The 57,671-nt window shown below is 36.8% G+C and carries 57 protein-coding genes and 1 other annotated feature (1 of these 58 cut by a window edge); of the genes, 54 read left to right on the top strand and 3 right to left on the bottom strand.

Annotated features, from left to right (window positions below):
- From ftsZ to TX86_RS11815, 25 genes are all read left to right on the top strand, one after another.
- On the top strand, positions 1 to 867 hold the 3' portion of the coding sequence (gene ftsZ / locus TX86_RS11935) for a cell division protein FtsZ (RefSeq protein WP_042349016.1). It extends 276 nt beyond the left edge of the window; 867 of the gene's 1,143 nt are visible here — the last part of the coding sequence; the start codon falls outside the window, past its left edge; it ends in the stop codon at positions 865 to 867.
- 307 nt (positions 868 to 1,174) lie between these two features.
- The gene (spoIIGA, locus tag TX86_RS11930; RefSeq protein ID WP_042349014.1) at positions 1,175 to 2,101 is read left to right on the top strand and encodes a sigma-E processing peptidase SpoIIGA; all 927 of its coding nucleotides are present in this window, start codon (positions 1,175 to 1,177) and stop codon (positions 2,099 to 2,101) included.
- A 62-nt stretch (positions 2,102 to 2,163) separates the two neighbouring features.
- On the top strand, positions 2,164 to 2,883 hold the full coding sequence (sigE, locus tag TX86_RS11925) for an RNA polymerase sporulation sigma factor SigE (protein WP_042349013.1): 720 nt from the start codon (positions 2,164 to 2,166) through the stop codon (positions 2,881 to 2,883).
- 130 nt (positions 2,884 to 3,013) lie between these two features.
- Positions 3,014 to 3,793 carry an RNA polymerase sporulation sigma factor SigG gene (gene sigG, locus TX86_RS11920; protein ID WP_042349012.1) on the top strand — a complete coding sequence of 260 codons (780 nt, stop codon included), beginning with the start codon at positions 3,014 to 3,016 and terminating at the stop codon, positions 3,791 to 3,793.
- Between the two features lie 116 nt (positions 3,794 to 3,909).
- Positions 3,910 to 4,176 carry a YlmC/YmxH family sporulation protein gene (locus tag TX86_RS11915; RefSeq protein ID WP_042349011.1) on the top strand — a complete coding sequence of 89 codons (267 nt, stop codon included), beginning with the start codon at positions 3,910 to 3,912 and terminating at the stop codon, positions 4,174 to 4,176.
- A 65-nt stretch (positions 4,177 to 4,241) separates the two neighbouring features.
- A complete protein-coding gene (gene pgeF, locus TX86_RS11910; protein ID WP_042349010.1) occupies positions 4,242 to 5,063 on the top strand; it encodes a peptidoglycan editing factor PgeF in 822 nt (273 codons plus the stop codon).
- 1 nt (position 5,064) lies between these two features.
- Complete coding sequence (locus tag TX86_RS11905; RefSeq protein ID WP_042349009.1) at positions 5,065 to 5,748, top strand: YggS family pyridoxal phosphate-dependent enzyme; 684 nt, start codon at positions 5,065 to 5,067, stop codon at positions 5,746 to 5,748.
- 14 nt (positions 5,749 to 5,762) lie between these two features.
- Complete coding sequence (locus TX86_RS11900) at positions 5,763 to 6,221, top strand: cell division protein SepF (RefSeq protein WP_042349008.1); 459 nt, start codon at positions 5,763 to 5,765, stop codon at positions 6,219 to 6,221.
- A gap of 4 nt (positions 6,222 to 6,225) precedes the next feature.
- The gene (locus TX86_RS11895) at positions 6,226 to 6,489 is read left to right on the top strand and encodes a YggT family protein (protein WP_042349007.1); all 264 of its coding nucleotides are present in this window, start codon (positions 6,226 to 6,228) and stop codon (positions 6,487 to 6,489) included.
- A gap of 144 nt (positions 6,490 to 6,633) precedes the next feature.
- Positions 6,634 to 7,407 carry a YlmH family RNA-binding protein gene (locus TX86_RS11890; RefSeq protein ID WP_042349006.1) on the top strand — a complete coding sequence of 258 codons (774 nt, stop codon included), beginning with the start codon at positions 6,634 to 6,636 and terminating at the stop codon, positions 7,405 to 7,407.
- Between the two features lie 91 nt (positions 7,408 to 7,498).
- Complete coding sequence (locus TX86_RS11885) at positions 7,499 to 8,005, top strand: DivIVA domain-containing protein (protein WP_042349005.1); 507 nt, start codon at positions 7,499 to 7,501, stop codon at positions 8,003 to 8,005.
- A gap of 50 nt (positions 8,006 to 8,055) precedes the next feature.
- Positions 8,056 to 8,316, top strand: a binding site (T-box leader).
- An 81-nt stretch (positions 8,317 to 8,397) separates the two neighbouring features.
- Positions 8,398 to 11,166 carry an isoleucine--tRNA ligase gene (gene ileS / locus TX86_RS11880; RefSeq protein ID WP_042349003.1) on the top strand — a complete coding sequence of 923 codons (2,769 nt, stop codon included), beginning with the start codon at positions 8,398 to 8,400 and terminating at the stop codon, positions 11,164 to 11,166.
- Between the two features lie 99 nt (positions 11,167 to 11,265).
- On the top strand, positions 11,266 to 11,742 hold the full coding sequence (gene lspA, locus TX86_RS11875; RefSeq protein WP_042349002.1) for a signal peptidase II: 477 nt from the start codon (positions 11,266 to 11,268) through the stop codon (positions 11,740 to 11,742).
- Positions 11,735 to 12,646: an RluA family pseudouridine synthase gene (locus tag TX86_RS11870; protein ID WP_042349001.1), complete on the top strand. Its 912-nt coding sequence runs from the start codon at positions 11,735 to 11,737 to the stop codon at positions 12,644 to 12,646. Before lspA ends, TX86_RS11870 begins: the two co-directional genes overlap by 8 nt.
- A 189-nt stretch (positions 12,647 to 12,835) precedes the next feature.
- A complete protein-coding gene (pyrR, locus tag TX86_RS11865) occupies positions 12,836 to 13,378 on the top strand; it encodes a bifunctional pyr operon transcriptional regulator/uracil phosphoribosyltransferase PyrR (RefSeq protein WP_042349000.1) in 543 nt (180 codons plus the stop codon).
- A gap of 153 nt (positions 13,379 to 13,531) precedes the next feature.
- Positions 13,532 to 14,848, top strand: coding sequence for a solute carrier family 23 protein (locus TX86_RS11860; RefSeq protein ID WP_042348999.1), 1,317 nt, complete (start codon positions 13,532 to 13,534; stop codon positions 14,846 to 14,848).
- A 195-nt stretch (positions 14,849 to 15,043) separates the two neighbouring features.
- Complete coding sequence (locus tag TX86_RS11855) at positions 15,044 to 15,982, top strand: aspartate carbamoyltransferase catalytic subunit (RefSeq protein ID WP_042348998.1); 939 nt, start codon at positions 15,044 to 15,046, stop codon at positions 15,980 to 15,982.
- Positions 15,948 to 17,234, top strand: a complete 1,287-nt coding sequence (gene pyrC, locus TX86_RS11850; RefSeq protein WP_042348997.1) for a dihydroorotase — start codon at positions 15,948 to 15,950, stop codon at positions 17,232 to 17,234. The genes TX86_RS11855 and pyrC overlap by 35 nt, the downstream gene beginning before the upstream one ends.
- Positions 17,231 to 18,337 carry a carbamoyl phosphate synthase small subunit gene (locus tag TX86_RS11845; protein WP_042348996.1) on the top strand — a complete coding sequence of 369 codons (1,107 nt, stop codon included), beginning with the start codon at positions 17,231 to 17,233 and terminating at the stop codon, positions 18,335 to 18,337. Before pyrC ends, TX86_RS11845 begins: the two co-directional genes overlap by 4 nt.
- Positions 18,316 to 21,504, top strand: a complete 3,189-nt coding sequence (gene carB, locus TX86_RS11840; RefSeq protein ID WP_042348995.1) for a carbamoyl-phosphate synthase large subunit — start codon at positions 18,316 to 18,318, stop codon at positions 21,502 to 21,504. Before TX86_RS11845 ends, carB begins: the two co-directional genes overlap by 22 nt.
- Before the next feature lie 20 nt (positions 21,505 to 21,524).
- Complete coding sequence (locus TX86_RS11835; protein ID WP_042348994.1) at positions 21,525 to 22,301, top strand: dihydroorotate dehydrogenase electron transfer subunit; 777 nt, start codon at positions 21,525 to 21,527, stop codon at positions 22,299 to 22,301.
- Entirely contained in the window at positions 22,298 to 23,209 is a 912-nt protein-coding gene (locus tag TX86_RS11830; protein ID WP_042348993.1) for a dihydroorotate dehydrogenase, read from the top strand. Before TX86_RS11835 ends, TX86_RS11830 begins: the two co-directional genes overlap by 4 nt.
- Positions 23,209 to 23,925, top strand: a complete 717-nt coding sequence (pyrF, locus tag TX86_RS11825; protein ID WP_042348992.1) for an orotidine-5'-phosphate decarboxylase — start codon at positions 23,209 to 23,211, stop codon at positions 23,923 to 23,925. Before TX86_RS11830 ends, pyrF begins: the two co-directional genes overlap by 1 nt.
- Positions 23,922 to 24,554, top strand: coding sequence for an orotate phosphoribosyltransferase (pyrE, locus tag TX86_RS11820; protein WP_042348991.1), 633 nt, complete (start codon positions 23,922 to 23,924; stop codon positions 24,552 to 24,554). Before pyrF ends, pyrE begins: the two co-directional genes overlap by 4 nt.
- A gap of 108 nt (positions 24,555 to 24,662) precedes the next feature.
- Complete coding sequence (locus TX86_RS11815) at positions 24,663 to 25,094, top strand: GNAT family N-acetyltransferase (protein ID WP_042348990.1); 432 nt, start codon at positions 24,663 to 24,665, stop codon at positions 25,092 to 25,094.
- Between the two features lie 82 nt (positions 25,095 to 25,176).
- On the opposite strand, the gene TX86_RS11810 is transcribed toward TX86_RS11815, so the two are convergent.
- On the bottom strand, positions 25,177 to 25,755 hold the full coding sequence (locus TX86_RS11810) for a GNAT family N-acetyltransferase (protein WP_042348989.1): 579 nt from the start codon (positions 25,753 to 25,755) through the stop codon (positions 25,177 to 25,179).
- Positions 25,756 to 25,904: 149 nt separating this feature from the next.
- On the opposite strand from TX86_RS11810, the gene TX86_RS11805 reads away from it, so the two are divergent.
- Together TX86_RS11805 and TX86_RS11800 are read left to right on the top strand one after the other, a co-directional pair.
- Entirely contained in the window at positions 25,905 to 26,159 is a 255-nt protein-coding gene (locus tag TX86_RS11805; RefSeq protein WP_154663103.1) for a hypothetical protein, read from the top strand.
- Between the two features lie 193 nt (positions 26,160 to 26,352).
- Positions 26,353 to 26,805, top strand: a complete 453-nt coding sequence (locus TX86_RS11800; RefSeq protein WP_042348987.1) for an SRPBCC family protein — start codon at positions 26,353 to 26,355, stop codon at positions 26,803 to 26,805.
- Positions 26,806 to 26,992: 187 nt separating this feature from the next.
- Here the strand turns inward: TX86_RS11800 and TX86_RS11795 are convergent, their stop codons facing one another.
- The gene (locus tag TX86_RS11795) at positions 26,993 to 28,702 is read right to left on the bottom strand and encodes an Rqc2 family fibronectin-binding protein (protein WP_042348986.1); all 1,710 of its coding nucleotides are present in this window, start codon (positions 28,700 to 28,702) and stop codon (positions 26,993 to 26,995) included.
- A gap of 238 nt (positions 28,703 to 28,940) precedes the next feature.
- On the opposite strand from TX86_RS11795, the gene TX86_RS11790 reads away from it, so the two are divergent.
- The 17 genes from TX86_RS11790 to spoVM all read left to right on the top strand — a co-directional run bounded on the left by TX86_RS11790 (position 28,941) and on the right by spoVM (position 47,156).
- A complete protein-coding gene (locus TX86_RS11790; protein ID WP_042348985.1) occupies positions 28,941 to 31,616 on the top strand; it encodes a cation-translocating P-type ATPase in 2,676 nt (891 codons plus the stop codon).
- 184 nt (positions 31,617 to 31,800) lie between these two features.
- On the top strand, positions 31,801 to 32,676 hold the full coding sequence (locus tag TX86_RS11785; RefSeq protein ID WP_042350435.1) for a YicC/YloC family endoribonuclease: 876 nt from the start codon (positions 31,801 to 31,803) through the stop codon (positions 32,674 to 32,676).
- Between the two features lie 60 nt (positions 32,677 to 32,736).
- Positions 32,737 to 33,000: an extracellular matrix/biofilm regulator RemA gene (remA, locus tag TX86_RS11780; protein WP_042348984.1), complete on the top strand. Its 264-nt coding sequence runs from the start codon at positions 32,737 to 32,739 to the stop codon at positions 32,998 to 33,000.
- A 9-nt stretch (positions 33,001 to 33,009) separates the two neighbouring features.
- Positions 33,010 to 33,624: a guanylate kinase gene (gene gmk / locus TX86_RS11775; RefSeq protein WP_042350434.1), complete on the top strand. Its 615-nt coding sequence runs from the start codon at positions 33,010 to 33,012 to the stop codon at positions 33,622 to 33,624.
- 2 nt (positions 33,625 to 33,626) lie between these two features.
- Complete coding sequence (gene rpoZ / locus TX86_RS11770; protein WP_042348983.1) at positions 33,627 to 33,842, top strand: DNA-directed RNA polymerase subunit omega; 216 nt, start codon at positions 33,627 to 33,629, stop codon at positions 33,840 to 33,842.
- 116 nt (positions 33,843 to 33,958) lie between these two features.
- Positions 33,959 to 35,167 carry a bifunctional phosphopantothenoylcysteine decarboxylase/phosphopantothenate--cysteine ligase CoaBC gene (coaBC, locus tag TX86_RS11765; RefSeq protein ID WP_042348981.1) on the top strand — a complete coding sequence of 403 codons (1,209 nt, stop codon included), beginning with the start codon at positions 33,959 to 33,961 and terminating at the stop codon, positions 35,165 to 35,167.
- 5 nt (positions 35,168 to 35,172) lie between these two features.
- A complete protein-coding gene (priA, locus tag TX86_RS11760; RefSeq protein ID WP_042348979.1) occupies positions 35,173 to 37,581 on the top strand; it encodes a primosomal protein N' in 2,409 nt (802 codons plus the stop codon).
- Positions 37,582 to 37,596: 15 nt separating this feature from the next.
- Positions 37,597 to 38,082: a peptide deformylase gene (def, locus tag TX86_RS11755; protein WP_042348977.1), complete on the top strand. Its 486-nt coding sequence runs from the start codon at positions 37,597 to 37,599 to the stop codon at positions 38,080 to 38,082.
- Positions 38,079 to 39,032, top strand: a complete 954-nt coding sequence (gene fmt, locus TX86_RS11750) for a methionyl-tRNA formyltransferase (protein ID WP_042348976.1) — start codon at positions 38,079 to 38,081, stop codon at positions 39,030 to 39,032. The genes def and fmt overlap by 4 nt, the downstream gene beginning before the upstream one ends.
- Positions 39,025 to 40,383, top strand: coding sequence for a 16S rRNA (cytosine(967)-C(5))-methyltransferase RsmB (gene rsmB, locus TX86_RS11745; RefSeq protein ID WP_042348975.1), 1,359 nt, complete (start codon positions 39,025 to 39,027; stop codon positions 40,381 to 40,383). The genes fmt and rsmB overlap by 8 nt, the downstream gene beginning before the upstream one ends.
- Complete coding sequence (rlmN, locus tag TX86_RS11740; protein WP_042348974.1) at positions 40,380 to 41,456, top strand: dual-specificity RNA methyltransferase RlmN; 1,077 nt, start codon at positions 40,380 to 40,382, stop codon at positions 41,454 to 41,456. The genes rsmB and rlmN overlap by 4 nt, the downstream gene beginning before the upstream one ends.
- A 5-nt stretch (positions 41,457 to 41,461) precedes the next feature.
- Positions 41,462 to 42,220 carry a Stp1/IreP family PP2C-type Ser/Thr phosphatase gene (locus tag TX86_RS11735; RefSeq protein ID WP_042348973.1) on the top strand — a complete coding sequence of 253 codons (759 nt, stop codon included), beginning with the start codon at positions 41,462 to 41,464 and terminating at the stop codon, positions 42,218 to 42,220.
- Positions 42,214 to 44,289, top strand: a complete 2,076-nt coding sequence (gene pknB / locus TX86_RS11730) for a Stk1 family PASTA domain-containing Ser/Thr kinase (RefSeq protein WP_042348972.1) — start codon at positions 42,214 to 42,216, stop codon at positions 44,287 to 44,289. Before TX86_RS11735 ends, pknB begins: the two co-directional genes overlap by 7 nt.
- A gap of 101 nt (positions 44,290 to 44,390) precedes the next feature.
- Positions 44,391 to 45,269, top strand: coding sequence for a ribosome small subunit-dependent GTPase A (rsgA, locus tag TX86_RS11725; protein WP_042348971.1), 879 nt, complete (start codon positions 44,391 to 44,393; stop codon positions 45,267 to 45,269).
- A 2-nt stretch (positions 45,270 to 45,271) separates the two neighbouring features.
- Positions 45,272 to 45,919, top strand: a complete 648-nt coding sequence (gene rpe / locus TX86_RS11720) for a ribulose-phosphate 3-epimerase (RefSeq protein ID WP_042348970.1) — start codon at positions 45,272 to 45,274, stop codon at positions 45,917 to 45,919.
- Between the two features lie 428 nt (positions 45,920 to 46,347).
- Entirely contained in the window at positions 46,348 to 47,004 is a 657-nt protein-coding gene (locus TX86_RS11715; protein ID WP_042348969.1) for a thiamine diphosphokinase, read from the top strand.
- Positions 47,005 to 47,075: 71 nt separating this feature from the next.
- Complete coding sequence (gene spoVM / locus TX86_RS11710; protein ID WP_042348968.1) at positions 47,076 to 47,156, top strand: stage V sporulation protein SpoVM; 81 nt, start codon at positions 47,076 to 47,078, stop codon at positions 47,154 to 47,156.
- A 173-nt stretch (positions 47,157 to 47,329) separates the two neighbouring features.
- On the opposite strand, the gene rpmB is transcribed toward spoVM, so the two are convergent.
- Positions 47,330 to 47,518 carry a 50S ribosomal protein L28 gene (gene rpmB / locus TX86_RS11705; protein WP_019242352.1) on the bottom strand — a complete coding sequence of 63 codons (189 nt, stop codon included), beginning with the start codon at positions 47,516 to 47,518 and terminating at the stop codon, positions 47,330 to 47,332.
- Positions 47,519 to 47,767: 249 nt separating this feature from the next.
- Between rpmB and TX86_RS11700 the strand changes: the two genes are divergently transcribed.
- The 10 genes from TX86_RS11700 (at position 47,768) to acpP (ending at position 57,398) form a co-directional block, all read left to right on the top strand.
- Positions 47,768 to 48,130, top strand: coding sequence for an Asp23/Gls24 family envelope stress response protein (locus TX86_RS11700; protein WP_042348967.1), 363 nt, complete (start codon positions 47,768 to 47,770; stop codon positions 48,128 to 48,130).
- Positions 48,131 to 48,146: 16 nt separating this feature from the next.
- Positions 48,147 to 49,826, top strand: a complete 1,680-nt coding sequence (locus TX86_RS11695; protein ID WP_042348966.1) for a DAK2 domain-containing protein — start codon at positions 48,147 to 48,149, stop codon at positions 49,824 to 49,826.
- A 204-nt stretch (positions 49,827 to 50,030) separates the two neighbouring features.
- The gene (gene sdaAB, locus TX86_RS11690) at positions 50,031 to 50,693 is read left to right on the top strand and encodes an L-serine ammonia-lyase, iron-sulfur-dependent subunit beta (protein WP_042348965.1); all 663 of its coding nucleotides are present in this window, start codon (positions 50,031 to 50,033) and stop codon (positions 50,691 to 50,693) included.
- A 23-nt stretch (positions 50,694 to 50,716) separates the two neighbouring features.
- Complete coding sequence (gene sdaAA / locus TX86_RS11685) at positions 50,717 to 51,604, top strand: L-serine ammonia-lyase, iron-sulfur-dependent, subunit alpha (protein WP_042348964.1); 888 nt, start codon at positions 50,717 to 50,719, stop codon at positions 51,602 to 51,604.
- Entirely contained in the window at positions 51,601 to 53,646 is a 2,046-nt protein-coding gene (gene recG, locus TX86_RS11680) for an ATP-dependent DNA helicase RecG (protein ID WP_042348963.1), read from the top strand. The genes sdaAA and recG overlap by 4 nt, the downstream gene beginning before the upstream one ends.
- Before the next feature lie 127 nt (positions 53,647 to 53,773).
- Positions 53,774 to 54,370, top strand: coding sequence for a transcription factor FapR (fapR, locus tag TX86_RS11675; protein ID WP_042348962.1), 597 nt, complete (start codon positions 53,774 to 53,776; stop codon positions 54,368 to 54,370).
- Positions 54,354 to 55,340: a phosphate acyltransferase PlsX gene (gene plsX, locus TX86_RS11670; RefSeq protein ID WP_042348960.1), complete on the top strand. Its 987-nt coding sequence runs from the start codon at positions 54,354 to 54,356 to the stop codon at positions 55,338 to 55,340. Before fapR ends, plsX begins: the two co-directional genes overlap by 17 nt.
- A 29-nt stretch (positions 55,341 to 55,369) precedes the next feature.
- On the top strand, positions 55,370 to 56,314 hold the full coding sequence (gene fabD / locus TX86_RS11665; RefSeq protein WP_042348959.1) for an ACP S-malonyltransferase: 945 nt from the start codon (positions 55,370 to 55,372) through the stop codon (positions 56,312 to 56,314).
- Between the two features lie 2 nt (positions 56,315 to 56,316).
- Entirely contained in the window at positions 56,317 to 57,060 is a 744-nt protein-coding gene (gene fabG / locus TX86_RS11660) for a 3-oxoacyl-[acyl-carrier-protein] reductase (protein WP_042348958.1), read from the top strand.
- Between the two features lie 104 nt (positions 57,061 to 57,164).
- On the top strand, positions 57,165 to 57,398 hold the full coding sequence (gene acpP, locus TX86_RS11655) for an acyl carrier protein (protein WP_042348957.1): 234 nt from the start codon (positions 57,165 to 57,167) through the stop codon (positions 57,396 to 57,398).
- Positions 57,399 to 57,671 lie beyond the last annotated feature (273 nt).

The raw sequence follows: 57,671 nt of genomic DNA, 5'->3' as shown, positions 1-57,671 counted from the left end.
CTTCGTGGTGCAGATATGGTTTTTGTTACTGCTGGAATGGGCGGTGGAACAGGTACAGGTGCAGCGCCGGTAATTGCAAATATTGCACGTGAATTAGGCGCTTTAACTGTAGGTGTTGTTACTAGACCATTTACGTTTGAAGGACGCAAAAGAGCTACACAAGCGTCGGTTGGAATAGGTTCAATGAAAGAAGCGGTTGATACGTTAATCGTGATTCCAAATGATCGCTTACTTGAAATCGTTGATAAAAATACACCGATGTTAGAAGCATTCCGTGCAGCGGATAATGTACTCCGACAAGGTGTACAAGGTATCTCTGATTTGATTGCTACGCCAGGTTTAATTAACTTAGACTTTGCGGATGTAAAGACAATTATGAGTAATAAAGGTTCTGCTTTAATGGGTATTGGTATTGCTTCTGGTGAAAAGAGAGCGGCTGAAGCGGCTAAGAAAGCAATTATGTCTCCGTTACTTGAAAAATCGATCGATGGTGCTCAAGGTGTTCTTATGAATATTACTGGTGGTACTAATTTAAGTCTATTTGAAGTTCAAGAAGCGGCTGATATTGTAGCTACAGCTTCTGATCAAGAAGTAAATATGATTTTCGGTTCGGTTATTAATGAGAACCTGAAAGAAGAAATTATTGTAACGGTAATTGCGACTGGTTTCAGTGAAGTTGAAGAGCAGCCGAAAACATCAAAGCCAAGCTTTGGTCAAACAAGAACGCCGCTATCGCCCGTTAGTGAAAATAAAGTTAGGCCAACAACTCGTGTGGAACCTACAGAACCACAACGCACAACTAGTAGCAGTGTAAGTGATGACTTATTAGATATCCCTACTTTCTTACGTAATCGTAATCGTAAATAAAATAGCATTTGATTACGTAACGTTAGTTGAAACGAAATATGAATGAAAAAAATCGTACTTCTTATGAAGTGCGATTTTTTTTGTGGAAAGGTTCTACGATTTTCAACAATTAATAGAGAATGTAACTAGTTCATCTGTAGGCTAGTTACAAGTCATATTTTAAATTTCTCTACATATAGTGAAACAAACAGTGACAAAATTCTAATAAAAAAATGCTTTTTTACGAACTATAAAGTGACATACTTTTCCTGTTCTTGTGCGTTATACTTTGGCAATACGGTAGAAATTTAGGTAGGAGGGGGCAGGAATGGTAGCATATATAGATTTAATCATTCTTTTAAACTGGTGCTTTGATTGTTTACTCCTCTATTGGACTTCCATTCTTTTAAAGCGAAAGATAGCATTTAGGCGCATTGTTTTAGGGGGGGCTATTGGTTCTGTTTTAATTCTATTTTTTTTCTCACCATTTTATAACTTAGCAAACTCGGTATTAATAAAAATTTTCTTTTCCTTATTTATGATTTTTGCTACTTTTGGTTTTTATCGATTAAAAACATTTTTAAAGGCCAGTGCAATGTTTTATTTTATAACTTTTTTAACAGGTGGAATTTTATTAGGCGTTCATTTTCTCTTTTCGTTTAAATTTTTAGCGGCAGATACAAATTTATTTTTCGCAACCAAAAGTTATGGTGATCCTGTTAGTTGGTTATTTGTAGTTGGTGGTTTTCCGACAGCCTGGATGTATTCAAAACGAATATTTGGAGAAATGGAAATGACAAATTTATTACATGACGGCATTGTAAATGTGGAAATAAAAATAAAGGACTGCTTTCTATCTTGTGCAGGGTTAATTGATACAGGTAATCAATTATATGAACCTATTACGAATACACCAGTGATGATTCTATCTGTTGCACAATGCCAAGAACGTATTCCAAAGGATGTTCTTGAATTGCTTCAAGAAAATATAAGCTCTACCAATATATCGAAAAGCATTCATAGTAGCTGGGGGGAACGAATGCATATCATTCCCTATAAAGTACTAGGGGTGGAGCAACAATTATTAATTGCTTTTCGTCCTGATTGGATTCAATTGTCATTAGGTGATAAAAGAGGGCGAGTTCATAAAGGGCTAGTTGCCTTAACTCTCCAGACAGTGTCTCATGATGGTGCGTATAACTGTATTGTGCATCCTCATATGGCTTCATCCCTACAAGCAAGAGATGTTTCATGAAGTTTTCAAAGCTATTAATACACTATACTCAATAAATAATTATTTTAGAAGGAGGAAAACGTGTGAGAAAATTGCTTTTTCAAATGATGTACTTGTGGTACAAACTACTTGTGAAGTTAAGAATTAAAACAGATGAAATTTACTACATTGGAGGGAGTGAGGCATTGCCACCTCCATTATCGAAAGAAGAGGAAGAAGTATTGATTCATAAGCTTCCGAATGGAGATGAATCAGCGCGAACTGTTCTTATTGAGAGAAATCTTAGACTTGTTGTATATATCGCCCGTAAATTTGAAAATACAGGTATTAATATTGAGGATTTAATCAGTATTGGTACGATAGGTTTGATTAAGGCGGTTAATACCTTTAATCCAGAGAAGAAAATAAAATTGGCTACTTATGCTTCAAGGTGTATAGAAAACGAAATACTGATGTTTTTAAGAAGAAATAATAAGATTCGTTCAGAGGTATCTTTTGATGAGCCGCTGAATATTGATTGGGATGGGAATGAGCTATTATTATCGGATGTGCTTGGGACAGAAGAGGATATTATTACGAAAGATTTAGAAGCAAATATTGATCGAAAGTTATTAACAAAAGCTTTACACCAATTAACAGATCGTGAAAAACAAATTATGGAACTTAGGTTTGGCTTGATGGGTGGTGAAGAAAAAACGCAAAAAGATGTAGCGGACATGCTAGGAATTTCACAGTCATATATATCAAGATTAGAGAAACGGATAATAAAGCGATTGCGTAAAGAGTTTAATAAGATGGTGTGATGATTTCTCGGCTAAATGCCGAGTTTTTCTTTTGTTCAAATTCGGTGCCAGTTTTTCTTTTTTGCATATTTTTTTTCGGACAGGGAGATACTGATTTTTGTACAGCATCCCCTGTAAGGAGGGAAATATTTTGTCTCGTAATAAAGTTGAAATATGTGGTGTGGATACATCAAAATTACCGGTTTTGAAAAATGATGAAATGCGTAAACTGTTCAAAGAATTGCAAGACGGCGAACTTTCAGCACGAGAGAAGCTGGTAAACGGAAACTTGAGACTTGTATTAAGTGTCATTCAACGATTTAACAACAGAGGGGAATATGTAGATGACTTGTTTCAAGTAGGCTGTATAGGTTTAATGAAATCGATTGATAACTTTGATTTAGGTCAAAATGTAAAATTCTCAACATATGCTGTACCGATGATTATTGGTGAAATAAGAAGATATCTTCGCGATAATAACCCAATTCGTGTCTCACGTTCATTGCGAGATATTGCTTATAAAGCCCTGCAAGTAAAAGAAAAATTAATGAGTCAAACCTCAAGAGAACCGACAGCTGAAGAAATTGCAAAAGTACTTGAAGTTTCTCATGAAGAGATTGTATTTGCACTCGATGCTATTCAAGATCCAGTAAGCTTGTTTGAACCGATTTATAACGACGGTGGAGATCCTATTTATGTAGTTGATCAATTAAGTGATGAAAAAAATCGAGACACTCAATGGATTGATGAAATAGCATTAAAAGAAGGCATGCGTAGACTCAATGAACGCGAAACGATGATAATTCGAAAACGCTTTTTTCAGGGGAAAACGCAAATGGAAGTGGCAGATGAAATTGGTATCTCACAAGCTCAAGTTTCAAGGCTTGAAAAAGCTGCGATTAAACAAATGAATAAGAATATTCAACATTAAATACATAAAAGGGTGTTTAAAAAGTGATTGAGAATCATTTTTTGAACACCCTTTTACACATTGTACGAACATTAACTTCATATATTGTATAAAATGAGAAGTAAGGAGCAACTAGAATGATGAAAATATCTCAATTTCAAACGAAAGATATTGTGAATTTATCTGATGGCCGAAAATTAGGGATTCTTCAAGATTTGGAAATCCATTTGTCAACTGGTCAAATTGAAGCCTTAATTGTATCGAACAACAGTAGATGGTCGAATATGTTTCAAAGAGAACCGGAAATCATTATACCTTGGAACAGAATTAAAAAAATAGGTGAAGATCTTATCTTAGTGGATTATGATAATACTTCAGACCTTGTAAGTGTATTTGATAAATAAAGCTATTACTAGGTTGCTATAGGAAATATATGATAAAATATTAAAAAATAAAAAGGGTTGTCATTATGGTTGAAATATTTAAAAAACAAGAAGAGCAATTTTTTACAATCCCACAATGGGAACAAATGAATGATAATTTGGTAGTTGGGTTTACAACAAAGAATGGTGGGGTAAGTAGGGGAATGTTTAGTACGTTAAATACGGGATTTCACGTTGGAGATGAGCAACAATTAGTAGTTCAAAACCGTGAAATCATTGCGAACAAACTTAACTTTCCCTTGTCCTATTGGGTAGGCGCTGAACAAACACATAAGACTCGTATAGCACGTGTTTCAGAAGTGGAAAAGGGTTTAGGGTCTGATGACTATGTGTCAGCATTAAAGGATACAGATGGTTTGTATACGAATGCTGAGGGAATTCTATTAACACTTTGTTTTGCGGACTGCGTGCCAATCTATTTTTTTGCTCCATCTAAATCTTATATAGGCATTGCTCACGCTGGTTGGAAGGGATCGGTTGCAGGCATTGCAGCGGAGATGGTTCATAAATGGCAGGCAGAAGGAATCGAACCAAGTGATATATATACTGTTATAGGCCCGTCCATATGTGAAGAATGTTACGTTGTGGACGATAAAGTAATTAGAGAAGTTAATAAAGTAGTGGAAGAAGCCGATGAAAAGCCATATAATTTAATCAGTGAAGGACAATACAAGTTGCATTTAAAGAAATTAAACGAACTGATTTTAAGAGCAGCTGGAGTTAAACATATAGCTGTAACGAATCTTTGTACATCATGTCAAGAAGAAGCGTTTTTTTCTTATAGAAGAGATGGTGGCAAAACAGGACGGTTAATGAGCTTTATCGGTTGGAAGGAGGCATCTTTGTAAAGTGAAAGTAGTAGAGAACCTTTCTGTAATAGAGCGTAAAATACAGGAAGCATGTGAAAGAAGTAATAGAAATAGAGAAGATATTCATATAATTGCGGTGACAAAATATGTCTCACCTGAAAGAACAATAGAGGCAGCAGAAGCCGGAATTAATCATATTGGTGAGAATCGAATAGAAGGATTAATAAACAAACAACAGTATGTGAAGGAAGGCCCTAAATGGCATTTCATAGGGTCCCTTCAAACACGTAAAGTAAAGGATGTAGTTGACCACGTTGATTATATCCATTCATTGGACAGGGTGTCTTTAGCAAAAGAAATTCAAAAACGTGCAAAAGAACAAGTGCCTTGTTTCGTTCAAGTAAATGCTTCTGGTGAGGAATCAAAGCATGGACTGGCTCCGGAAGAAGTTATTCCATTCATTCATCAGCTGCAAGAAGAAGGTTTTGATAAAATTCTAGTAGTTGGTCTTATGACAATGGCACCGTTTGTAGAAGATGAAACGATACTGCGCAGTTGTTTCCAGACAATGAAATCACTTCAACAAGAGGTGATGAATCTACATATTGAAAATGCACCTTGTAAGGAATTATCTATGGGTATGTCGAATGATTTTGAAATTGCCATCGAAGAAGGCTCAACATATATTCGTATAGGAACTGCACTAGTTGGTGAAGATTCTTAAGGGAGGCTACAAAAATGTCAATTGGTTCAAAATTTAAATCATTTTTTGCTCTGGAAGATGAATATGAATATAGAGAAGAAACGCAAGAAGTGGAAAAGGAAGTTGAAATTCCGGTGAAATCTGTGTCTAAAACGCAATCTCAAAGTACTCAAACACCTCAAAACGTGGTGAGTTTGAAAAGTGTTCAACAAAATTCAAAAATGGTACTAGTTGAGCCTAGGGCTTACTCAGAAGCCCAAGGAATTGCGGATCATTTAAACTCAAGAAGATCAGTAGTTGTGAATTTGCAAAGTATTTCACATGATCAAGCAAAACGAATTGTAGATTTCCTTAGCGGTACAGTGTATGCTATTGGTGGAGATATTCAACGAGTTGGGACAAATATATTTTTGTGTACACCTGAAAATGTTGAAGTGTCTGGAAATATATCAGGCATTCTCCATGAAGATGATACTGAAGGTTTAAGGTGGTAAGTGAATGGGTCTTGTATTAAGTATAGTTTTAAATGTAATTCAAATTTACTCATACGCGTTGATTGTGTACATTTTAATGTCATGGTTTCCAAATGCTCGTGAGTCAGCAATCGGTCAGTTTTTGGGGCGTATTTGTGAGCCATATCTTGAAGTGTTTAGACGTTTTATTCCTCCGCTTGGAATGATTGATATTTCTCCAATTGTAGGTTTCTTGGTTTTAAATCTTGCTACGCAGGGAATTATCCAAGTATTTCACTGGTTAGCTTAATTAAACAATTAATGAAGGCTGACATACAAGACTAGTGGGTAGTCTTGTAGTGTTGGCCTTTATATTTATCTTGAGAAGCTGGTAATGATTGGATTTGTTGGTTGATTTCCTTCAATTGAACTTCTATGTTAGAAAGGACTTTCTATGAGTATTTATCAACATTTTCGTAGTGAAGAGAAAAATTTCATTGATGCTGTTTTGGATTGGAAAGAAAGCGTAGAAACGTTTTATACGCCGAAATTGACTCTTTTTTTAGATCCGCGAGAACAGCAAATTCTTTCTTCCATCATCGGACAGAATGATGATTGTCAGTTGCTTTTGTTTGGCGGTCATTCATTAGCTGAAAGAAAGAGGGCGCTGTTATATCCTAATTACCATAATCCGATTGAAGATGATTTTCATATGTCGTTAATTGAAATTTCTTATAATCGTAAGTTTCATGAACTGAAACATCCACAAATTTTAGGGACATTAATGTCTTTAGGTATCAAGCGAGAGAAATTTGGTGATGTGCTTCTTAATAGTGAAGGAGCGCAAATAATTGTTTCGAAAGATATTGCTGATTATGTAATTGCTAATATAACGAAAATTGGACAAGCAGGTGTTACATTAGCTTTGAAGGATTTCCAACACGTATTAGAAGTCGAGGATGATTGGCAAGAGTCAGTGATGACCAGCTCTTCCTTAAGATTAGATAGTTTATTTTCTTCAATGGCTAATATATCACGGCAAAAAGCACAAGATTTCATTGCTGGCGGTAAAGTGAAGGTGAATCACAAAGTAATTGAAGCAAAAGATTTTGAATGTCAAGAAGGCGACCAAATATCTGTGCGTGGATTCGGTAGATATCGAATTATGTCTATTGACGGGAAGACAAAGAAAGAAAAATGGCGAATCATGTTTGGAAAACGGAAATAATTGAAAAATTTGAAGGATTTACAAATGTTCTGTCAAAACGTAGAATAAAAGTAATAACAGTCATTATTTAAATTAATATGGAGGTGCAATAATGCCTTTAACGCCACTTGATATACATAATAAGAGTTTTAGTAAAGGTTTTCGTGGTTATGATGAAGATGAAGTAAATGAATTTCTAGAGCAAGTGATGAAAGATTATGAACTAGTACTTCGTGAAAAAAGGGATTTAGAAGAACAGTTAATAACGGTTCATGAAAAGTTAGCGCATTTTAGTAACATTGAAGATACTTTAAATAAATCGATTATCATCGCTCAAGAAGCTTCGGAAGAAGTAAAACGAAATGCGCATAAAGAATCTAAGCTGATTATTAAAGAAGCGGAAAAAAATGCAGATCGTATTGTAAATGAATCATTATCGAAAGCACGAAGAATTGCCTCTGAAATTGAAGAATTGAAAAAACAATCTAAAGTGTTCCGTACGAGGTTTACAATGCTCGTAGAAGCGCAATTAGACTTAATTAAAAATGGTGATTGGGAGCATTTGATGGACTTTAACCATGATGCTTCAGAGATTTTCTTTAAAGAGGAAGAAGAGTAATATTGACGGCAGTAATACTTTTCGTATATAATTCCAAACAAGATAATATTATTTAAACGTTGATAGGGACAGTAGGTTTCTTTAAAACACTTACATAAGCAATTATTTGGTTGCGATTAGCGAATCGAGGTTGGTGGAAGCTCGATGTAAGAATAGAAACGGAAGATCACCCTGGAGTTCTTAAATGAAACTTTTTATAAGTAGTAGTTTAAGCGTCTTGTTCGCGTTAAGAATGAATTAGAGTGGGTGTTTATTTATTAAACATCAAACCAGGGTGGTACCACGGGAAAAAAAGCCTTCTCGTCCCTTTTTTAGGGATGAGAAGGCTTTTTTATTTTTAAAGATCACTAAATGAAAATAATATTGTAGAGAAATATAGGAGGGTTTTGACAATGGATTATAAAGATACATTATTAATGCCAACAACAGAATTTCCGATGCGTGGAAATTTACCAAAAAGAGAACCAGATATGCAAAAAGCATGGGAAGAAATGGACATTTATAAGAAAGTTCAAGAACATACAAAAGGTCGCCCAATGTTTGTGTTACACGATGGACCTCCATATGCGAATGGAGACATTCACATGGGTCACGCGTTAAACAAAATTCTTAAAGATTTCATCGTTCGTTTTAAATCAATGAGCGGCTTTCATGCACCTTATGTACCAGGTTGGGATACGCATGGTCTTCCAATTGAAACAGCTTTAACAAAGAGTGGAAAAGTAAATCGCAAAGAAATGAGCGTAGCTGCTTTCCGTAAGCTTTGTGAAGAGTACGCTTATGAGCAAGTAGCTCGTCAAAAAGAACAATTTAAGCGTCTAGGTGTTCGTGGTGATTGGGATAACCCGTATATTACGTTAAAGCCTGCGTATGAAGCTCAACAAATTAAAGTTTTTGGCGAAATGGCGAAGAAAGGCTATATCTACAAAGGCTTAAAGCCAGTTAACTGGTCACCATCAAGTGAGTCAGCGTTAGCTGAAGCGGAAATCGAATATCAAGATAAAAAGTCAGCTTCAATTTATGTAGCATTCGATGTAACAGAAGGTAAAGGTGTTCTTGATGAAGGAACGAAAATTATTATTTGGACAACAACTCCATGGACAATTCCAGCTAACCTTGGAATCTCTGTTCATCCAGCGCTTGACTATGTAGTCGTTGATGTTGAAGGCAACAACTATTTAGTAGCAAAAGATTTACTATCAGCTGTTAAAGAAACAATTGGCTGGGAATCAGCGAATGTTGTTAAAACAGTTAAAGGTAGTGAGTTAGAATACATCGTTGCGAAGCATCCATTATACGACCGTGATTCATTAGTTATGCTTGGTGAGCACGTAACAACAGATGCGGGTACTGGTTGTGTACATACAGCACCTGGTCACGGGGAAGATGACTTTATCGTAGCTCAAAAATATAAATTAAAAACATTATGTCCAGTGGATGAAAAAGGTCATATGACAGATGAAGCACCGGGCTTTGAAGGTATGTTCTATGACAAAGCTAATAAAGCAATCACTGAAGCATTAGAAGAAAAAGGTGCATTACTAAACTTAACGTTTATCACGCACTCATATCCACATGACTGGAGAACAAAGAAACCAACGATTTTCCGTGCAACAGCACAATGGTTTGCTTCTATTCACGATTTCCGTGAAGAATTGCTTCAAGCAATTAAAGATACAAAATGGTATCCTGCATGGGGTGAAACAAGACTATTTAACATGGTACGTGACCGTGGAGACTGGTGTATCTCACGTCAACGTGCATGGGGTGTACCAATTCCCGTATTCTATGCAGAAAATGGTGAACCAATTATCACTGATGAAACAATTAATCATGTTTCAGACTTGTTCCGTGAACATGGTTCGAATGTATGGTTTGAGCGTGAAGCGAAAGATTTATTACCTGAAGGATTTACTCACGAAGGAAGTCCAAATGGTATCTTCACGAAAGAAACAGACATCATGGACGTTTGGTTCGACTCAGGTTCTTCACACCAAGCAGTATTAGAAGAACGTGAAGATTTAGTAAGACCAGCTGATCTTTATTTAGAGGGCTCTGACCAATATCGTGGTTGGTTTAACTCTTCATTATCAACAGCTGTTGCAGTAACTGGTAAAGCGCCATATAAAGGCGTGCTAAGCCACGGATTTGCTCTTGATGGACAAGGTCGTAAGATGAGTAAATCACTAGGAAATACAGTTATTCCTGCAAAGGTAATGAACCAATTAGGTGCAGATATTCTTCGCCTATGGGTTGCGTCAGTTGATTATCAAGCGGATGTACGTGTATCTGATCCAATCTTAAAGCAAGTAGCTGAAGTGTATCGTAAAATCCGTAACACATTCCGTTTCCTACTTGGAACATTAGATGGCTTCGATCCAAAAGCAGATAGCTTGAAATATGAAGAGTTACGTGAAGTAGATCAGTTCATGCTTGTGAAGTTAAATAAATTAATTAAAAATGTAACGAAATCATATAATGAATATGAATTCGCAAACATTTATCACAATATCAATAATTTCTGTACGTTAGATTTAAGTGCATTCTACTTAGATTATGCGAAAGATATTTTATACTGTGAAGCGCCAAATAGTGCTGATCGACGTGCGATTCAAACAGTGTTATATGATGTATTACTTTCATTAACTAAACTAGTATCACCAATTCTTTCTCATACAGCAGATGAAGTTTGGGCTTATATCCCGAATGTCGAGGAAGAGAGCGTTCAATTAACTGATATGCCGACACCTCAAGAGTTTGCTAACGGAAAAGAGCTTGAAGATAAATGGAATAAATTCATGGATCTTCGTGATGATGTGCTGAAAGCATTAGAAGAAGCGCGTAATGCGAAAGTAATCGGTAAATCATTGAATGCAAAAGTATCAATGTATGTAACGGAAGAAACAAAGGCATTGCTTGAAACTATTGAAGAAAGCTTTGAACAATTATTCATTGTTTCTCAGTTTGAAATTGCAGGACAAAAAGATGCTGCGCCTGCTGAGGCAGCACAATTTGAACATTGCGCAATTGTTATTACTAAAGCTGAAGGTGAAACATGTGAGCGTTGCTGGAATGTATTAGAGACAGTCGGAACTGTGGAAGAGCATCCAACATTATGTCCACGTTGTGCATCTGTAGTGAAAGAAGCATACACTAATTAAAAACAAAGCGTGCTGGCTTATTTTTAAGTCAGCCGCTTTTTGGTTTATTTTTTATATTGTGCTACAATTCAAGATAGTGAAATTTACTTAAGTTGGGGGATGACTGTCATTTTTTATTTATTAGCATTAGCTATAATCGCTATAGATCAGCTTTCAAAATTTGCAATTGTAAAAAACATGAATCTAGGCGAAAGTATAACGGTAATTGATAATTTTTTATATATAACATCACACCGTAATATGGGGGCTGCTTGGGGAATTCTTCAAGGTAGAATGTGGTTCTTCTATATTATTACAGTCGTTGTAGTAGTAGTTTTAGTGTACTATATACAAAAGATGGCTAAAACACATATTTTATTAGGTATTTCACTTGGATTAATGCTAGGTGGAGCAATAGGTAATTTTATCGACCGTGTTTTCCGAAAAGAAGTGGTTGATTTTGTAGATACAATTATTTTTGGGTATGATTTTCCCATCTTTAACGTCGCAGATGCAGCTCTAACATGTGGTGTCGTGTTGTTAATGATTTTTATGGTTTTTGAGGAAAAGTTACTGAAGGAGAGAAAGAATGGATAAAGTATTATACATCGTTAGTGAAGACAATAAAGGTGATCGTTTAGACAAGTTTATTTCACTTGTACATGACCAGTTTTCACGTACACAAGCACAGTTACTAATTAAAGAGGGTAATGTACTTGTTAATAAGCAAACTGTGAAAACAAATTATAAGTGTCATATTAATGATGAAGTGGAAATTACCATTCCAGAGCCTGTTGAACTAGATATTAAAGCAGAAGAAATGAATCTTGATATTTATTATGAAGATGAAGATGTATTAGTTGTGAATAAGCCGAAAGGTATGGTCGTTCACCCTGCACCAGGACATACAACTGGAACGCTTGTTAATGGGTTAATGGCTCATTGTAAGGATCTTTCCGGTATTAATGGTGTCATGCGTCCGGGAATTGTTCATCGTATTGATAAAGATACGTCTGGTTTATTGATGGTAGCAAAAAACGATATGGCGCATGAAAGCCTTGTACAACAATTAGTGGACAAAACAGTTACGAGAAAATATCGTGCACTTGTACATGGTGTTATTCAACATGATCATGGAACAATTGACGCACCAATTGGCCGCGATAAAAAAGATCGTCAAAGTCAAACAGTTGTCTCTGATGGCAAGTCAGCAGTCACGCATTTCACTGTTATTGATAAGTTTAAAGATTTTACGTTAGTAGAATGTCAACTTGAAACTGGTAGAACACATCAAATTCGTGTACATATGAAGTACATTGGCTATCCTTTAGCAGGTGATCCAAAGTATGGACCGAAGAAGACGTTAGATCTTGGTGGACAAGCGTTACATGCAGGTGTGTTAGGGTTTGTTCATCCGCGTACAAATGAATATATGGAGTTTTCAGCACCACTTCCGACATATTTTGAGGATTTATTAGAGAAACTAAGTAAAGATCGTTGACAAAACAATATATAGACAGTATTATATAAACAGTTAAACATGAACCTTTAAACATCAGTCCCGTGAGGCTGAGAAGGAAACGGACTAACCTAACACATGCATATATTGTGTGTATACAGGTGTATCTAAATCCTCTTGCTGCGGGCAAGGGGATTTTTTTATAGTTTAGATGACGGGGAGGTGCCTAACATGAATGAGAAAGCTGTAGTTCTTGATGAACAAGCAATTAGAAGAGCATTAACACGTATTGCCCATGAAATTATTGAGAAGAACAAAGGAATAGAAGACTGTATTTTAGTTGGAATCAAAACACGTGGGATTTTCATTGCGAACCGATTGGCTGCTAAGATTGAACAAATCGAAGGAAAAGCCATTGAAGTTGGTGAATTGGATATCACGCTTTATAGAGATGATTTAAGTAAGAAGAACAATGATGGCGAGCCATTCGTGAAGGGATCGAACATTCCGATTGATATTACGAATAAGAAAGTCATTGTTGTAGATGATGTTTTATATACGGGAAGAACAGTTCGAGCTGCAATGGATGCGTTGATGGATATTGGAAGACCATCTCAAATCCAACTAGGCGTACTTGTTGATCGCGGACATCGTGAATTACCAATTCGAGCAGATTATGTAGGAAAGAACGTACCAACATCACTACTTGAAAAGATTACTGTTTCATTAGTGGAAGTTGATAAGTTAGATAAAGTCAGTATTTATGATAAATAATGACCCTTTTAATGTAAGTCCAGAGAGGCTACGAAGGGAAGGAATCATATATGAGACACTGTTTTACTAAAGTGAAAAGTATATGAATGACCTTACCCATTTGTGCCCTCGTGAAAACGAGGGTATTTTATTAGAACAAAGGTGGGGGAAAACATGCAACAAGAACAACAAAAGAATATTTTAGACGTAGAAGAAGTACCAAAACCAAGTAAATGGTTAATGCTTAGTATTCAACACGTATTTGCTATGTTTGGTTCAACAGTACTTGTACCATTCTTAACGGGAATGAGTCCAGCTGTAGCACTTGTTTCAAGTGGTTTAGGAACACTAACGTACCTATTAATTACAAAAGGACAGATTCCAGCATATTTAGGATCATCATTTGCGTTTATCGCACCAATACTATCAGCGAAAGCTCTTGGTGGACCAGAATCAGTTATGCTTGGATGTTTCTTAGCAGGTATTATATACGGTATTATTGCACTTATTATAAACAAAGCCGGTATTAACTGGTTAATGAATATACTTCCGCCAGTTGTAATTGGGCCAGTAATTATGGTAATTGGATTAGGATTAGCTTCAACTGCAGTTGGTATGGCGATGTATAGTAATTACGGAGCGCCTACAGCTGATTTGAAATATAGTTTAACGCATTTTTCAGTAGCACTTGTTACATTGATAGTTACAATCATTTGTAATGTATATATGAAGGGATTCCTAAGATTGATTCCGATCTTGATAGGGATTATTGCAGGATACTTAGTGTCTTTAGCAGTAGGAATTGTGGATTTAAGTGGAATAAAAGCAGCAAGCTGGTTCTCTGTACCGGATTTCTATGTACCATTTGTAAACTATGATCCAGTATTTAATTGGGGAATTGCCGTTGCGATGATTCCAGTAGCGGTTGTAACATTATCAGAACATATCGGACATCAGATGGTGTTAAGTAACGTAGTTGGAAGAGATTTCATTAAAAAACCAGGTCTTCATCGTTCTATTGCGGGTGATGGAGCAGGAATTATCATTGGATCAATCATCGGTGGTCCACCACTAACATCTTATGGTGAGAATATTGGAGTTCTAGCGATTACAAGAGCATTCAGTGTATATGTAATTGGTGGAGCTGGTGTGATTGCAATCATGTTTGGATTCGTTGGTAAAATTTCAGCAGTAATTAGCTCAATCCCATCAGCAGTAATGGGCGGAATTTCAATCCTGTTATTCGGAATCATTGCTTCAAGTGGATTACGCATGTTAATAGATAATCGAGTTGATTTCTCGAAAAATAGAAACTTAATGATTGCTTCAGTTATTCTTGTAACAGGAATTGGCGGTGCTGTTTTAAATATCGGTAGTTTTTCACTATCTGGTATGGCATTAGCTGCAATCATTGGGGTAATATTAAATGCAATATTACCTGGTAAAGAAAAACCTAAAGATATGTTTGGAAATACAGATTCAGTAGCATAATCACCTTTTAAAGAAATCCAGAGAGATTTATAAGGGTGTTGCAGAAATGAGTATGCGCAGTGGATAGTTAACAAACCAAAATGTTGGATTGTTTATTCAATGCACAAATTTTTCTGACAAACGCCCTAAACGATATAAGTTTAGGGCGTTTTTTTATAAAACATGATCGTTAAATCGTAAAGGAGAGGAATCACTATGAACCATTTGCTAACTACTTGTGAATTATCTACTACAGAAATTTATAACATCTTAAAGGACGCTACGAGCTTTGCAAAAGGTGAAGTGTGGAGACCAAAAACTCAGACATTTGCAGCTAACTTATTCTTTGAGAACAGCACAAGAACAAAGAGCAGCTTCGAAGTGGCTGAAAGAAAATTAGGATTAGAAGTAATTCCTTTCGAAGTTTCAACATCTAGTGTACAAAAAGGGGAAACACTTTACGATACTGTAAAAACATTAGAATCAATCGGAGTGAATGCTGTTGTCATTCGCCATTCTGAAGATCAATACTTTGACCAATTAGTAGGTAAAGTGAATATTCCAATCATCAATGGTGGAGATGGTTGTGGTCATCATCCAACACAATGCTTGTTAGATTTATTGACAATCTATCAAGAATTTGGCAGATTTCAAGGCTTGAAAGTGGCAATTGTTGGTGATATTCGTCATAGTAGAGTAGCACGCTCTAATGCGGATACATTAACACGATTGGGTGCTGAAGTAGTATTCTCAGGTCCTAAAGAGTGGTTTGATGAAAGTATTACTGTAGGAGAATATGAAGACATCGATCAAGCCGTTCGTACAGCAGATGTTGTTATGCTACTAAGAATTCAACATGAACGTCATGATCAAGAAATGACATCTAGTAAAGAAGCGTACTTACAAGCATACGGATTAACGAAAGCTAGAGAACAACAAATGAAGTCAACAAGCATCATTATGCATCCAGCACCAGTTAATCGTAATGTTGAAATAGATGAAGATTTAATAGAATGTGAGCGTTCTAGAATTTTTAAACAAATGGAAAACGGTGTATATGTTCGAATGGCAGTATTAAAAAGATCATTAGAGGCAGCAAAATCTCAAGGGGGAATGGAAAATGGCAATCATCATCAAGAATGGTCAATTGTTTAATAAAGAAGGAAAACTTGAAGCGAAAGATCTTAAAGTTGAGAGCGGGAAAATCATAGAAATCGCTGATCAAATTAGTGATAATGGTGCAGAAATAATTGATGCAACTGGACTTGTCGTTTCACCTGGATTTGTAGATTTACATGTGCATTTACGTGAGCCTGGTGGGGAGCATAAAGAAACGATTGAAACAGGAACGAAAGCGGCTGCTCGCGGTGGCTTTACAACAATTGCAGCTATGCCTAATACGCGACCTGTACCTGATACAAAAGAGAATGTGGAAAATTTAATGAAACGTATTGAGGAAACAGGAAGTGTACGCGTACTTCCATACGGTTCAATCACAATTCGTGAAGCAGGTAAAGAGTTAACAAACTTTGCAGAATTAAAAAAAGCTGGAGCATTTGCATTCACAGATGATGGCGTAGGTGTACAATCAGCGGCTATGATGTTAGAAGCGATGAAGCAAGCTGCAAAAGTAGATGCTGCAATCGTTGCGCACTGTGAGGAAAATACATTAATTAATAAAGGCTGTGTGCATGAAGGTAAATTCTCGAAAGAGCATGGATTAAACGGAATTCCTTCTGTATGTGAGTCAGTACATATTGCACGAGATATTCTATTATCTGAAGCAGCGGATTGTCACTACCACGTTTGTCATATTAGTACAGAAGCTTCAGTAAGAGTTGTTCGTGATGCGAAGCGTGCAGGATTAAAAGTAACGGCAGAAGTTACGCCACATCACTTATTATTATGTGAAGAAGATATCCCTAGCGTAGATACAAATTATAAGATGAATCCACCTCTTCGTGGAAAGAAAGATCAAGAAGCATTAATTGCTGGTTTACTAGATGGAACAATCGATTTTATCGCAACTGATCATGCTCCTCATACAGCAGAAGAGAAAGCAGAAAAAATAGAGCTAGCACCATTCGGAATTGTTGGACTAGAAACAGCATTCCCGTTATTGTATACACATTTCGTAGAAAAAGGCATTATTACATTAGAACAACTGCTTGCATTCTTAACAAACAAGCCAAGTGAAGCATTTAAATTGCCTTACGGAGTTCTTGAAGAAGGAAGCTTAGCGGATATCGTATTGCTTGACCTACAAGAAGAAAAAGCGATTGATGTAGAGAAGTTCGCATCAAAAGGTAAAAACACACCATTTGGTGGATGGAATTGTAAAGGTTGGCCAGTATTAACGATGGTTGATGGAACAGTAGTATGGCAAAAGGAGAGCGTGAAAGCATGAAAAGACAACTTATTTTAGAAGATGGCACAGTATTTGTGGGCAAGGCTTTTGGAGCAGATGTTGATCGTATGGGTGAGGTTGTATTTAATACAGGTATGACAGGCTATCAAGAAGTATTATCTGATCCATCATACTGTGGTCAAATCGTAACACTAACGTATCCTTTAATTGGAAACTACGGTATTAACAGAGATGACTTTGAATCTATTACACCAGCAATCTCTGGTTTTGTAGTAAAAGAAGTTGCGGAAATGCCATCAAACTGGCGTAGTGAAATTACGTTAGATGAATACTTTAAACAAAATAATATCCCTGGTATTGCAGGAATCGATACAAGAAAACTTACACGCATCATTCGTCAACATGGTACATTAAAAGGTGCTATTACAAGTATGGAGAAGAAGCCGGAAGAAGTAATTGAATCGTTAAAGGCAGCTGTGCTTCCAACTGATCAAGTTAAAAAAGTATCAACGAAGAAAGCATATCCAAGCCCAGGTAGAGGTTCACGAGTAGTATTAGTAGACTTCGGTATGAAGCATGGTATCTTACGCGAGTTAAACAAAAGAGATTGTGATGTAGTTGTAGTTCCTTATAATGTAACAGCACAAGAAATTTTAAACTTAAGTCCAGATGGTATTATGCTTTCGAACGGTCCAGGAAATCCAAAGGATGTTCCACAAGCAATTGAAATGATAAAAGGTGTACAAGGAAAAGTGCCATTATTCGGAATTTGCTTAGGGCACCAATTATTCGCTCTTGCAAACAATGCGAATACAGAGCCATTGAAATTCGGACACCGTGGATCTAACCATCCTGTAAGAGATTTAGAAACTGGTAAGATTGCAATTACTTCGCAAAATCACGGTTATGCAGTTGAGGATGCATCATTAGAGAACACACCTTTAGAAGTGACTCATGTTGCATTAAATGATGGAACAATCGAAGGGCTAAAACATAAAGAATATCCAGCATTTACAGTTCAGTATCACCCAGAAGCTTCACCAGGGCCTGAAGATGCAAATGGATTATTTGATAAATTTATTAACATGATTGAAACAGCGAAAGCGGAGGGAGAAAAACAATGCCAAAACGTACAGATATAAAAAGCATACTAGTAATTGGTTCAGGTCCAATTATCATCGGTCAAGCAGCGGAATTTGATTACGCAGGAACACAAGCTTGTATCGCATTGAAAGAAGAGGGCTATCGCGTAATTCTTATTAACTCCAACCCAGCTACAATCATGACGGATACAGAAATTGCAGATGCGGTATATATCGAACCTTTAACACTTGAATTCGTAAGCAAAATCATTCGCAAAGAGCGTCCAGATGCGCTTCTTCCTACACTAGGTGGACAAACAGGTCTTAACCTTGCTGTAGAACTTTCTGAAGCAGGAGTACTAGAAGAGTGTGGCGTAGAAATTCTAGGAACAAAGCTTTCAGCAATCAACCAAGCGGAAGATCGTGATTTATTCCGAAGCTTAATGAATGAACTTGGTGAGCCAGTTCCGGATAGCGACATTATTCACACATTAGAAGAAGCATACACATTTGTAAACCGTATCGGTTATCCAATCATCGTTCGTCCAGCATTTACTTTAGGTGGAACTGGTGGCGGTATCTGTAATAATGAAGAAGAATTAATTGAAATCGTTACAAGCGGTTTGAAGCATAGTCCAGTTACACAATGTTTAATTGAGAAAAGTATCGCAGGCTTCAAAGAAATCGAATATGAAGTAATGCGTGACAGCAATGACAATGCAATCGTTGTTTGTAACATGGAAAATATTGACCCCGTTGGTGTACATACAGGTGATTCTATCGTAGTTGCACCTAGCCAAACGCTAAGTGACAGAGAATATCAAATGCTACGTAACTGTTCATTGAAAATCATTCGTGCATTAAAAATCGAAGGTGGATGTAACGTTCAGCTAGCTCTAGATCCAGATAGCTTCAACTACTATATCATCGAAGTAAATCCACGTGTAAGCCGTTCTTCGGCTCTAGCATCAAAAGCAACGGGATATCCAATTGCTAAATTAGCTGCGAAAATTGCAGTTGGTTTAACACTTGATGAAATGATGAACCCTGTTACAGGGAAAACATATGCAAGCTTCGAGCCTGCACTAGATTATGTAGTATCAAAAATTCCAAGATGGCCATTTGATAAGTTCGAAGCTGCTAATCGTAACTTAGGAACACAAATGAAAGCTACAGGGGAAGTAATGGCGATTGGTCGTACATTAGAAGAGTCATTATTAAAAGCAGTTCGTTCATTAGAATCAGGTATTTATCACCTTGGATTAAAAGACGATGAAGAGTTTGATGATGCTTTAATCGAAAAGCGCATTAGAAAAGCAGGAGATGAGCGCTTATTCTACATCGGCGAAGCTTTAAGACGAGGGGTGACAATCGAAACAATTCATGAGTGGAGCAAAATCGACTTATTCTTCCTAAAGAAATTGGAGAACATCATCACTCTAGAAAAAGAAGTACAAAGTGTACCGTTTAACCTAGAAGTAGCAAAGAAAGCTAAGGAATCAGGTTTTGCTGACATTACAATCGCTAAACTTTGGAACGTATCAGAGCTAGAAGTATACAACTGGAGAAAAGAAAACAACTTAATTCCTGTGTACAAAATGGTTGATACTTGTGCAGCTGAATTCGAATCTGAAACACCATACTTCTATGGCACATATGAAGAAGAGAATGAAAGTGTTGTTACAGATCGCAAAAGCGTTATCGTACTAGGATCAGGTCCAATTCGTATCGGTCAAGGTGTTGAATTCGACTATGCAACAGTACACTCTGTATGGGCAATTAACCAAGCAGGCTATGAAGCCATTATTATCAATAACAACCCTGAAACAGTTTCAACAGATTTCAGTATTTCAGATAAATTATACTTCGAACCATTAACAATTGAAGATGTAATGCACATCATCGACCTTGAGAAACCAGAAGGTGTTGTTGTACAGTTCGGTGGACAAACGGCTATTAATCTAGCTGATAAACTAGTAAAACGTGGCGTGAAAATTCTTGGTACATCATTAGAAGATTTAGATCGTGCAGAAAATCGTGATAAATTCGAACATGCGCTAACAGAATTAAACATTCCACAACCATTAGGTAGAACGGCGACATCGGTTGAACAAGCAGTAACAATTGCAACAGATATTGGTTATCCAGTACTTGTACGTCCTTCATACGTACTTGGTGGACGAGCAATGGAAATCGTTTATAAAGAAGAAGAACTTCTTCTTTACATGAAAAATGCGGTTAAGATTAACCCAGAACATCCAGTTTTAATTGACCGCTATGTAACAGGTAAAGAAATTGAAGTTGATGCGATTTCTGACGGTGTTAATGTAGTAATTCCAGGTATTATGGAACATATCGAACGCGCAGGAGTTCACTCAGGAGATAGTATTGCTGTATATCCACCGCAAAATATCTCTGAAGTAGTAAAAAACAAGATTATTGATTACACTCAAAAACTAGCAAGAGGCTTAAACATCATCGGATTACTAAATATCCAGTATGTTGTAGCAAACGACGATGTGTTTGTAATCGAAGTAAACCCTCGTTCAAGCCGTACAGTACCATTCTTAAGTAAAATTACAGGTGTGCCAATGGCAAACGTTGCAACTAAGGTAATCTTAGGTCAAAGCTTAGAAAGCCAAGGATACACAACGGGACTTGTACCTGAGAAACAAGGCGTATTTGTTAAAGTACCAGTATTCTCTTTCGCTAAACTACGCCGTGTAGACATTACATTAGGACCTGAAATGAAATCAACAGGTGAAGTAATGGGTAAAGATGCAACGTTAGAAAAAGCTCTTTACAAAGGTTTAGTAGCTTCTGGAATCAAAATGAAAGAGCATGGATCGGTGTTACTTACAATTGCTGATAAAGATAAAGAAGAAGCGTTATCACTTGCGAAGCGATTCCACAATATTGGATTCCAACTAATTGCTACAAGTGGAACAGCGTCTAAGTTACAAGAACAAGGCATTCCAGTAAAAGTAGTAAATAAAATTGGTTCAGAAGGTCCGGATTTACTGGATGTAATCCGCAACGGTGAAGCACAATTCGTTATCAATACATTAACGAAAGGTAAACAACCAGAGCGTGATGGTTTCAGAATTCGCCGTGAGTCAGTAGAAAATGGCATCGCATGCTTAACTTCTTTAGATACTGCAGATGCGATCTTGAAAGTAATTGAATCAATGACATTCTCAAGCGAAGCAATGAACACGATTAAATAATAGAAAGGTGCAATCTAGTCATGAAAAACGAAAAATTAACGGTCGTTAGTCAAAAAGAAATTGCACATTCCATTTTCGAGCTTACCCTAAAGGGTGAGCTCGTTTCTGAGATGAAACAGCCAGGGCAGTTTGTGCATATTAAAGTAGCAGATAGCTATGAACCACTTCTAAGAAGACCGATTTCCATTTGTTCCATCAACCAAGAGAAGCAAGAATTTACAATGATCTACCGAGCGGAAGGTAGAGGAACGACATTACTAGCAGAAAGAAATTCAGGGGAACAAGTAGATGTACTAGGCCCGCTAGGACATGGTTTTCCAGTTGAAGAAGCAAACGAAGGTGAAACAGCTCTTCTAGTAGGTGGAGGAATTGGAGTGCCGCCATTATATGAACTATCACAACGATTAGTAGAACGTGGCGTGAAAGTTGTTCATGTACTAGGTTTTCAATCGAAAGATGTAGCTTTCTATGAAGAAAAGTTTGCTAAGCTAGGTGATACATATATTGCAACAGTGGATGGCTCACTGGGCACACAAGGGTTTGTTACAGATGTAATTGAAAATGAAGGTATTGAATTTGATGTTTTATATTCATGTGGACCAACGCCAATGTTAAAAGCATTAGAAAACAACTACAGTGATAAGAAGGTTTATTTATCTCTTGAAGAAAGAATGGGTTGTGGCATTGGAGCATGCTTTGCATGTGTATGCAAAACAAACGATGACCGCCCAGGACATAACTATAAAAAAGTATGTAGTGACGGACCAGTATTCAAAGCGGGAGAGGTGATACTATGAGCAGATTAAACATTGAACTACCAGGTTTAAACTTGAAAAATCCAGTCATGCCTGCTTCTGGTTGCTTTGGATTCGGTAAAGAGTATAGTGAACTTTATGATTTGAATAAATTAGGTTCGATTATGATTAAAGCTACGACGCTGGAAACAAGATTCGGAAATCCGACGCCGCGTGTAGCAGAAACACATGCAGGAATGCTAAATGCAATCGGTTTACAAAATCCTGGACTAGAGCATGTAATGAATAATGAATTAAAATGGTTAGAGCAATTTGACCTACCAATCATTGCGAATGTAGCGGGTTCACAAGAAGATGATTACGTAGAGGTAGCGAAGCAAATTTCTACAGCTCCTAATGTAGCGGCACTAGAATTAAATATTTCTTGTCCAAACGTTAAAGAAGGTGGAATTGCATTCGGAACCGATCCAGAAACAGCAAAGCGTTTAACGAAGAAAGTTAAGGAAGTATCACAAGTTCCTGTTTATGTGAAACTATCTCCAAACGTAACAAACATCACAGAAATGGCTTTAGCAGTACAAGACGGTGGAGCGGATGGCTTAACGATGATTAATACTTTACTTGGTATGCGTTTAAACTTGAAAACAGCTCGCCCAGTTATCGCGAATAAAACAGGTGGTTTATCGGGTCCAGCTATTAAGCCGGTAGCGATTCGTATGATTCATGAAGTAAGCCAGCAAGTAAATATTCCTATCATTGGAATGGGTGGTATTTCAACAGCTGAAGATGTTATAGAATTTTTCTATGCAGGAGCGAGTGCAGTTGCAGTAGGTACAGCGAACTTCGTAGATCCGTTCGTATGTCCAACTATCATCGACGAGCTTCCAGCACTATTAGATGAATTAGGGTATGAACATATCTCTGAGTGCACAGGAAGGAGCTGGAAGTAATGAACAAATCTCTTATTATCGCTCTTGATTTCAGTACATTAGAAGAAGTGAAGCAGTTTTTAGACGGTTTTCCAAATGAAAAACTATTTGTTAAAGTAGGAATGGAATTATTCTATCAAGCAGGTCCTTCCATCATTCAAGAAATTAAAGCAAGAGGGCATAAAATTTTCTTAGACTTAAAGCTTCATGATATTCCAAATACAGTGAAGCAAGCGATGAAAGGCTTAGCGAAGCTTGATGTAGATTTAGTAAATGTACATGCATCGGGTGGAAAGCGCATGATGGAGGCAGCTTTAGAAGGTTTAATCGAAGGAACGCCTGAAGGAAAAGAGCGACCATTAATCATCGCTGTAACACAGCTGACAAGTACGACAGAAGAAGAAATGCAAGCACAACAACGAATCTCGATTTCTTTAGAAGAATCAGTTACATCATATGCAGCTTTAACGAAAGAAGCTGGTTTAGACGGTGTTGTATGTTCTACGCATGAGGTTGAAAGAATTCATGGCTTATTAGGAAATGAATTTCTAACAGTAACGCCAGGTATCCGCATGGCAAGTGATGATATACATGATCAAAAGCGTGTGGCAACACCAGAGAAAGCAAGATTACTAGGAACAAATGCAATTGTAGTGGGACGTTCAATTACAAAAGCAGCATCACCATTAGAAGCATATAAAGCAGTCAATAGTGCCTGGGAGGGAACAGAAGCATGAAAGTAAGCATTGCAGAAAAATTATTAGACATTAAAGCCGTATTTTTACAACCAAATGACCCATTTACATGGTCCTCAGGTATGAAATCTCCAATCTATTGTGATAACCGTTTAACGTTATCATATCCAGCAGTTCGTAAAGAAATTGCGAAAGGCTTAGCAAAATTAGTTCGTGAACATTATCCAACAGTTGACGTTATTGCTGGAACAGCAACTGCGGGGATTCCGCACGCAGCCTGGGTAAGTGCCGAAATGGAACTACCAATGTGTTATATTCGCTCTAAAGCGAAAGGTCACGGAAAAGGTAATCAAATCGAAGGTCACGCAGCGCCAGGTCAAAAAGTAGTTGTCGTAGAAGATTTAATTTCAACTGGAGGTAGTGTTATTACAGCAGTAAAAGCTTTACGTGAAGCTGGCTGTGAAGTACTAGGAGTTGTATCAATCTTTACTTATGAATTAGAAAAAGGTAAAGCGCAACTTGATGCAGAAGGCATTATCAATCATTCATTAAGCAACTACACTACTTTAGTAGAAGTGGCAAAAGAAAAAGGATACATTCAAAGCAGTGACGTTGAGAAATTAACAAAATGGCGTGAAAATCCAACTGAAACAGCTTGGATGGAAAACTAAACAAACAGAGGCATTGTTGGAGTTAATCCATCAATGCCTCTGTTTGTTTATGTATAGAAATTATTGTATCTTTATAGGGAAATAATAAAAGTGAAGGATGTTACAATCATGAAAACTAGTTTAATTACAAATAATCAAGATTTACAATTAGCTTTTAACATTCGAAAGGTCGTATTTGTAGAAGAGCAGAATGTACCATTAGAAGATGAATTTGATAAGTTTGATAATCTCAATGCTCATTGTAGTCATGTTCTAGTTTATTATCATGATAAAGCGGTTGGGACTGGTAGATTACGTGAAGTTGATGGCTATGGAAAGTTAGAACGAATTTGCATTTTACCAGAGTTTCGTAAATTTGGACTAGGTAAAGAGATTATTAAGAAGTTGGAAGAGCTTGCAAAAGCAAACCAGCTTTCAAAAGTGAAATTACATGGACAAACACAAGCAGAGGGCTTTTATCGTAAGTTGGGATATTCAACAAATGGTGAAGTATTTATGGAAGATGGAATTCCTCATGTATTAATGTTGAAAGAAATATAATCATAGAAAAAGCTGTTGTTTAATGGATGCATAATTTGAATAAAGTACTAAACAGGGCTGCCTTAATAGGGTAGCCCTATATTTAACAAATGGGATGTGTTGCTTCAAACTCATCTTTTAATATGGAATATAACTTGATATCTCTATGTTTGCCTTTAATAAATAATCCTTTTCGTATCGTTCCTTCCAGTGTCATTCCGTTCTTCTCCATCACTCTTTGAGAAGCTATATTATCTGATAAACATCGAGCTTCAATACGAATGGTGTTCATTTTTGTAAAGCCAAAGGATAGTACCGCTTGTGCAGCTTCTGTGATGAAACCTTTATTCCAATAAAGCTCCGATAATGCATAACCAATTTCCGCTGTTTTATGTCTTGGTTGCCATGCAACAAAATTAATGGTTCCTATTAATTTATTATTCTCTTTTAATTCAATGCCCCAAGGGGCTAATCGATGAAGTGTGTATTGCTGTAAGACAAAATGGATGTACCCTCTTGTGTCTGTTAAAGAACGATGAGGCTCCCATGATACATATTTGCTTACGGTAGGGTTAGATGTATATTCAAACATATCTTCAGCATCTTGTAGCGTGATTTTCCTTAGAAGGAGCCGATCAGTTTCAAGTATAGGTAGTTGCTCATAAACTGTTCCAATTTCCATACTGACCTCCTATCTTGCTTCATGTACTTATTATATATGCATACAATTTAAATAAGAAGAGTGTATATTTTAAAAGTTGAAATATATCCTATTATTCCATATTATTTAAAATGTTACAGATTTACTGATAAATGGTTTTTGGTGTTATAATGAATACAAACATTTCAGTAGTAAAGGTGTGTGAATTACGAATGTTGCTACGAATATTTTGGTCTCTAAATGCGTCTATTTCAGGTTTATTATTAGGTTTTTCGCTCTTTAATTTATTGTTTATCGGTTATAACAATCAAGTATGGGCAGGTATTTTAGTCTTTTCTTTAATTTACACGGCAGTTTGTGTTGTTACTTTTCGGAAGTATGCAAAGAAAGGATTGTTGTTTAAAGGGAATAATACGAAGGCGTAAATTTTTTTGAATAAAAAAACAAATATCTTAAATTTAAAAATGTCATTACATTACATAACATAGCTGTAGGATATACAGGTGAAATCATAATTGGTTTCACTTATTTTTTTGTGAAACTGAAATAAGGATTCGAGAATCAGTCACGAGTAAGTTTGTGTTTTTGATACAAAGGTAAAAGGAAAGGTAACATGATATGCCTATAATTAAACACGATATATATATCGACGCAGCCATCCATGTTTGTTTTGATCTTGCGAGAAATGTGGAAATACACGCAGAAACTACTACGAAAACAAAGGAAAGAGCTATAGACGGAGTTACAGTTGGATTAATGGAAAATGGTAATACAGTAACTTGGGAAGCCACTCATCTAGGAGTAAAACAAAAATTAACAGCAAAGATAATAGCGATGGAGAAGCCTTACATGTTTACAGATGTTATGGTTAAAGGTGTCTTCCGTTCTTTTACGCATATACATGAATTTATAGAAAGTGGAACAGGAACTATTATGATAGATACCTTTTCTTATAAATCTCCTTTTGGCATTCTTGGAAAAATAGCCGATACATTATTTTTAGAAAAATATATGAGACATTTTATTGTGAATCGTGCAAAAGAGTTAAAAAGAATAGCTGAAAAAAGGTAATGAAGTGATATGAATCAACATTCCATTTTTAAAAGAATGGATGTCTTCATAGAAAAAAAACGCCAAAAATCAACCATTTCAAGTAACCTTACCTAAATTATCGATTGGATGTAAACAGGTACGAAGCATCTTAAAAGCGTAAAAAGGCGCCCAAAAAGTGATTAAAAATCACTTTTTGGACAGCCGATTATTTCTTTAATTTCAGAACTTCATCCGCATCTGGAGTTACATAAATTGTATTTTGATTATCGTAAGTGACAAAACCAGGCTTAGAGCCTCTAGGTTTTTTAACATGACGAATTTGTGTGTAATCAACTGGAACACCACTAGAGCTTTTTGCTTTACTATAGTAGGCGGCAAGCATAGCAGCTTCAAGAATGGTTTGCTCTGTTGGAGCGCTATTGCGAATCACAACATGTGAGCCTGGGATATCTTTTGTATGAAACCAAAGATCGTCTCTACTACTTAGCTTATTCGTTAAATATTCATTTTGTTTATTATTCTTTCCGACAAGAATTGTATCGCCAGTAGAAGAAACATATTCATCCAGAACAGGTTTCGTGTCTTTTTTCTTTTTTGCACCTTTTTTAAAGCGTTGTTTAATATAACCACCTTCTTGCAGTTCCTCGCGCATTTCTTCAATATCTTTTGGTTCAGCTGAGTCAAGCTGTTGTAACAAGGCATCAAAGTAGTTTGCTTCTTCAGTTGCTAATTGAATTTGCACAGTTACAATTTCAATTGCATTTTTTGATTTTTGATACTTCGTGAAATAAAGCTGTGCGTTCTGAGAAGGGGACTTCTGTGGGTTTAATGGAATCTCAATCGTTTTACCCTCTTCGTCATAATAATTGATTACCTCTATTTCGCTCATGCCTTGTTTTAATTGATAAATGTTCGCTGTTAAAAGCTCACCATAAAGCTTAAATTGCTCACCTTTTTCACTTTCTTCTAATGTTTTTTCTAGCTTAATAATTTTCTTTTCGTTTTTTTCTTTTTCATTAACGATAAATCGTTCTAAATCTTGTGCCTGTTGCTTAATACGATCACGAGCAGCTTTGCCAAAATAGAATCGATCTAACATTTCACTAAGTGTATTGAAAGACTTAGTTTGTCCATTGATATGCTGCAATGAGATACAATAAAAAATCTCTTTATTGTTCGACTGCATAATACAAGGGCTATACGCTTCTTGTTGGAAAGTAGTCATGACCTTATTGAACGCTTGAACTACTTGATCTTGTGTTGGTAATTTGCTTTGAAATATTATTTCTTTTGCAAGTAATGGTGAGATACCTGCAAATGCTTGAACAATTTGTTTATCAAGTTTTCCTGCATTAAAGTCTAATGCTTTTAAAATGTCCTCTGTTGTAGCTGTTAATGGATTTTGTTTATGTTGTTCAGGCGGAAATTTATATTCTTGACCTGGTAGTATTGCTCTGTATGAATTTACAGCATATGAAACATGCTTAATGCTGTCTAATATCATATTCGTTTCTTTATTGACAAGAATAATGTTACTGTGACGCCCCATTATTTCAACAATTAATCTTTTATAACTAATGTCACCAATTTCATCTCGTCCTTTAATATCAAAAATGATAATACGATCTTGTTCTTTTTGATATATATTTTCTATGATTGCACCTTCAAGGTGTTTGCGTAGAAGCATACAGAACATTGGTGGATCCTGTGGGTTTTCATATGCTTCATTCGTTAATTGTGCTCGGCTGTAGCTTGGGTGAGCAGATAATAGTAATTTGTGATTTTTTCCATTAGCACGAATGATGATAATGATTTCGTTCTGATATGGTTGGTGGATTTTATTAATCCTCCCACCATTTATCGTTTGTGTGAATTCTTCACACATTGCTTTCGTAAAAAGTCCATCAAATGCCATATATGTATCTTCCTTTTCTATTGACTAATAGTGCTTGTTTTTAGTGTTCTATTTTATTCCTACTGTTTGTCGCTTTTTTAATTAGGAGTACAACACAGAAGCTAAAGCACGAATTAAAAAAGACCGGTGACGGTTTTTCTTTTTATTATAGCATTTTTTCTTGGTTGTCTGAATAAGCATGGTTACAAGAAGGACAACTCTTAGCTGTTGTTTTGGAGAATGGGAGTGAGAACAATTCATGGTGTTTAGAGAAATGGACAAGGCAGAGTTAGAAGCTGCCTTGAAAACCAATGCGAAAAGGGGATTAGATGAAGAAGAAGTAGAAAGAAGATTGCAAGAATCCGGTTTGAATGAACTACAAGAAGGTGAGAAAAAGTCAGCGCTCTTAATGTTTTTTTCCCAATTTAAAGATTTTATGATTTTAGTATTATTAGCGGCTACGTTGATTTCTGGTTTGCTTGGTGAATATATTGATGCCATTGCTATTATTGCGATTGTTATTATTAATGCAGTGATGGGCTTTGTGCAAGAACATAAAGCAGAAAAGTCGCTAGATGCTTTAAAAGAAATGTCTGCTCCTCAAGTAAATGCTTTGCGTGAAGGTAATTGGACAAAAATCGCTTCAAAACAAGTAGTTGTAGGAGATGTTTTAAAGTTTAGTACGGGTGACCGCATTGGTGCTGATTTGCGAATTATAGACGCTAGCTCGTTAGAAATCGAAGAATCGGCATTAACTGGAGAATCCATTGCGGTAAATAAAACAGGATCATCGGTTTTTCATCATGTGAATAGCATTGGTGATGAAGAGAACATGGCATTCATGGGAACAATGGTGGCGCGTGGGAATGGTGTTGGTATTGTTACAGCGACTGGTATGAACACAGAAATGGGACAAATAGCAGACATGCTGCAATCAGCAAAAGCAATGATTACACCTTTACAACATAGATTAGAACAACTCGGGAAGATTTTAATTGTTGTTGCTATTTTGTTAACCATATTAGTGATTGGATTAGGGGTTTTCCAAGGAAATAATTTGTATACGATGGTGTTGGCTGGGGTATCGCTTGCTGTAGCGGCAATACCAGAGGGTCTTCCTGCGATTGTGACGGTTGCACTTTCTCTTGGTGTACAAAGAATGATTAAGCAGCGAGCCATCGTTCGTAAGCTACCAGCTGTTGAAACCTTAGGGTGTGCGTCTGTCATTTGCTCCGACAAAACAGGAACATTAACACAAAATAAAATGACAGTAACAACTGTTTGGGATAGCGGTCATACATGGCATATTGATGGGAAAGGTAATGAAGCGTCTGGCTCATTCTCAAAAAATGGTCAAGCAGTTAAGGAAATCAGTAAATCAATGCAACAATTACTTACTTTTGGATTGCTATGTAATACTTCAGAAGTGAGAGAAGTAGAAGGTCAATTGATTGTTGAAGGTAGCGCAACGGAAGGCGCTATGCAAGTTGCTGCTATGAAAGCAGGGATAACGAAGGCTCAACTTCTTCAACAGTTTTCAATTGAGAAGGAATATCCATTTGACTCGTCTAGAAAAATGATGAGTGTAATCGTAAAAGATGGTAATGGTCAATATTTTGTTGTTACAAAAGGTGCACCGGATGTTTTATTAGGTAAATGCAAATCGATTCTTTGGGATGAAAGAGCGATGACTATGGATAGCCGTAGTGTTGATTCCATACAAAATGCAATTGACGACTTAGCATCACAAGCACTTAGAACGATTGCAATTGGTTATAAAAAAGTAACTTCTTCGTCAGTAACTATGCATGAACGTGAAATTGAAAGAGATTTAACATTTATAGGTCTACAAGGAATTATCGATCCACCACGACCAGAGGTGAAGGATGCTGTAAGTGAGTGCCACAAAGCAGGTATTAAAACTATTATGATTACTGGTGACCATGTAGCAACAGCGAAGGCAATAGCAAAACAACTTGGTATTTTGCAAAAAGATGACATTGTAATAGAAGGTCGAGAATTAAACGACATGAGCTTGGAAGACTTAGAAGAGGTAGTGGAACATGTTGCTGTTTTTGCTCGCGTGTCTCCCGAACATAAGTTGAAAATTGTGAAGGCATTACAAAATAAAGGACATGTTGTCGCAATGACAGGAGACGGAGTTAATGATGCTCCAGCTATTAAAGCTGCAGACATTGGAGTTGCAATGGGCATTACAGGAACAGATGTATCAAAAGAAGCTTCGGCACTTGTTTTATTGGATGATAATTTTGCTACGATTAAATCGGCTATAAAAGAAGGTCGAAATATATATGAAAATATACGTAAATTCATTCGCTATCTGTTGGCATCCAATGTTGGTGAAATTTTAGTTATGTTGTTTGCGATGCTACTTGCATTGCCACTTCCATTAACGGCTATTCAAATTCTTTGGGTCAATTTAGTAACGGATGGTTTACCAGCCATGGCGTTAGGGTTAGACCAACCTGAAGATAATGTGATGAAACGTAAGCCTAGACATCCAAAAGAAGGTGTGTTTTCACGAGGTTTAGGTTGGAAAATTGTTTCACGAGGTTTTCTAATTGGAGGGGCGACATTACTTGCATTTATGACGGCGCTTCATAATAATCCTGGTAATTTGGCATATGCTCAAACCATTGCTTTTGTAACACTTGTTCTGGCACAATTAATTCATGTATTTGATTGTAGAAGTGAGAAGAATATTTTTGCTCGAAATCCGTTTGGGAATAAATATTTAGTTGGAGCTGTTCTTCTTTCATTATTAATGATTATTCCTGTTATATATATACCAGCTTTACAAGGGATTTTTGGAACAGTTGCTATTATTCCAAAAGATTGGCTCCTTGTTTTAGGAATGTCAGCTATACCAACTTTTTTACTGGCAGGGTCATTTTTCATAAGAAAAACGCAATAAACTGTGTTATAATCGTAAAGGTAGTAGAGTGTCCTCTATTACCTTTTTATTTTTTTATAAGCTATAAAGTACGATATTACCATCAATAGGATGAAGTCTAATACTTTAGGCGGACTTTTAATCTTGTATCTACAGCGCTCGTAACATAGCCCACAATGATGTGGTGGAATTGGAAGTGATTATCATGGTTGTAAGCATGACAGGATACGGTCGAGGAATTAGTGAAAGCGAGAATTTGCGAATACTTGTTGAAGTAAAAACAGTAAATCATCGCTTTTGTGAATATCATATAAGAATGCCTCGTCAGCTCCTTGTTTTAGAGGATAAGATTAAGAAGCAACTCGGGTCTTATATCAGAAGAGGACGTGCTGAAGTTTTTATCACTGTAGAAGGTGATGGACTCATACATAAAAAGCTTGTTGTCGACTGGTCTTTATTAGATCAATATATGAATAGTCTAGATATTATTTCAAATAAATATCAAATGCATCCTAATAATACACCTCATACTGTTTCTCAGTTAGAAGATGTTTTTATTATTCAAGAAGAACAAACGAATTCACCTGAAATCGAAGCGCATATTATGAGTGCGGTTAATCAAGCGGGTGAAGAACTGAAACGTATGAGAATGGCAGAAGGAACGCAATTGAAAATAGATATTCAGCAACACCTAGATAAGCTAAAAGAAACTGCTGAAAAGGTAAAGAGCTTGGCCCCAATCGTTACTCAAGCATATAGAGAGCGATTGCAACAAAGAATGACGGAATTTACTGCCGGTATGGTAGATGAAACAAGATTGTTAAATGAAGTTGCTATTTTTACAGATAAAGCCGATCTTAATGAAGAGATTATTAGATTAAATAGTCATCTTGCACAAGTATATGCATCATTGAATAGTAATGAGGCAATAGGAAGAAAATTAGATTTCCTTGTTCAAGAAATGAATCGAGAAGTTAATACAATCGGTTCCAAAGCAAATGATTCAAACATTGCCATCGAGGTTGTTGAAATGAAGAGTTTGCTTGAAAAAATGAAGGAACAAATTCAAAATATTGAATAATCATCGTTTATAGCATCTTAGAGAAGGTCAGACTAGTAATACGATAATTGGAGGGCAATTATGTCAATTAAGTTGATTAACATTGGCTTTGGAAATATCGTCTCGGCGAATCGTATTATTTCTATTGTAAGTCCAGAATCTGCTCCTATTAAAAGAATAATACAAGAAGCAAGAGACAAAGGTTCACTAATTGATGCTACGTATGGGAGAAGAACGAGAGCTGTTATCGTAACAGATAGTGACCATGTGATCTTGTCTGCAGTGCAGCCTGAAACAGTTGCTTCAAGGTTGCATGATAAAGATGATCAAGTCGAGGAAGGATAAGTGGGTAGAATGAAAGACAAAGGTTTGTTAATAGTATTATCAGGTCCTTCGGGCGTTGGTAAAGGGACTGTTCGAAAAGAGCTGTTTAAGCAAGAGGATCTTGCTTTTCAATATTCGATTAGTATGACAACGCGTAAACCTCGTGAAGGTGAAGTGGACGGAGTTGATTATTTCTTTAAATCCCGCGATGAGTTTGAAGAATTAATCAAACAAGGTAAGCTATTAGAATATGCTGAGTTTGTAGGGAATTACTACGGAACGCCAGTTGATTATGTTCGCCAAACAATTGCGGATGGCAAAGATGTATTTCTTGAAATTGAAGTGCAAGGAGCTCGTCAAATTCGTGAGAAATTCCCAGAAGCATTATTTATTTTCTTGGCACCACCAAGCTTGTCTGAATTAGAAAGCCGAATTATCGGTCGCGGAACGGAATCTGAAGATGTGATTGCAAACCGATTGAAGACAGCTAAAGAAGAAATTGAAATGATGGATTTATATGATTATGTAGTAGAAAACGACACAGTTGAGTCTGCTTGTGATAAAATAAAAGCCATCGTTGTTGCAGGTCACTGTAACAGAGAATATGTAGCAAAAAGATATTTAAAAATGTTGGAGGCTGAATAAAGATGTTATATCCTTCTATTGATTCACTATTAAATAAAATTGATTCCAAGTATTCACTTGTATCGGTTGCCGCTAAGCGTGCACGCCAAATGCAAGTTAACGAAGATCAACGTATTGCAAAACCTGTTTCATTCAAAAATGTTGGGAAAGCATTAGAAGAAATTAATGCTGGTATCCTAACGTATACACATGAAACACCTGAACATTCTCAAAACTAATAAGAAACCACAGGAACCTTGTCCTTTTTCGACAAGGTTTTCTGTTTTTCTTTACAGATGAAAAAAATTGTAGCATCCTTCATAATAGAAACAGTATGTAACGGGAGGAAAGTCGAATGTTAAAGAACAAGAAGATATTGTTATGTGTGACTGGAGGAATCGCTGTTTTTAAAGCGGCCGCCTTAACTAGCAAATTGACACAACAAGGAGCAGAAGTAAAAGTCATCATGAGTGACTCTGCAACAAAGTTTGTTACACCATTAACGTTTCAAGCGCTATCTCGTAACGAAGTTTATACGAGTACTTTCCAAGAAAATAACCCTAAGGTTGTAGCGCATATCGATTTAGCCGATTGGGCAGATGCTGTTGTAATTGCACCAGCAACTGCAAACATAATAGGGAAAATGGCGAATGGAATTGCAGACGATATGATTTCGACCATTTTATTAGCAACAACGGCTGATGTTCTTGTAGCACCAGCGATGAATGTACATATGTATGCGCACCCTGCTGTTCAGAAGAATATGGATACGCTAAGAAGTTATGGCTATTTGTTCATTGAGCCAGGTGAAGGCTATTTAGCATGCGGGTATACAGGTAAGGGAAGATTGGAAGAACCAGAAGTAATTGTGGAATATTTAAAACGTCATTTTGTTAATAAAATAAACAATCAAGATTTAGTTGGCAAAAAAATATTAATTACTGCTGGACCGACGAAAGAAAAAATCGATCCTGTTCGTTTCATTACGAATCGTTCAACAGGTAAAATGGGATATGCGATTGCTGAAACAGCTGCACAAATGGGTGCTGATGTTACGCTTGTATCAGGACCAGTTTCTATAGATGCTCCTAATAATGTGAAGGTTATTCATGTTCAGTCAGCTCGTGAAATGTATGAAGCGGTGATGAATCGATATGAGGAGCAAGATGTGGTTATTAAAACGGCAGCGGTTGCTGATTATCGTCCAAAGATTGTTCATGATAACAAAATGAAAAAGAAGTCTGGCGATTTAAACATCGAACTAGAAAGAACGAACGATATTTTGATGGAGCTAGGTCAAACTAAAAAGGACCAAATTCTTGTCGGGTTTGCTGCTGAAACAGATAATGTTGAACAGTACGCAAAAGCGAAACTAGAAAAGAAAAGAGCCGATATGATTGTCGCAAATAATGTTGCAGCTGAAGGAGCAGGCTTTGCTAGTGAAACGAACCAAGTATCAATGTACAAAAAAGACGGTACAGTGATTGATGTTCCAATGATGAGTAAGCATGATGTAGCGAAAAAAATTCTTGGAGAAATTGCAAGCTTGTTAAAGAAGGATTGATATAAATGGAAATAGCGTCTGTTATTGTGGATGTTCCTACTAGACAAACGGATAACGCATACGATTATTTAGTCCCAAGTGGGTTTGAAGGAATGGTTGTACCCGGTATTAGGGTCATTGTTCCTTTTGGCCCAAGGAAAGTCCAAGGATTTGTGGTTGGTCTAAAAAACAGTAGCGACGTGACCAAATTAAGAGAACTAGATTCTCTTTTTGATATAGAGCCTGTCTTAAATGAAGAATTATTGCAGCTTGGTGATTGGTTAACTACGGAAACATTATGTCTAAAAATAGCTGCTTATCAAGCGATGCTGCCAGCTGCCTTAAAGGCGAAATATAAGAAATTCCTGAAATTAAACACTAGTATTGACAAGATTGATTGGAATTTACAAAAATACTTTCGTCAAAATGTAATGGTTGATTTTGAAGCAGCGATGGAGCATTCTTTTGCCAAGCTTTTTAAGAAAGAGATAGATGTGGGTCACATTGAAGTTGTCTACGAAGTGAAAAACAAAGGCAATAAGAAAACGGAAAGAAGCGTTCGTCTGTTGCTTACCGAGGAAGAACTTCACCAAGCTAAACAGTCTTTAAATAAAAGTGCACGCAAACAAATTAAATTAATCGATTTCTTTCTTGAACATCGAGAGACTCAATCATTACAAAAGTTATTACAGGTGTCTGGTTGTGGTGAGAGTGTTGTAAAGGCGTTAGAGGAAAAAGGTATTGTTGAAATTATTCAAACGGAAGTATACCGAGATCCTTTAAAAGATCGTGAATTTACAGTAAGTAATCACCTTCCGCTAACAGAAGAACAAGCTGTTGTTTTTGAATCTGTAAAGAACAGTATGATGAATCATGAACATGAGGTGTTTTTACTTCATGGAGTAACAGGCAGTGGAAAAACAGAAGTTTATTTGCAAAGTATCGATGTGGCGTTGCACCAAGGAAAAGAAGCAATTATGCTCGTACCCGAAATCTCATTAACACCGCAAATGGTTAAACGATTTAAAGAACGCTTTGGAGATCGAGTTGCAGTCTTTCATAGTGGATTATCCATCGGAGAAAAATATGATGAATGGCGTAGAATATATCGTAAAGAAGTACAGGTTGTTGTAGGAGCTCGTTCAGCTATATTTTCTCCATTTCAAAATATCGGAATTATTATTATTGATGAAGAACATGAAGGAAGTTATAAACAAGAAGAAACGCCACGTTATCATACTCGAGATGTAGCCATTGAAAGAGGGAAATATCATCACTGTCCGATAATATTAGGAAGTGCAACTCCTACACTTGAATCATTTGCTCGGGCGAAAAAAGGTGTTTATACGTTACTTTCATTAAAAAAACGAGTAAACAGTCGACCGTTACCAACAGTAGAAATTGTTGATATGCGTGAAGAATTACGAAGTGGTAATCGCTCTGTTTTCTCCAAGCTTCTCTTAGAAAAGATTCAAGATCGTTTGGAGAAGAAGGAACAGATGATACTGCTCTTAAATAAAAGAGGTCACTCGTCTTTTGTCATGTGCCGAAGCTGTGGTGATGTGACACAATGTCCGAATTGTGAAATCTCACTTACATTTCATAAGTATAATAATATGTTGAAGTGCCATTATTGTGGCTATGAAGAGCGGATGGGTTCGAATTGTCGAGCGTGTGGAAGTGATGCGATTCGTTATTTTGGAACAGGAACGCAAAAGGTAGAGGAAGAGCTGCTAAAGTTGATGCCAGAAGCAAGAGTTATTCGTATGGATGTTGATACAACCAGTAGAAAAGGAAGTCATGAAAAGCTTTTACAGCATTTTCAATCAGGCAACGCTGATATTTTACTTGGAACACAAATGATTGCAAAAGGATTAGATTTTCCGAATGTCACGTTAGTTGGTGTTCTTTCTGCGGATACGATGCTTCATTTACCTGATTTCCGTTCATCTGAAAAAACCTTTCAACTACTAACCCAAGTAAGTGGACGTGCTGGAAGACATGAGTTACCAGGAGAAGTAGTAATTCAGTCATATACACCTGATCATTACTCCATTCTTTTAGCAGCACAACAACATTATGATACTTTTTTTACACATGAAATGGCGATTAGAAGACAGAATTTATATCCACCGTATTTCTATATTACACTTGTAACGGTATCACATGAAGATTTGATGAAAACCATCGCTACAACCGAGAAGATTACGAAATTTATTAAGAGTGGGCTGTCCCCACAAGCAATTGTGTTAGGTCCTGCAGCTTCCCCAATCCCACGTATTAATAATAGATACCGTTATCAATGTTTGATAAAATACAAGCGTGAACCACAATTGAATGAAAAGCTCAAAAAGGTTATTGAGCATTACCAACAAGAAATGGGACAAAAAGGGTTGCAAATTATTATAGATCAACACCCACAGATTATGATGTAGAAATGAGGAAGTAAATTGGCAATATTAAAAATTATTACACATCCAAATGCTATTTTGGAGAAAAAGTGTGAAGACGTGACTGTCTTTGATGATAAATTGGAAAAGCTGTTAGATGATATGTATGACACTATGGTAAAGGCAGATGGAGTTGGTCTTGCTGCACCACAAGTAGGTGTTGCAAAACGAATTGCCATCGTAGAGATTGATCCTGAAGAGGGTACTTTAGAAATGATTAATCCAGAAATTATTGAAAGAAAAGGTTCTGAAGTAGATGTTGAAGGTTGCTTAAGCTTTCCAGGAGTCTATGGAGAAGTAGAACGTGCATATACAGTTACAATTAGAGCTCAACAACGTGATGGACAAGAATATATTCTGCAAGCGGAAGATTTCCATGCTCGCGCTATTCAACATGAAATAGACCATTTGGACGGAATTTTGTTTACGTCAAAAGTAACTCGTTATATAGATGAAGAAGAATTTGAAGGGTATGAAGAAGAATGACAAAAATTATTTTTATGGGAACGCCAGATTTCTCTGTTCCAGTGCTACAAAGAGTATTGAAAGATGGCTATGAAGTAATGGCTGTTGTAACACAACCAGATCGACCAGTAGGAAGAAAGCGTATATTAACGCCGCCACCAGTTAAAGTTGAAGCTTTAAAGCATAATATTCCGGTATATCAACCAGAGAAAATTCGTAATCGTGAAGATTTAGATGAGATTTTAGCATTAAAACCTGATTTAATTATTACGGCAGCTTTTGGACAAATCTTACCGAAAGAGCTGTTAGATGCTCCTAAATTAGGCTGTATTAATGTACATGCTTCTCTTTTACCTGAATTAAGAGGTGGAGCGCCAATTCACTATTCTATATTAGAAGGTAAAAAAGAAACAGGTATTACAATTATGTATATGGCTGAGAAATTAGATGCCGGGGATATTTTGACGCAAGTAGTGGTGGAAATTGCTGAAGATGATAATGTTGGAACATTACATGATAAGTTAAGTGCTGCTGGTTGTGAGCTTCTTTCTGAAACGCTTCCGAAATTAATTGCTGGCGAATTAACGCCAATTCCTCAAGACGATAGTAAAGCGACATTTGCTTCAAATATTAAACGTGAGCAAGAAAAGATTGATTGGTCTGTTGATGGAGAAGAAATTTATAATAAAATTCGCGGCTTAAATCCATGGCCGGTTGCTTATACGTTACTTCAAGGTAAAGTATTAAAAGTATGGAGCTCTCAAAAAGTTGAAAATCACGTCCAAGCAGAGCCAGGAGAAATTATTGCAATCGAAGAAGACGGATTTATTGTGAAAACTGGCAATAATATAGCTATTAAAGTGACGGAATTACAACCTTCAGGTAAGAAGAAAATGTCTTCATTTGATTTCTTACGAGGTGCGGGTTCTCAACTGAAATCAGGAGAAAAATTAGGGGTCGAACATGAGTAAAAAAACAAAAAGCAAAAATGTGCGAGAGCTTGCGCTTGAATTAATACTATCTGTAGAGAAAAATCAATCGTACAGTAATTTAGCTTTAAATAGTGTGATGAAGAAAAATAACCTATCCCCTGCAGATGGTGGGTTATTAACCGAGATAACTTATGGTACCATTCAACGAAAATTAACATTAGATTATTTTTTAGAACCGTTTCTGAACAACAAAAATAAAATCGATGATTGGGTTATTATTTTATTGCGTTTATCACTATACCAAATGCATTATTTGGATAAAGTTCCGGATCATGCTGTTATTTTTGAAGCGGTAGAAATTGCGAAACGAAGAGGCCATAAAGGTATTTCGAGTATGGTAAATGGAGTTCTTCGCAGCATTCAACGTAAAGGTGTTCCTTCGCTTGATTTAATTAAAGATGAAGAAGAACGAGTTGCAATTGAAACAAGTCACCCATTATGGTTAGTGAAACGTTGGGCTTCTCAATATGGTTTAGACAAAACAAGAGAAATGTGTGCCTTTAATTTGTTACCTCCTCAACAAACAGCTAGAATAAATGCTATGAAAACAAATCGTGATGAAGTCATTAAGCAGTTAGAACAAGAGGGGTATGCGGTTGAAGCAAGTAAGGTTGTGCCAGATGCAATTATTTGCTTACGCGGCAATCTGGCTCATTCAAAAGCGTTTGAGGATGGACTATTAACTATTCAAGATGAAAGCTCTATGCTTGTTTCTTATGCTTTAGATGCGCATAATGATGATAAAGTTCTAGATTGCTGTGCTGCTCCAGGAGGAAAAACGACTTCTATTGCCGAAAAACTAACAAATGGAAATGTTGTAGCTTTAGACTTACATGAGCATAAAGTGAAGCTTATTAATCAACAAGCGACACGACTAGGACTAACAAATATTACAACTGTTGCTTTAGATGCAAGAAAAGCAACAGACACTTTTCAGCAAGACTATTTTGACAAAATACTAGTAGATGCACCTTGTTCAGGACTTGGTGTTATGAGAAGAAAGCCAGATGTGAAATATACAAAAAGTGAAGGTGATATTCATAGGTTAGCAATCATTCAAATGGATATTTTAAATACGGCTGCTTCTCTTTTAAAACCAGGTGGAACATTAGTGTATAGTACGTGTACGGTAGACAAAGACGAGAATGAAAAAGTAGTTCAGCATTTCCTGCAACAACATGCTGATTTTGTAGAAGACAATGATATGAAGAATAGACTTCCGGAAAGTGTACGCCCGTTTGTTTCTGGCAATAAACTACAACTGTTCCCGCAAGATGTTGAAAGTGATGGATTTTACATTGCTTGTTTTAGAAAGAGGGTTAATTCATGAAACAAAAAGAAAATACAACTGTAGAGGTTAAACCATCGATTTATTCTTTGCAGCCAGATCAACTAAAAGAATGGTTGAAGGATAATGGTGAGAAGCCATTCCGTTCGGATCAAATTTTACAATGGTTATATAAACAAAGAGTCAAAAGTTTTGAAGAAATGTCTAATCTATCTAAAGACTTACGTACGAAGTTAGATGAACATTTCACATTAACAACATTAACAACGCTTATTCAACAAACATCTGCTGATGGAACGATTAAGTTTTTATTTGAGCTACAAGATGGATATTCCATTGAAACAGTATTAATGAGACATGAATATGGTAATTCTGTTTGTGTAACAACGCAAGTGGGATGTCGTATTGGATGTACGTTCTGTGCGTCAACTCTTGGAGGGCTAAAACGTAATCTTGAAGCGGGTGAAATTGTTGCTCAAGTAGTGAAAGTTCAACAAGCATTAGATGAAATGGATGAGCGTGTAAGCTCTATTGTAATTATGGGAATTGGTGAGCCATTTGATAATTACGATAATATGATGTCATTCTTGAAAATCGTGAATCATGAGAAAGGTCTTCATATTGGAGCTCGTCATATCACGGTTTCAACAAGTGGAATTGTTCCGAAAATCTATAAATTTGCTGATGAAGAATTGCAAATTAACTTTGCCATTTCATTACATGCTCCTAATAATGAATTACGCGGTAAATTAATGCCGATTAACAGAGCGTATAATCTTCCGAAATTAATGGAAGCTGTAAAGTATTATACAGAAAAATCAGGTCGTCGTATTACGTTTGAATATGGTTTATTTGGCGGAGAGAACGATCAGGTGGAACATGCAATTGAGCTTGCCAACTTGATTAAGAACTTAAAATGTCATGTGAATTTAATTCCTGTAAACTATGTACCGGAACGAGATTATGTAAGAACACCTAAAGAACAAATTAAATTATTTGAACAAACGTTAAAAAATAAAGGTATTAATGTTACAGTTCGTAGAGAACAAGGTCATGATATTGATGCAGCTTGTGGACAACTTCGAGCGAAAGAGCGAAAAGAAGAGACGAGGTGAACAAAATGAAAGCTGTTTTTAGAACAGACCGTGGCAAAGTTAGACAGCATAATGAAGATAATGGTGGAATTTTTGAAACTGAAAATGGCTTTTTATGTATCGTAGCAGATGGCATGGGAGGACACCGTGCTGGAGATGTTGCTAGCAGTATGACTTTGTCGTATTTAAAGGATTCGTGGAGTCAAGCGGAAAAAATTACTACACCAGAAATGGCTGAAGCATGGTTAAAGGAAAATATTCAAAAAGCGAATAAAAATCTATATGACCATGCTGCTATGCATGAAAAGTGTAAAGGTATGGGAACAACGCTTGTTGCGGCTTTATGTACAGATCGGTTTTCGACTATCGCTAATATTGGGGATAGTCGCTGTTACATCAACAATGAAAGCGGCTTTAAACAACTCACTGAGGATCATTCGCTAGTCAACGAATTAGTTCGAACAGGGCAAATTAGTCGTGAAGATGCCATGCATCATCCACGAAAAAATGTGTTATTAAGGGCTCTTGGAACAGAACCAACAGTAGATATGGATGTTTTGACGATTGTATTTGAAGAGGGAGATTCTCTTTTATTATGTTCAGATGGCCTATCTAATAAAGTTAGTGAACAAGATATGCATGCTGTAATCGTGCAGAGTGAATCGATTGAAGACCAAGCTGAGCGCCTTATCTCAATGGCGAATGATAATGGTGGAGAAGATAATATTACGCTCGTGCTCTTGCAATATAATAGTGATGAAAGAGGCGGGTCATTATCATGTTAATTGGTAAGCGAATATACGGTCGCTATAAAATAGTCCGTATGATTGGCGGAGGAGGGATGGCAAACGTATATCTTGCTCAAGATATGATTCTTGAAAGAGAAGTTGCCGTTAAGATCCTTCGCATGGATTTTAATAATGATGAAGAGTTTATTAAACGATTCAATCGTGAAGCACAATCAGCAACTAGCCTTTATCATCCTAACATCGTTAGTATTTACGATGTAGGTGAAGAAGATGATATTTATTTCATCGTTATGGAATATGTAAAAGGATTAACCTTGAAGCAATATATTCAACAGCGTCAACAAATTCCGATTGAAAAAACATTGAATATAATGCAACAAATAACATCAGCTATTTCTCATGCGCATCAACATGGTATTATCCATCGGGATATTAAACCGCAGAATATTTTGATTGACGATGAAGAACATGTAAAAATCACGGATTTTGGAATTGCGACAGCATTAAGTGCAACAAGTATTACGCAAACAAATGCTGTACTAGGTTCTGTGCACTATTTATCGCCTGAACAAGCCCGTGGTGGTATGGCCAATAAGAAATCTGACATTTACTCTCTAGGGATTGTGATGTTTGAATTATTGACTGGTAGATTACCATTTTCAGGAGAATCGGCTGTTTCGATTGCGTTAAAACACTTACAATCCTCTACACCTTCACCGAAGAGATGGAACCCATCTATACCACAAAGTGTAGAAAATATTGTTTTAAAAGCAATGGCTAAAGATTCATTTCATCGCTATGAAAATGTTGAAGAAATGAAAGCAGATATCATGACGGCACTTCAACCAGATCGAATAAATGAAAAGCCTTTTGTGATACCTGAAGATATTGATGCAACAAAAGCAATACCGGTAATTACTAAAGATACAGTAATGCCAGAACGTGATGAAACGATTATTATAAATAGCGATACGCAGGAATATCAAGAGGACTATAGTGATATGGATGATGAGGATGATGAACAAGAAGAAGTGATCATTCACAAACATAAAGCTGCTAGTCCGAAAGTGAAAAAAGCGAAGCCTGCAAAAACTAAAACAAAAAAGGTTAAGGTGAAAGAAAAGAAACCTAAAGGTAGGTTTTTAAAAGGACTTTTATCTACAGTATTCATCTTAGCTCTAATTGGTGTAATCGCTTATTTTGCACTACCAAAGCTAATGGAACCTGCTGATGTTGAAATTCCTAATGTAGAGGGAAAAAGCGCTAATGATGCTACGGCCATTTTGTTAGAGAAAAACTTTAAAATAGGTGAAATACAAAAAGTTTATGATGAAGAAATTGAAGAAAATAAAGTAGTTAAAACGAGCCCAGAAGCGGGTAGGTTAGTGAAAGAAGGAAAAGAAATTGACATCTATGTGAGTAAAGGCAAGAAAACAACAAAGATGTTGAACGTTGTCGATCGTCACTTAGAGGATGCTATTTCTACTCTTGAAAACCTTGGGTTCAAAGTTGATTCTACAGAAGTGTATAGAGATGATGTTGAAGCAGGTGTTATTATTTCACAAGATCCTATCGCAGATTCGGATGTTATACCTTCTGAAACAACGGTTAATTTAACGGTAAGTAAAGGTGCGGCAAAAATTACTTTGAAAGACTTGGCGGAGTATAACGAAAGAAGCCTTGCTGATTATGAAAGAGAGTCGGGTCTTCGTATTGAAGTTTCTCGAAGAATTGAATCAGAAACTGTGGCTGAAGGGTTAGTAATCGATCAATGGCCTAAGCCGTATACGAAAGTAACTAAAGGAAGTAAGGTACAAGTATCGATTTCAAAAGGTAAGAAAGTAATACCACCAAAAGTAGTGACAAGAGAGCTTGAAATTCCTTATGAAGTGGACCCGTTGCAGCCGGACAAACAGCAACAAGTTATCATTTATATTGAAGATATGAATCATAGTATGACCGAACCTTATGATACATTTCCAATTACACAAGATACAACCAAAAAGATTCAATTAACTATTGCGTCTGATGGGAAGGCTGGTTATAAAATAATTAGAGACGACAAGGTTATTAAGGAAGAAGCAATACCATATCCTACGAACTAGCCATGTTCGTAAACAACAGATGTTTTTTGAGGATATACTCTCAGAAAACATCTTGTTGTGCGTATATGTAATAAGGCAGAAGAATAATTAGGAGTGAGTGCATGCCTGAAGGAACAATTATTAAAGCGTTGAGTGGTTTTTACTATGTTATTGATGAGGATAAAACGATACAATGTAGAGGCAGAGGCGTTTTTCGAAAGAAAAAAATATCTCCGTTAGTTGGAGATTCTGTAGTCTATCAATATGACAATGAGCAAGAAGGTTATATTTTAGAAATTAAAGAAAGGAAGAATGAGCTAGTAAGACCGCCAATTGCAAACGTTGATCGTGCGATATTGGTGTTTTCTGCTGTGGAACCTTCATTTAGTACACTTTTATTAGATCGATTTCTAGTATTAATCGAAGCGAATCATATTGAAGCGATGATTGTTATTAGTAAAATTGATTTAGTATCGGATGAAGAGAAAGAAAAGATTCTACAGTATCAGGAAGACTATAAAAAAATGGGCTACAATGTTATAACGACTTCGTCTATAACTGAGCAAGGTATGGATGCATTAAAACCGTATTTAAAGCATACTACAAGCGTTTTTGCTGGACAGTCAGGTGTTGGTAAGTCAACGCTACTAAATACGTTAAATCCCCAGCTAGAATTGAAAACAGACGACATCTCTACTCATTTAGGACGTGGAAAGCATACAACACGTCATGTTGAATTAATTCCTATTGAAGATGGATTGGTAGCGGATACACCAGGGTTTTCTTCTCTTGACTTTACTATTGAGGAAGGGGAGCTATCAGCTTGTTTCCCAGAAATTGATGAAATGAGTCAAGGATGTAAATTTAGAGGTTGTCTGCACAATCAAGAACCAAAATGCGCAGTGAAAGAAGCTGTTGCAAGCGGAGAAATTAAACAATATCGCTATGATCATTATATGGAATTTTTAGCCGAAATAAAAGACAGAAAGCCGAGGTACTAATTATGGTAAAAATTGCTCCTTCTATTTTATCAGCAGATTTTGCAAAGCTTGGAGAAGAGATTAAAGACGTTGAATTAGGCGGTGCAGATTACATTCATGTTGATGTAATGGATGGTCACTTTGTTCCGAATATTACGATTGGACCATTAATCGTCGAAGCTATTCGTCCAATCACAAAACTTCCTCTAGATGTTCATTTAATGATTGAGAATCCAGATTCATACATAGAAGCATTTGCAAATGCTGGTGCGGATTATATTACAGTTCATGTCGAAGCATGTAAGCATCTACACCGTACAATTTCCTTAATTAAATCTTTAGGTGTAAAAGCTGGGGTTGTATTAAATCCAGCAACACCTGTTAGTACGATTCAACATGTAATTAAAGATATCGATATGGTGTTACTGATGAGCGTTAACCCTGGATTTGGCGGACAATCTTTCATTCCTGAAGTACTGCCGAAAATCCGCAGTGTCAAGGAGATGGCAGATCAATTTAACCCAACGCTTGAAATTGAAATTGACGGCGGGGTAAATGCAGAGACAGCGAAGCTTTGTGTAGAAGCTGGAGCGAATGTTTTAGTAGCTGGTTCAGCAGTATACAACCAAGCGGATCGTAAGAAGGCTATTGAGGCAATAAGAGGTTTATAATAGGATTGATTAAATGAGCCGACAGCGTTTTTGTCGGCTTTTTTTAAAAGATAAACAAGTAAAAAATTGTGTGGTGTCTAACCTTACACCTGCCATGCTCGGTCGTAAGCCCTTCTGTTTTGAAAACCAGAATCGGGTTTTCAAGAACAGCTCGTTTAGCCTTGCGCATGGCTCCTTTTTGATTGGAAGTAAGACGAAGAAGTAAGCACATTCATCAAAAAGGACCGGTGACGACGGTTTTTCTTATTGTCAAGCTTCAGCGCCCAGCTCCTAGTGTGCTTCGCCATCCTCCCTACGATAAGTCAACATCGAATTGACTGCTGTCTTTTCGTGTTTCCTTTATCTTGGTTGGAGGGCTCCAGCACATACGGAGCTTAGCAGAGCGCTTGCGCTTTTCTTAATTCTTAGTATAGAAAGTAGGGTAGGGTATGAAAACAATTTATTTAATGGCAGGTGGCCCAATAGAGAATATTCCTGATATCTCACAATATGAACAACCAGACGTATGGGTTGGGATAGATAAAGGAATCAGTACTTTAGTATCACTAGGTGTAACGCCAAGTGTCGTATTTGGTGATTTTGATTCTATTGAACCAAAAGATTTACAATACATTACAGATTCACAATCGACAATTTTTCAATTTCCATCTGAGAAGGATGATACTGATTTAGCATTAGCCTTTGACTGGGCATTGAAACAACAGCCGGATTGTATAAAAGTTTTTGGAAATACAGGTGGGAGAATGGACCATTCAATGGGTGGCATTCAGCTTTTAGTGGAGGAGACTGCGTTAAAAAGCTCCACAAAAGTAACAATAGAAGACCGTTGGAATACAATGTTTGCGGTTATACCTGGTACATATACGATTGCTAATAATCAAAAGTTCAAATATATTTCCTTTTTTACTATTTCTCCTCAAGTGGAAGGTATAACTTTGACAGGTTTTAAATATCCATTGAATAATAGAGATTTACCTTTGGGTAGCACTCTTTGTGTCAGTAATGAACTAATTTCTGAAAGTGGTACTTTTTCATTTACGAGTGGCATATTATTGGTGATAAGAAGCAATGATAGTGGTGCTTAAAACGTAAGAACATCTTTATTTTTAAAATGAACTTATAAAACTTTGGCTTTGTTTTAGTGAGGAGGGAAACAATGAAGTTTTATACAATAAAATTACCGAGAATATTAGGTGGGTTAGTGCGTGCGATGTTAGGTGCATTTCGAAAGGGGTAAGCGAGAGCTTGCTACTAAAGTAGTACTCGTATGGAAATAGGCTTTAAATTCATATAAAAAAATAAGAGAGTGTTACAAAAGTTTTCTTTTGAACACCCTCTTATTTTTATGTATTTTAGATGAAAATTATCAATCCAAATACAAAGGCATCCAACATGTTGGATGCCTATACATTATACGCGTTCAACTTTACCAGATTTTAATGCGCGAGCTGAAACGTACACGCGTTTTGGTTTACCATCTACTAAAATACGAACTTTTTGAAGGTTTGCACCCCAAGTACGTTTGTTAGCGTTCATTGCGTGAGAACGAGTGTTCCCAGAAGTAGTCTTTCTTCCAGTGATTACACATTTACGTGCCATATATATTCCCTCCTAACTAAAGCGAGCTTAAGTATCAATAGTTCTTAAGTCAATTATCAAATACTTAAATAATGTATCATACATAAAATAGAAATGCAATAGTTCTAGACATATGCTTTCAAGAAAAAAACCTTGACATATTATTTATGTTGTTGCTTTATAATAAGACAGAGAAAAACTTTTAAAAATTTTATTGTTATAGTAAAATGTTTGTAGTCAAGCTGTATTTTCCAAAAGGGGGAATAACATATGTCCATTGAATTAAAAACAAATTACGGGCAAATTGATATATCTATCGATGTCATCGCTACAATAGCAGGAGGCGCTGCTGTTGATTGCTACGGAATCGTAGGCATGGCAAGTAAAAAGCAATTGAAAGATGGAATTGCAGAGATCTTAAGAAAAGAAAACTTCACAAAAGGTGTTATTGTTCGCCAAGAAGAAGATGCAGTACATATTGATATGTACATTATCGTAAGTTACGGTACTAAGATATCTGAGATTGCTCATAATGTTCAGTCAAAAGTGAAATATACCCTGGACAAAACGGTTGGACTTTCTGTCGATTCCGTGAATATTTATGTGCAGGGAGTTCGTGTGACGAACCCGTAATAAGGAGGAAACATTTGTGTCAATAACTAGTATAGATGGAAAGCGTTTTGCAGAAATGATCATCTTAGGTGCCCATCAACTATCTGCTAATGCCAAATTAGTAGATGCTTTAAACGTTTTTCCGGTTCCAGATGGTGACACTGGTACTAACATGAATTTATCTATGACTTCTGGAGCTAAAGAAGTAGAGAATAATATTCAAGAGCATATTGGAAAAGTTGGTTCGGCTCTTTCAAAAGGATTGCTAATGGGTGCTCGCGGTAATTCAGGTGTAATCCTGTCTCAATTATTCCGTGGCTTCTCAAAAAAAATTGAAGCTAATGCGACAATTAATAGCAGTGAATTTGCGGCTGCGTTTGATGCAGGCGTTGCTACTGCTTATAAAGCCGTTATGAAGCCGGTAGAAGGAACAATTCTTACTGTTGCTAAAGATGCAGCAAAAGCGGCTGTTCAATCTGCTGAAAAAAATACAGATATCGTGAAAGTAATGGAAGATATCGTGAAAGAAGCAAATGCGTCATTACAACGTACACCAAATTTATTACCTGTACTGAAAGAAGTTGGCGTAGTAGATAGTGGTGGACAAGGTTTAGTTTTCGTTTATGAAGGTTTTCTTGCTCAATTAAAAGGTGAGAAGCTTGGAGAAAGAATTACTTCATCTCAGCCTTCAATGGATCAGTTAGTAAGTGCTGAACACCATATGAACGTAAATGAACATATGAACGGTGAAGAAATTGAATTTGGTTACTGTACTGAATTTATGGTTCGTTTTGAAGACGATAAAGTCAAAAATCATCCTTTCGTAGAAGAAGAGTTCAGAAATACTTTAAGCGAGTACGGTGATTCACTTCTTGTAATCTCGGATGATGAAATTGTCAAAGTTCACATTCACTCTGAACAACCAGGTGAGTGTTTAAACTATGGTCAAAAGTTCGGTAGCTTAATTAAAATTAAAGTGGATAATATGCGTGAGCAGTTCTCAAGCGTATATGGAGATGACTCTGCTAAGCAACAGCAACCAGTGCTTTCGAAGAAAACAGAAGAGTACGGTATCGTAACAGTTGCTATGGGTTCAGGTATCTCAGATTTATTCAAAAGCATTGGAGCGAAAGCTGTCATTGAAGGTGGACAAACAATGAATCCGAGTACGGAGGATATTGTAAAAGCTATTCGTGAAGTAAATGCGAAAAATGTCATTATCTTACCTAATAATAAAAATATTATTATGGCTGCGCAGCAATCAGTGGATCTTGTCGACGAAAATGTAATTGTGATTCCATCCAAAACAGTTCCTCAAGGTATGGCTGCTCTATTAGCGTTTAACCCATCATTACAAGCTGAAGATAATGAATCAGCTATGACAGAAGCATTATCACATGTAAAAACAGGTCAAATTACATTTGCAGTTCGTGATACAAGCATTGATGGTCTTGAAATCGAAAATGGAGATTTTATGGGACTTTCTGAAGGTAAAATCACAAATAAAAGCAAAGACAAGCTAGAAGCGGCGAAAGAATTGTTGCAAAATATGATTGATGAAGATGCTGAAATTTTAACAATCATTTATGGTGAAGATGTGAATGAAGACGAAGTGGCACAATTAGTGGCATTCTGCGAAGAAAACTTTGAAGATGTTGAAGTTGAATTGCATGATGGTAAACAACCGTTGTACTCATTTATTTTTTCAGTTGAATAAATCTTGTTTCATGGCTCACATTAATAAATGTAGAAGATTTTATTTATGAAACAATGTTATGTTAAACAGGAATAGAAGATTCTTCTATTCCTGTTTTTAGTCTTTTAAAATATAGGAGACGCTACTATAATCAAAATGAATGAAATGACTTTGTTAATAGTAGAAAAGGTATTAATAATATTTGGTATTTAGTGAGGGAAGATAGTGAAATATAAAAGTGTCTTTGATATTATTGGGCCTATTATGATTGGTCCATCAAGTTCGCATACTGCAGGCGCTGCCCGTATTGGTAAAGTGGCAAGAAGTTTATTTAGAAAACAGCCGAAATGGGTCGAAATATATTTCTATGGTTCATTTGCCGAGACATATAAAGGGCATGGAACAGATGTTGCGATTATTGGTGGGATATTGGATTTTGATACGCATGATGAAAGAATCATTAATTCAATTGAGATTGCTGGTGATTTAGGTGTCGACGTTAGTTTCTCAGTAGAAGATGATGATACAGATCACCCGAATACAGTGAAAGTAAGAATGGGCGATGGTGATGATGAACTTGAGTTAGTAGGAATATCAATCGGTGGAGGGAAAATTGAAATCATTGAATTGAATGGTTTTAAATTGAAGCTTTCTGGTAATCATCCTGCTATTTTAGTGGAGCACCATGATAAATTTGGAGCAATTGCAAGTGTTTCAAATGTTCTCGCTCGTTACGAAATCAATATTGGGCACATGGAAGTTTCCCGTAAAGAAATGGGTAAGAAAGCTCTTATGACAATTGAAGTTGATCAAAATATAGATGATATCATTTTAGATAAATTAGAAATACTACCAAATATTATTTGTGTAACTAAAATTGTTGATTAATATTTGCGGAAGGAGGGGAGCATTTGTTTAGAAATGTTACCGAACTAGTCGAATTAGCAGAAAGTCAAAATAAAAAAATATCGGACATCATGATTGAGCAAGAAATGAAAGTAACAGGGCTTTCAAGAGAAGCAGTTATCTCTAAGATGGAGCAAAATCTTGATGTGATGGAGAGAGCTATTGAAAGAGGTTTAGCTGGCGTGCAATCACACTCAGGGCTAACGGGTGGAGATGCTGTCTTGTTACAATCTTATATAGAGAGTGGCAAAAGTCTTGCAGGTCCACTTTTGTTAGATGCGGTTAGTAAAGCTGTAGCTACAAATGAAGTGAATGCAGCAATGGGAACAGTTTGTGCTACGCCAACCGCAGGTTCAGCAGGGGTTGTGCCTGGAACACTGTTTGCGTTGAAGGAGAAGTTACAGCCGACGCGTGAGCAAATGGTGGCCTTCTTATTTACAGCGGGAGCATTTGGTCTTGTAGTAGCTAATAATGCCTCAATCTCTGGGGCTGCAGGTGGTTGTCAGGCTGAAGTGGGTTCTGCTTCTGGTATGGCAGCAGCAGCTATAGTTGAATTAGCTGGAGGTACGCCTTCTCAATGTGCTGAAGCAATGTCAATAACGTTAAAAAATATGTTAGGTTTAGTTTGTGATCCAGTTGCTGGTCTAGTGGAAGTTCCATGTGTGAAAAGGAATGCAATGGGTGCAGCTAATGCGGTTGTTGCTGCAGATATGGCTCTTGCGGGGATTTCGAGTAAAATACCTTGTGATGAAGTAATCGAAGCAATGTTCCGTATTGGTCAATCGATGCCTGTTGCCCTTCGAGAAACTGCAAAAGGAGGCTTAGCTGCTACCCGTACGGGAAAAGCATTAGAAGCATCTATTTACGGGTCGTCGCTAGATAAGAAAAAATGATGAAACAATCTCATTCTGTAGCTGAATTGAAAGGTGTTGGGCCGGAAACGTCGGAAGCGTTGAAAGAGATGGGGATTTTGACCGTTTCGGATTTACTAGAATATTTACCTTATCGCTACGAAGATTTTCGTCTGAAAGACCTTGAGGAAGCTGCCCAAGATGAGCGTGTTACAGTGGAAGGTGTCATTCATAGTACACCTTCCACTGTGTACTACGCTAAGAAAAAAACAAGGTTATCTTTTAAATTATTAGTAGATCGTTATTTAGTTACAGTTGTGTTTTTTAATCAGCCATATTTAAAGAAGAAATTTGAGCTTCATCAAACTGTCACGATAACGGGTAAGTGGGATCGAAATAGGCAAACTATTACGGCAAATGATTTTCAAATCGGACAAAATAAACAACAACAAACCTTTGAGCCAGTGTATTCGACTAAGGGAAGCGTAACGGTAAAAGGGTTACGTAAGTTTATTGGACTTGCCTTTTCTCAGTTTGAAAATGAAATCGTCGAAACTTTGCCAGAATATTTCATGCAAAAGTATAAGTTGTTAACTAGAAAGCAAGCGTTGCGTGCTATGCACTTCCCAATGGGAGAAAATGACCTTAAGCAAGCGCGTCGCCGAATAGCGTATGAAGAATTATTGCTTTTTCAACTAAAAATGCAAGCGTTGCGACGAATTCAAAGGCAGGGCTCTGCAGGGATTAGTCATACATATGACAATGATAGTTTAACGAATTATATGGAAAGTCTTCCGTTCCCTTTAACTTCTGCACAAAGTAGAGTAGTGCAGGAAATTCTTCAAGATATGAAGTCACCGCATCGAATGAATCGCTTATTGCAAGGTGATGTAGGGTCTGGGAAGACAGTTGTAGCCACTATTGCATTACTTGCGTCTGTGACGAGTGGTTACCAAGGGGCTTTAATGGTTCCGACAGAAATACTAGCGGAACAACATGCAGCCTCTATACAAGAGTTGTTGAAAGATACAGGTGTGAAAACAGCGTTATTTACGAGCTCTGTTAAAGGGAAAAAGCGTCGGGAACTTTTAGAAGCATTGAAAGCTGGCGAAATTGATATACTTATTGGTACACATGCATTAATTGGTGATGAGGTGTTTTTTAATCGCTTAGGCTTAGTAATTACAGATGAGCAGCATCGTTTTGGTGTTAAACAAAGACGTATATTGCGCGAAAAAGGGGAAAATCCAGATGTGCTGTTTATGACAGCTACCCCGATTCCGAGAACGCTAGCTATTACGGTGTTCGGGGAGATGGATGTTTCGATTATTGATGAAATGCCAGCGGGACGAAAGCAAATTGAAACGTATTGGGCGAAGCATAATATGTTAGATCGCGTATTAGGATTTATGGAGAAAGAACTTCAAAAAGGAAGACAAGCGTATGTGATTTGTCCACTTATTGAAGAATCTGAGAAGCTGGATTTGCAAAATGCGATTGAAGTGCATGATATGTTAGTGCAATATTTTGGGACGAGGTATCAAATTGGATTAATGCATGGTAAACTGCCTACTGTAGAAAAAGATGAAGTGATGAGGCAATTCAGTGATAATCAATCGCAAGTTCTTGTTTCTACCACGGTAGTTGAGGTTGGTGTCAATGTTCCGAATGCGACGTTTATGTTTATATATGATGCAGAGCGCTTCGGTTTATCTCAGTTACACCAATTACGAGGTCGAGTTGGTCGAGGAAGTGAACAATCATACTGTGTTTTAGTAAGTGATGCTAAATCGGAAAACGGTAAAGAACGTATGAGGATTATGACTGAGACGAATGATGGTTTTGTTCTTTCTGAAAAAGATTTAGAATTAAGAGGGCCTGGTGATTTCTTTGGTAGGAAACAGAGTGGTTTGCCGGAATTTAAGGTTGCGGATCTTGTTCATGACTATCGAATGTTAGAAGTAGCTAGAGATGATGCCTCGCAGCTTATAAACTCAAACGCATTCTGGGAAGAAGAGCATTACGCACAGTTACGTGCTTATTTAGATTCAACAGGTATTTTAGCGCAAGATAAATTAGATTAAGCTAGTGTCATTTGGTTTGTAATAATAAATAGATTGCAAGAATGTAACAATGTCTTGCAATCTTTTATTAATATATATATACTACTATTAGTACCTAGTCATAATACTTCGGATGGTGACAAAATAAATGAGACGGAATAAGAAAGAAAGGCAAGCATTGCTAAAGGAAACGATACATGAGAATCCGTTTATTACAGATGAAGAGTTAGCAGATAAATTCTCTGTAAGTGTTCAAACGATTCGTCTTGATCGATTGGAAATGTCCATTCCTGAATTACGTGAAAGAATTAAGCATGTTGCTGAAAAAAATTATAGCGATGAGATAAAATCGCTACCGATAGAAGAAGTAATTGGGGATATTATTGATATCGAGCTCGATCAAAGTGCGATATCGATTTTAGATATAAGTAAAGAACATGTCTTTAAAAGAAATGGAATTGCACGAGGGCATCATCTATTTGCACAAGCTAACTCATTGGCAGTTGCTGTTACGAATGATGAATTCACACTTACTTCAAAAGCAAATATTAACTTTACAAGACCGGTTAAACAAAATGAACGAGTGATTGCAAAAGCGAAAGTAACGCAGCATGATAATGATTCAAAAAGATCAATAGTAGAAGTTAATAGCTATGTTGGCACAGAACTTGTTTTTAAAGGTTCTTTTGAAATGTACAGATCGAATATTGATAAAAAGGATGACTTCAATGAAAATCGCGATTGATGCAATGGGTGGCGACCACGCACCGAAAGAAGCAGTGCTTGGAGCACTTCGAGCAGTTAAAGAATATGATGACCTTACTATTTTATTAGTAGGTGATGAGAAGAAAATCTCCGAATACATAACACCTCATGAACGTATCGAAATACTACATACAGAAGAGGAAATTTTAGCAACTGATGAGCCAGTTCGAGCAGTAAGAAGAAAGAAGCAAGCTTCTATGGTATTAGCTGCACAAGCAGTAGCTGACGGCCAAGCTGATGCTTGTATTTCAGCAGGAAATACAGGTGCTTTGATGGCAGCTGGATTGTTTGTTGTAGGACGTATTAAAGGGATTGAACGCCCAGCCTTAGCACCAACACTTCCTACTTTAAATGGAGATGGCTTTGTTTTACTTGATGTTGGAGCAAATTCAGAGGCAAGACCAGAGCACTTAGTTCAGTTTGCTATCATGGGTTCTGTTTACGCTGAAAAAGTTCGTGGGTTAAAACAACCTCGTGTTGGATTGTTGAACATCGGAACGGAAGAAAAGAAGGGAACAGAATTAACGAAGGCAGCCTATGCTCTTTTACAAGAAGCACCTATTAATTTTGTAGGTAATGTCGAGAGTAGAGATTTACTAAATGGTGTAGCTGACGTTGTTGTTACAGATGGTTTCACTGGGAATATGGTTTTGAAAACAGTAGAGGGTACAGCAATGAATTTGTTCAAGATGATTAAAGAAGCAATGATGAGCAACTTGAAAAGCAAGCTTGCTGCCGCTGTTTTGAAACCTGAATTAATGAATATTAAGTCCAAAATGGATTATTCTGAGTATGGAGGTGCAGGTCTTTTTGGATTAAAAGCACCTGTTATTAAAGCTCATGGATCTTCTGATAGCAATGCATTCTTTAATGCGATTCGTCAAACGAAGACAATGGTGCAGCATGATGTAGCTCAAACTATTACATCATACATGGAAGAGAAAAAATAAGAATTAGATTGTTTGAAGGAGAGAAAAGAATGGCAAAAATCGCTTTTGTTTTTCCTGGTCAAGGATCACAAACTGTTGGAATGGGAAAGGAACTTTCTGATGAGTTTTCGAGTGTGAAAGCATACTTTGATCGTGCGGATGAAGTATTACAAATTGGTTTAAGTGATATTATTTTTAACGGGCCGGGAGAAGAACTTACTTTAACAACGAATGCTCAACCAAGTTTATTGACTACAAGTATTGCCATCTTATCTCGTTTACAAGAATATAATATTCAAGCTGACTATGTTGCAGGTCATAGCTTAGGTGAGTACAGTGCGTTAGTAGCTGCTAATGTATTATCTTTCGATGATGCTGTGATGGCTGTTCGTAGACGTGGAGAGTACATGGAAGAAGCGGTACCAGCAGGGCAAGGCAGCATGGCGGCGGTATTAGGTGCTGAACGCAAAGCTTTAGAAGATTTAACAGCTTCTATTACGGCTGAGGGCAATCCTGTTCAACTTGCGAATATAAATTGTCCAGGTCAAATTGTTATTTCAGGTTCTGCGGAAGGCGTTAAAAAAGCTTCTGAAGCTGCGAAGAGCATTGGTGCAAAGAGAGCTATGCCATTAGTTGTTAGTGGTCCATTCCATTCAAGCTTGATGAAGCCGGCTTCTTCAAACTTACAAGCAACTTTTGAAAAGATTACTTGGAATGACGCTGTTATTCCTGTTATTTCGAATGTAACTGCACAGCCAGTACAATCTTCAGAGGAAATGAAAGGATTATTAATTGAGCAATTATATTCTCCTGTTCTATGGCAAGATTGTGTGGAGAAAATGATTGAATTAGGTGTTGATACATTTATTGAAGTAGGTCCAGGTAAAGTATTGTCTGGCTTAATTAAGAAAATTGATCGGAGTGTACGCATCTTTTCTGTTTCTAATGAAAGCGAAGTTCAAGCTGTTGTAACGGCATTAAAGGAGGAAATGTAATCGTGAAATTACAAGACCAAGTAGCACTTGTAACAGGAGCTTCAAGAGGACTAGGAAGAGCAATTGCCCTAGAGTTAGCTAGTCAAGGAGCGTCAGTAATTGTAAACTATGCTGGTAGCGAAGATAAAGCAAAAGCGGTAGTAGAAGAGATTAAGGCTCTTGGACAACAAGCGATTGCAGTTCGTTGTAATGTTGCTAATAGTGATGAAGTAGCTAGTATGGTGAAAACAGCTATTGAAGAATTCGGGAAAATCGATATTCTTGTTAATAATGCGGGTGTAACAAGAGATAATTTATTAATGAGAATGAAGGAAGAAGAGTGGGATACAGTCCTTGATACGAACTTAAAAGGTGTGTTCCTATGTACGAAGAGCGTTACAAGACCAATGATGAAACAACGTAAAGGTCGTATCATTAACGTGGCGAGTGTAGTTGGTGTAGTTGGTAATGCTGGACAAGCTAACTATGTAGCAGCTAAAGCAGGTGTAATTGGTTTAACGAAAACAACAGCTAAAGAACTTGCTCCAAGAGGTATTACTGTTAATGCAGTTGCTCCTGGATTTATTACAACCGATATGACGGACCAACTTCCAGAAGAAGTGAGAACAAGCCTATTAACTCAAATTCCGCTTGCTAGATTTGGTCAGCCTGAAGATATTGCGAAGGTTGTTTCTTTCTTAGCTTCAAGTGACAGTGCTTATATGACAGGTCAGACGCTATGTGTTGATGGCGGTATGGTTATGTAGTTGATGTTTTGGAAATAGTTAACTTATTCCAAAGTGAAAGAAATTTATTTATTATCGTAACAAAATACACTATAATATAATGACTTGAAAGGAGGTGAATCGCAGTGGCAGATGTTTTAGAACGTATTACGAAAATCGTCGTTGATCGTCTTGAAGTTGAAGAGTCTGAAGTAAAACCAGAAGCTTCATTCAAAGAAGATTTAGGTGCTGATTCTCTTGATGTAGTTGAGCTTGTAATGGAGCTTGAAGATGAATTCGGTATGGAAATTTCCGACGAAGATGCTGAAAAAATCTCAACGGTTGGAGACGCCGTTAATTACATAGAAAGCAATATGTAATTTATATAAAGTGAAACTTCCATAAGTAGAGGTATTATAACCTTTACTTATGGTTAGTTGAACCAATCGGGTTCTTACTGACGTAAATTCCTACTTCAAACTCTTTGTTACTAAGAAGTTAAGAAGTGGAAATCTAACGTCAATTAGAACGGGATAAAGTTAGCCAAGGCCAACTCGAAACGAAGAAACGGTGGATTCACTTACTAAGTAGATTTATTTGACTAAGTAAGCAAACTCTTTCTACGTAAGGGAAAGGTCTTTTTTCTTTTCTAC

Source organism: Bacillus massiliigorillae (assembly GCF_000380245.2).
GTDB lineage: Bacteria > Bacillota > Bacilli > Bacillales > DSM-1321 > Bacillus_AD > Bacillus_AD massiliigorillae.
The sequence above is the reverse complement of the archived record's forward strand: the minus strand, read 5'-3'. Positions and strand labels throughout refer to the sequence as shown.

Bases quoted from the DNA above. Each gene is read 5' to 3' on its own strand.
- spoIIGA (WP_042349014.1), top strand. From the start codon at position 1,175: ATGGTAGCATATATAGATTTAATCATTCTTTTAAACTGGTGCTTTGAT.
- TX86_RS11915 (WP_042349011.1), top strand. From the start codon at position 3,910: ATGATGAAAATATCTCAATTTCAAACGAAAGATATTGTGAATTTATCT.
- pgeF (WP_042349010.1), top strand. From the start codon at position 4,242: ATGGTTGAAATATTTAAAAAACAAGAAGAGCAATTTTTTACAATCCCA.
- TX86_RS11900 (WP_042349008.1), top strand. From the start codon at position 5,763: ATGTCAATTGGTTCAAAATTTAAATCATTTTTTGCTCTGGAAGATGAA.
- TX86_RS11895 (WP_042349007.1), top strand. From the start codon at position 6,226: ATGGGTCTTGTATTAAGTATAGTTTTAAATGTAATTCAAATTTACTCA.
- TX86_RS11890 (WP_042349006.1), top strand. From the start codon at position 6,634: ATGAGTATTTATCAACATTTTCGTAGTGAAGAGAAAAATTTCATTGAT.
- TX86_RS11885 (WP_042349005.1), top strand. From the start codon at position 7,499: ATGCCTTTAACGCCACTTGATATACATAATAAGAGTTTTAGTAAAGGT.
- ileS (WP_042349003.1), top strand. From the start codon at position 8,398: ATGGATTATAAAGATACATTATTAATGCCAACAACAGAATTTCCGATG.
- lspA (WP_042349002.1), top strand. From the start codon at position 11,266: ATGACTGTCATTTTTTATTTATTAGCATTAGCTATAATCGCTATAGAT.
- TX86_RS11870 (WP_042349001.1), top strand. From the start codon at position 11,735: ATGGATAAAGTATTATACATCGTTAGTGAAGACAATAAAGGTGATCGT.
- pyrR (WP_042349000.1), top strand. From the start codon at position 12,836: ATGAATGAGAAAGCTGTAGTTCTTGATGAACAAGCAATTAGAAGAGCA.
- TX86_RS11860 (WP_042348999.1), top strand. From the start codon at position 13,532: ATGCAACAAGAACAACAAAAGAATATTTTAGACGTAGAAGAAGTACCA.
- TX86_RS11855 (WP_042348998.1), top strand. From the start codon at position 15,044: ATGAACCATTTGCTAACTACTTGTGAATTATCTACTACAGAAATTTAT.
- pyrC (WP_042348997.1), top strand. From the start codon at position 15,948: ATGGCAATCATCATCAAGAATGGTCAATTGTTTAATAAAGAAGGAAAA.
- TX86_RS11845 (WP_042348996.1), top strand. From the start codon at position 17,231: ATGAAAAGACAACTTATTTTAGAAGATGGCACAGTATTTGTGGGCAAG.
- carB (WP_042348995.1), top strand. From the start codon at position 18,316: ATGCCAAAACGTACAGATATAAAAAGCATACTAGTAATTGGTTCAGGT.
- TX86_RS11835 (WP_042348994.1), top strand. From the start codon at position 21,525: ATGAAAAACGAAAAATTAACGGTCGTTAGTCAAAAAGAAATTGCACAT.
- TX86_RS11830 (WP_042348993.1), top strand. From the start codon at position 22,298: ATGAGCAGATTAAACATTGAACTACCAGGTTTAAACTTGAAAAATCCA.
- pyrF (WP_042348992.1), top strand. From the start codon at position 23,209: ATGAACAAATCTCTTATTATCGCTCTTGATTTCAGTACATTAGAAGAA.
- pyrE (WP_042348991.1), top strand. From the start codon at position 23,922: ATGAAAGTAAGCATTGCAGAAAAATTATTAGACATTAAAGCCGTATTT.
- TX86_RS11815 (WP_042348990.1), top strand. From the start codon at position 24,663: ATGAAAACTAGTTTAATTACAAATAATCAAGATTTACAATTAGCTTTT.
- TX86_RS11810 (WP_042348989.1), bottom strand. From the start codon at position 25,755: ATGGAAATTGGAACAGTTTATGAGCAACTACCTATACTTGAAACTGAT.
- TX86_RS11805 (WP_154663103.1), top strand. From the start codon at position 25,905: ATGAATACAAACATTTCAGTAGTAAAGGTGTGTGAATTACGAATGTTG.
- TX86_RS11800 (WP_042348987.1), top strand. From the start codon at position 26,353: ATGCCTATAATTAAACACGATATATATATCGACGCAGCCATCCATGTT.
- TX86_RS11795 (WP_042348986.1), bottom strand. From the start codon at position 28,702: ATGGCATTTGATGGACTTTTTACGAAAGCAATGTGTGAAGAATTCACA.
- TX86_RS11790 (WP_042348985.1), top strand. From the start codon at position 28,941: ATGGTGTTTAGAGAAATGGACAAGGCAGAGTTAGAAGCTGCCTTGAAA.
- TX86_RS11785 (WP_042350435.1), top strand. From the start codon at position 31,801: ATGGTTGTAAGCATGACAGGATACGGTCGAGGAATTAGTGAAAGCGAG.
- remA (WP_042348984.1), top strand. From the start codon at position 32,737: ATGTCAATTAAGTTGATTAACATTGGCTTTGGAAATATCGTCTCGGCG.
- gmk (WP_042350434.1), top strand. From the start codon at position 33,010: ATGAAAGACAAAGGTTTGTTAATAGTATTATCAGGTCCTTCGGGCGTT.
- rpoZ (WP_042348983.1), top strand. From the start codon at position 33,627: ATGTTATATCCTTCTATTGATTCACTATTAAATAAAATTGATTCCAAG.
- coaBC (WP_042348981.1), top strand. From the start codon at position 33,959: ATGTTAAAGAACAAGAAGATATTGTTATGTGTGACTGGAGGAATCGCT.
- priA (WP_042348979.1), top strand. From the start codon at position 35,173: ATGGAAATAGCGTCTGTTATTGTGGATGTTCCTACTAGACAAACGGAT.
- fmt (WP_042348976.1), top strand. From the start codon at position 38,079: ATGACAAAAATTATTTTTATGGGAACGCCAGATTTCTCTGTTCCAGTG.
- rsmB (WP_042348975.1), top strand. From the start codon at position 39,025: ATGAGTAAAAAAACAAAAAGCAAAAATGTGCGAGAGCTTGCGCTTGAA.
- rlmN (WP_042348974.1), top strand. From the start codon at position 40,380: ATGAAACAAAAAGAAAATACAACTGTAGAGGTTAAACCATCGATTTAT.
- TX86_RS11735 (WP_042348973.1), top strand. From the start codon at position 41,462: ATGAAAGCTGTTTTTAGAACAGACCGTGGCAAAGTTAGACAGCATAAT.
- pknB (WP_042348972.1), top strand. From the start codon at position 42,214: ATGTTAATTGGTAAGCGAATATACGGTCGCTATAAAATAGTCCGTATG.
- rsgA (WP_042348971.1), top strand. From the start codon at position 44,391: ATGCCTGAAGGAACAATTATTAAAGCGTTGAGTGGTTTTTACTATGTT.
- rpe (WP_042348970.1), top strand. From the start codon at position 45,272: ATGGTAAAAATTGCTCCTTCTATTTTATCAGCAGATTTTGCAAAGCTT.
- TX86_RS11715 (WP_042348969.1), top strand. From the start codon at position 46,348: ATGAAAACAATTTATTTAATGGCAGGTGGCCCAATAGAGAATATTCCT.
- spoVM (WP_042348968.1), top strand. From the start codon at position 47,076: ATGAAGTTTTATACAATAAAATTACCGAGAATATTAGGTGGGTTAGTG.
- rpmB (WP_019242352.1), bottom strand. From the start codon at position 47,518: ATGGCACGTAAATGTGTAATCACTGGAAGAAAGACTACTTCTGGGAAC.
- TX86_RS11700 (WP_042348967.1), top strand. From the start codon at position 47,768: ATGTCCATTGAATTAAAAACAAATTACGGGCAAATTGATATATCTATC.
- recG (WP_042348963.1), top strand. From the start codon at position 51,601: ATGATGAAACAATCTCATTCTGTAGCTGAATTGAAAGGTGTTGGGCCG.
- fapR (WP_042348962.1), top strand. From the start codon at position 53,774: ATGAGACGGAATAAGAAAGAAAGGCAAGCATTGCTAAAGGAAACGATA.
- plsX (WP_042348960.1), top strand. From the start codon at position 54,354: ATGAAAATCGCGATTGATGCAATGGGTGGCGACCACGCACCGAAAGAA.
- fabD (WP_042348959.1), top strand. From the start codon at position 55,370: ATGGCAAAAATCGCTTTTGTTTTTCCTGGTCAAGGATCACAAACTGTT.